Annotated in this window: 58 protein-coding genes, 2 pseudogenes and 1 riboswitch (1 of these 61 running past the window's edge); of the genes and pseudogenes, 17 read left to right on the top strand and 43 right to left on the bottom strand. The window is 50.4% G+C overall.

Annotated features, from left to right (window positions below; genetic code table 11):
* From EDM58_RS11440 to EDM58_RS11405, 8 genes are all read right to left on the bottom strand, one after another.
* Nucleotides 1-539: the 5' portion of a ring-cleaving dioxygenase gene (locus EDM58_RS11440; protein ID WP_122913460.1), read on the bottom strand. The gene continues 412 nt to the left of window position 1, outside the view; the window shows 539 of its 951 coding nt (coding positions 1-539); the start codon lies at nucleotides 537-539; its stop codon lies off the left edge, out of view.
* A gap of 27 nt (nucleotides 540-566) precedes the next feature.
* Nucleotides 567-1,196, bottom strand: a complete 630-nt coding sequence (locus EDM58_RS11435) for a nitroreductase family protein (RefSeq protein ID WP_122913459.1) — start codon at nucleotides 1,194-1,196, stop codon at nucleotides 567-569.
* A gap of 129 nt (nucleotides 1,197-1,325) precedes the next feature.
* Nucleotides 1,326-1,871, bottom strand: a complete 546-nt coding sequence (locus tag EDM58_RS11430) for a GrpB family protein (protein ID WP_122913458.1) — start codon at nucleotides 1,869-1,871, stop codon at nucleotides 1,326-1,328.
* A gap of 94 nt (nucleotides 1,872-1,965) precedes the next feature.
* Nucleotides 1,966-2,883, bottom strand: coding sequence for a hypothetical protein (locus tag EDM58_RS11425; RefSeq protein WP_122913457.1), 918 nt, complete (start codon nucleotides 2,881-2,883; stop codon nucleotides 1,966-1,968).
* 85 nt (nucleotides 2,884-2,968) lie between these two features.
* Entirely contained in the window at nucleotides 2,969-4,030 is a 1,062-nt protein-coding gene (gene nadR / locus EDM58_RS11420; RefSeq protein ID WP_122913456.1) for a multifunctional transcriptional regulator/nicotinamide-nucleotide adenylyltransferase/ribosylnicotinamide kinase NadR, read from the bottom strand.
* Nucleotides 4,027-4,725 carry a nicotinamide riboside transporter PnuC gene (gene pnuC, locus EDM58_RS11415; protein ID WP_122913455.1) on the bottom strand — a complete coding sequence of 233 codons (699 nt, stop codon included), beginning with the start codon at nucleotides 4,723-4,725 and terminating at the stop codon, nucleotides 4,027-4,029. The genes nadR and pnuC overlap by 4 nt, the downstream gene beginning before the upstream one ends.
* 32 nt (nucleotides 4,726-4,757) lie before the next feature.
* Entirely contained in the window at nucleotides 4,758-5,648 is an 891-nt protein-coding gene (locus tag EDM58_RS11410; protein ID WP_023558014.1) for an NUDIX hydrolase, read from the bottom strand.
* A gap of 133 nt (nucleotides 5,649-5,781) precedes the next feature.
* On the bottom strand, nucleotides 5,782-7,236 hold the full coding sequence (locus EDM58_RS11405; RefSeq protein ID WP_122913454.1) for an aldehyde dehydrogenase family protein: 1,455 nt from the start codon (nucleotides 7,234-7,236) through the stop codon (nucleotides 5,782-5,784).
* 170 nt (nucleotides 7,237-7,406) lie between these two features.
* A riboswitch (PreQ1 riboswitch) is annotated at nucleotides 7,407-7,444 on the top strand.
* Nucleotides 7,445-7,543: 99 nt separating this feature from the next.
* Between EDM58_RS11405 and queC the strand changes: the two genes are divergently transcribed.
* The 5 genes from queC (at nucleotide 7,544) to EDM58_RS11380 (ending at nucleotide 11,562) form a co-directional block, all read left to right on the top strand.
* Nucleotides 7,544-8,212, top strand: a complete 669-nt coding sequence (gene queC / locus EDM58_RS11400) for a 7-cyano-7-deazaguanine synthase QueC (RefSeq protein WP_122913453.1) — start codon at nucleotides 7,544-7,546, stop codon at nucleotides 8,210-8,212.
* Nucleotides 8,212-8,700 carry a 6-carboxytetrahydropterin synthase QueD gene (queD, locus tag EDM58_RS11395; protein ID WP_122913452.1) on the top strand — a complete coding sequence of 163 codons (489 nt, stop codon included), beginning with the start codon at nucleotides 8,212-8,214 and terminating at the stop codon, nucleotides 8,698-8,700. Before queC ends, queD begins: the two co-directional genes overlap by 1 nt.
* A complete protein-coding gene (gene queE / locus EDM58_RS11390; RefSeq protein ID WP_122913451.1) occupies nucleotides 8,697-9,422 on the top strand; it encodes a 7-carboxy-7-deazaguanine synthase QueE in 726 nt (241 codons plus the stop codon). The genes queD and queE overlap by 4 nt, the downstream gene beginning before the upstream one ends.
* Before the next feature lie 33 nt (nucleotides 9,423-9,455).
* Complete coding sequence (queF, locus tag EDM58_RS11385; protein ID WP_122913450.1) at nucleotides 9,456-9,953, top strand: preQ(1) synthase; 498 nt, start codon at nucleotides 9,456-9,458, stop codon at nucleotides 9,951-9,953.
* A gap of 397 nt (nucleotides 9,954-10,350) precedes the next feature.
* The gene (locus EDM58_RS11380) at nucleotides 10,351-11,562 is read left to right on the top strand and encodes a hypothetical protein (RefSeq protein WP_122913449.1); all 1,212 of its coding nucleotides are present in this window, start codon (nucleotides 10,351-10,353) and stop codon (nucleotides 11,560-11,562) included.
* A gap of 159 nt (nucleotides 11,563-11,721) precedes the next feature.
* Here EDM58_RS11380 and EDM58_RS11375 read toward each other — a convergent pair whose 3' ends face one another.
* Both EDM58_RS11375 and EDM58_RS11370 read right to left on the bottom strand, forming a co-directional pair.
* Nucleotides 11,722-12,342 (bottom strand): formylglycine-generating enzyme family protein, encoded by a 621-nt coding sequence (locus EDM58_RS11375; protein WP_122913448.1) that lies wholly within the window; start codon nucleotides 12,340-12,342, stop codon nucleotides 11,722-11,724.
* Nucleotides 12,343-12,442: 100 nt separating this feature from the next.
* Nucleotides 12,443-13,108: a DUF4367 domain-containing protein gene (locus tag EDM58_RS11370; protein ID WP_148039319.1), complete on the bottom strand. Its 666-nt coding sequence runs from the start codon at nucleotides 13,106-13,108 to the stop codon at nucleotides 12,443-12,445.
* Between the two features lie 523 nt (nucleotides 13,109-13,631).
* Here EDM58_RS11370 and EDM58_RS11365 point away from each other — a divergent pair.
* Nucleotides 13,632-14,195, top strand: coding sequence for an RNA polymerase sigma factor (locus EDM58_RS11365; RefSeq protein WP_183187489.1), 564 nt, complete (start codon nucleotides 13,632-13,634; stop codon nucleotides 14,193-14,195).
* The gene (locus EDM58_RS11360) at nucleotides 14,182-15,837 is read left to right on the top strand and encodes a DUF4179 domain-containing protein (protein ID WP_122913445.1); all 1,656 of its coding nucleotides are present in this window, start codon (nucleotides 14,182-14,184) and stop codon (nucleotides 15,835-15,837) included. Before EDM58_RS11365 ends, EDM58_RS11360 begins: the two co-directional genes overlap by 14 nt.
* A 39-nt stretch (nucleotides 15,838-15,876) precedes the next feature.
* Here EDM58_RS11360 and EDM58_RS11355 read toward each other — a convergent pair whose 3' ends face one another.
* From EDM58_RS11355 to EDM58_RS11340, 5 genes are read right to left on the bottom strand one after another with little or no spacing between them, the layout of a single operon-like run.
* Entirely contained in the window at nucleotides 15,877-16,119 is a 243-nt protein-coding gene (locus EDM58_RS11355) for a hypothetical protein (RefSeq protein ID WP_122913444.1), read from the bottom strand.
* Nucleotides 16,112-16,297, bottom strand: a complete 186-nt coding sequence (locus EDM58_RS11350; protein ID WP_122913443.1) for a hypothetical protein — start codon at nucleotides 16,295-16,297, stop codon at nucleotides 16,112-16,114. The genes EDM58_RS11355 and EDM58_RS11350 overlap by 8 nt, the downstream gene beginning before the upstream one ends.
* Nucleotides 16,284-16,412 carry a hypothetical protein gene (locus EDM58_RS26375; RefSeq protein WP_281275083.1) on the bottom strand — a complete coding sequence of 43 codons (129 nt, stop codon included), beginning with the start codon at nucleotides 16,410-16,412 and terminating at the stop codon, nucleotides 16,284-16,286. Before EDM58_RS26375 ends, EDM58_RS11350 begins: the two co-directional genes overlap by 14 nt.
* 38 nt (nucleotides 16,413-16,450) lie before the next feature.
* The gene (locus EDM58_RS11345) at nucleotides 16,451-16,918 is read right to left on the bottom strand and encodes a hypothetical protein (protein WP_122913442.1); all 468 of its coding nucleotides are present in this window, start codon (nucleotides 16,916-16,918) and stop codon (nucleotides 16,451-16,453) included.
* Nucleotides 16,919-16,951: 33 nt separating this feature from the next.
* Complete coding sequence (locus EDM58_RS11340; protein WP_246000682.1) at nucleotides 16,952-17,353, bottom strand: DUF5412 domain-containing protein; 402 nt, start codon at nucleotides 17,351-17,353, stop codon at nucleotides 16,952-16,954.
* 128 nt (nucleotides 17,354-17,481) lie between these two features.
* Between EDM58_RS11340 and EDM58_RS25685 the strand changes: the two genes are divergently transcribed.
* Nucleotides 17,482-17,643, top strand: a complete 162-nt coding sequence (locus EDM58_RS25685) for a hypothetical protein (RefSeq protein ID WP_183187488.1) — start codon at nucleotides 17,482-17,484, stop codon at nucleotides 17,641-17,643.
* A 20-nt stretch (nucleotides 17,644-17,663) separates the two neighbouring features.
* On the opposite strand, the gene EDM58_RS11335 is transcribed toward EDM58_RS25685, so the two are convergent.
* The 7 genes and pseudogenes from EDM58_RS11335 to kynU form a co-directional block, all read right to left on the bottom strand.
* Complete coding sequence (locus tag EDM58_RS11335; protein WP_183187487.1) at nucleotides 17,664-19,916, bottom strand: WG repeat-containing protein; 2,253 nt, start codon at nucleotides 19,914-19,916, stop codon at nucleotides 17,664-17,666.
* A 68-nt stretch (nucleotides 19,917-19,984) separates the two neighbouring features.
* Entirely contained in the window at nucleotides 19,985-20,746 is a 762-nt protein-coding gene (locus tag EDM58_RS11330; RefSeq protein ID WP_246000680.1) for a GNAT family N-acetyltransferase, read from the bottom strand.
* Between the two features lies 1 nt (nucleotide 20,747).
* Nucleotides 20,748-21,224, bottom strand: coding sequence for a DinB family protein (locus EDM58_RS11325; RefSeq protein ID WP_183187486.1), 477 nt, complete (start codon nucleotides 21,222-21,224; stop codon nucleotides 20,748-20,750).
* 155 nt (nucleotides 21,225-21,379) lie between these two features.
* The gene (locus EDM58_RS26190; protein WP_246000678.1) at nucleotides 21,380-21,985 is read right to left on the bottom strand and encodes a DUF418 domain-containing protein; all 606 of its coding nucleotides are present in this window, start codon (nucleotides 21,983-21,985) and stop codon (nucleotides 21,380-21,382) included.
* Nucleotides 21,986-22,139: 154 nt separating this feature from the next.
* Nucleotides 22,140-22,391: pseudogene (locus tag EDM58_RS26185) on the bottom strand (heparan-alpha-glucosaminide N-acetyltransferase domain-containing protein); the annotation flags it as partial.
* A gap of 189 nt (nucleotides 22,392-22,580) precedes the next feature.
* A complete protein-coding gene (locus tag EDM58_RS11315) occupies nucleotides 22,581-24,008 on the bottom strand; it encodes an amino acid permease (RefSeq protein ID WP_122913439.1) in 1,428 nt (475 codons plus the stop codon).
* A 24-nt stretch (nucleotides 24,009-24,032) separates the two neighbouring features.
* A complete protein-coding gene (kynU, locus tag EDM58_RS11310) occupies nucleotides 24,033-25,319 on the bottom strand; it encodes a kynureninase (RefSeq protein ID WP_122913438.1) in 1,287 nt (428 codons plus the stop codon).
* Nucleotides 25,320-25,500: 181 nt separating this feature from the next.
* On the opposite strand from kynU, the gene EDM58_RS11305 reads away from it, so the two are divergent.
* Nucleotides 25,501-26,118: a TetR/AcrR family transcriptional regulator gene (locus tag EDM58_RS11305; protein ID WP_183187485.1), complete on the top strand. Its 618-nt coding sequence runs from the start codon at nucleotides 25,501-25,503 to the stop codon at nucleotides 26,116-26,118.
* Between the two features lie 69 nt (nucleotides 26,119-26,187).
* Here the strand turns inward: EDM58_RS11305 and EDM58_RS11300 are convergent, their stop codons facing one another.
* Entirely contained in the window at nucleotides 26,188-26,391 is a 204-nt protein-coding gene (locus EDM58_RS11300) for a hypothetical protein (RefSeq protein WP_122913437.1), read from the bottom strand.
* Between the two features lie 189 nt (nucleotides 26,392-26,580).
* Between EDM58_RS11300 and EDM58_RS11295 the strand changes: the two genes are divergently transcribed.
* A complete protein-coding gene (locus tag EDM58_RS11295) occupies nucleotides 26,581-27,339 on the top strand; it encodes an SDR family NAD(P)-dependent oxidoreductase (protein WP_122913436.1) in 759 nt (252 codons plus the stop codon).
* A gap of 122 nt (nucleotides 27,340-27,461) precedes the next feature.
* Here the strand turns inward: EDM58_RS11295 and EDM58_RS11290 are convergent, their stop codons facing one another.
* The 12 genes from EDM58_RS11290 to EDM58_RS11235 all read right to left on the bottom strand — a co-directional run bounded on the left by EDM58_RS11290 (nucleotide 27,462) and on the right by EDM58_RS11235 (nucleotide 39,921).
* Nucleotides 27,462-29,156 carry a HAMP domain-containing methyl-accepting chemotaxis protein gene (locus EDM58_RS11290; protein WP_183187484.1) on the bottom strand — a complete coding sequence of 565 codons (1,695 nt, stop codon included), beginning with the start codon at nucleotides 29,154-29,156 and terminating at the stop codon, nucleotides 27,462-27,464.
* 77 nt (nucleotides 29,157-29,233) lie between these two features.
* Nucleotides 29,234-30,946, bottom strand: coding sequence for a glycerol-3-phosphate dehydrogenase/oxidase (locus EDM58_RS11285; protein ID WP_122913434.1), 1,713 nt, complete (start codon nucleotides 30,944-30,946; stop codon nucleotides 29,234-29,236).
* 146 nt (nucleotides 30,947-31,092) lie between these two features.
* Nucleotides 31,093-31,650 (bottom strand): glycerol-3-phosphate responsive antiterminator, encoded by a 558-nt coding sequence (locus tag EDM58_RS11280; RefSeq protein WP_122913433.1) that lies wholly within the window; start codon nucleotides 31,648-31,650, stop codon nucleotides 31,093-31,095.
* A 50-nt stretch (nucleotides 31,651-31,700) separates the two neighbouring features.
* A complete protein-coding gene (locus EDM58_RS11275; RefSeq protein ID WP_122913432.1) occupies nucleotides 31,701-32,471 on the bottom strand; it encodes an HAD-IIA family hydrolase in 771 nt (256 codons plus the stop codon).
* Between the two features lie 37 nt (nucleotides 32,472-32,508).
* Entirely contained in the window at nucleotides 32,509-34,218 is a 1,710-nt protein-coding gene (locus EDM58_RS11270; protein ID WP_122913431.1) for an ABC transporter permease, read from the bottom strand.
* Nucleotides 34,215-35,345 (bottom strand): ABC transporter ATP-binding protein, encoded by a 1,131-nt coding sequence (locus EDM58_RS11265; RefSeq protein ID WP_122913430.1) that lies wholly within the window; start codon nucleotides 35,343-35,345, stop codon nucleotides 34,215-34,217. Before EDM58_RS11265 ends, EDM58_RS11270 begins: the two co-directional genes overlap by 4 nt.
* Nucleotides 35,346-35,359: 14 nt before the next feature.
* Complete coding sequence (locus EDM58_RS11260; protein WP_122913429.1) at nucleotides 35,360-36,433, bottom strand: extracellular solute-binding protein; 1,074 nt, start codon at nucleotides 36,431-36,433, stop codon at nucleotides 35,360-35,362.
* 251 nt (nucleotides 36,434-36,684) lie between these two features.
* Nucleotides 36,685-37,233, bottom strand: a complete 549-nt coding sequence (locus EDM58_RS11255; protein WP_122913428.1) for a cucumopine synthase-related protein — start codon at nucleotides 37,231-37,233, stop codon at nucleotides 36,685-36,687.
* Complete coding sequence (locus tag EDM58_RS11250) at nucleotides 37,230-37,661, bottom strand: hypothetical protein (RefSeq protein WP_122913427.1); 432 nt, start codon at nucleotides 37,659-37,661, stop codon at nucleotides 37,230-37,232. Before EDM58_RS11250 ends, EDM58_RS11255 begins: the two co-directional genes overlap by 4 nt.
* 42 nt (nucleotides 37,662-37,703) lie before the next feature.
* Nucleotides 37,704-39,206 (bottom strand): sodium:solute symporter family protein, encoded by a 1,503-nt coding sequence (locus tag EDM58_RS11245; RefSeq protein ID WP_122913426.1) that lies wholly within the window; start codon nucleotides 39,204-39,206, stop codon nucleotides 37,704-37,706.
* Between the two features lie 18 nt (nucleotides 39,207-39,224).
* The gene (locus EDM58_RS11240) at nucleotides 39,225-39,503 is read right to left on the bottom strand and encodes a hypothetical protein (RefSeq protein WP_122913425.1); all 279 of its coding nucleotides are present in this window, start codon (nucleotides 39,501-39,503) and stop codon (nucleotides 39,225-39,227) included.
* A 49-nt stretch (nucleotides 39,504-39,552) separates the two neighbouring features.
* The gene (locus tag EDM58_RS11235; RefSeq protein WP_122913424.1) at nucleotides 39,553-39,921 is read right to left on the bottom strand and encodes a hypothetical protein; all 369 of its coding nucleotides are present in this window, start codon (nucleotides 39,919-39,921) and stop codon (nucleotides 39,553-39,555) included.
* Between the two features lie 256 nt (nucleotides 39,922-40,177).
* Here EDM58_RS11235 and EDM58_RS11230 point away from each other — a divergent pair, with 256 nt between their 5' ends.
* The gene (locus EDM58_RS11230; protein WP_183187483.1) at nucleotides 40,178-40,819 is read left to right on the top strand and encodes a Crp/Fnr family transcriptional regulator; all 642 of its coding nucleotides are present in this window, start codon (nucleotides 40,178-40,180) and stop codon (nucleotides 40,817-40,819) included.
* Here EDM58_RS11230 and EDM58_RS11225 read toward each other — a convergent pair.
* From EDM58_RS11225 to EDM58_RS11210, 4 genes and pseudogenes are all read right to left on the bottom strand, one after another.
* Nucleotides 40,807-41,778: an NAD(P)-dependent oxidoreductase gene (locus EDM58_RS11225; RefSeq protein WP_183187482.1), complete on the bottom strand. Its 972-nt coding sequence runs from the start codon at nucleotides 41,776-41,778 to the stop codon at nucleotides 40,807-40,809. The genes EDM58_RS11230 and EDM58_RS11225 overlap by 13 nt on opposite strands.
* A complete protein-coding gene (locus tag EDM58_RS11220; RefSeq protein WP_122913421.1) occupies nucleotides 41,778-42,470 on the bottom strand; it encodes a DUF2306 domain-containing protein in 693 nt (230 codons plus the stop codon). The genes EDM58_RS11225 and EDM58_RS11220 overlap by 1 nt, the downstream gene beginning before the upstream one ends.
* Nucleotides 42,471-42,614: 144 nt before the next feature.
* The gene (locus tag EDM58_RS11215) at nucleotides 42,615-43,799 is read right to left on the bottom strand and encodes a bis-aminopropyl spermidine synthase family protein (RefSeq protein WP_122913420.1); all 1,185 of its coding nucleotides are present in this window, start codon (nucleotides 43,797-43,799) and stop codon (nucleotides 42,615-42,617) included.
* Nucleotides 43,800-43,809: 10 nt separating this feature from the next.
* Nucleotides 43,810-45,660: pseudogene (locus tag EDM58_RS11210) on the bottom strand (endonuclease MutS2); the annotation flags it as partial.
* Nucleotides 45,661-46,090: 430 nt separating this feature from the next.
* Here EDM58_RS11210 and EDM58_RS11205 point away from each other — a divergent pair.
* The 5 genes from EDM58_RS11205 to EDM58_RS11185 all read left to right on the top strand — a co-directional run bounded on the left by EDM58_RS11205 (nucleotide 46,091) and on the right by EDM58_RS11185 (nucleotide 51,242).
* Nucleotides 46,091-47,668: a spore germination protein gene (locus EDM58_RS11205; protein ID WP_246000675.1), complete on the top strand. Its 1,578-nt coding sequence runs from the start codon at nucleotides 46,091-46,093 to the stop codon at nucleotides 47,666-47,668.
* Nucleotides 47,665-48,849: a Ger(x)C family spore germination protein gene (locus tag EDM58_RS11200; RefSeq protein WP_183187481.1), complete on the top strand. Its 1,185-nt coding sequence runs from the start codon at nucleotides 47,665-47,667 to the stop codon at nucleotides 48,847-48,849. The genes EDM58_RS11205 and EDM58_RS11200 overlap by 4 nt, the downstream gene beginning before the upstream one ends.
* Before the next feature lie 2 nt (nucleotides 48,850-48,851).
* A complete protein-coding gene (locus EDM58_RS11195; RefSeq protein ID WP_148039318.1) occupies nucleotides 48,852-49,070 on the top strand; it encodes a hypothetical protein in 219 nt (72 codons plus the stop codon).
* A gap of 4 nt (nucleotides 49,071-49,074) precedes the next feature.
* On the top strand, nucleotides 49,075-50,196 hold the full coding sequence (locus EDM58_RS11190) for a GerAB/ArcD/ProY family transporter (RefSeq protein ID WP_122913416.1): 1,122 nt from the start codon (nucleotides 49,075-49,077) through the stop codon (nucleotides 50,194-50,196).
* A gap of 77 nt (nucleotides 50,197-50,273) precedes the next feature.
* On the top strand, nucleotides 50,274-51,242 hold the full coding sequence (locus tag EDM58_RS11185; protein ID WP_122913415.1) for an MraY family glycosyltransferase: 969 nt from the start codon (nucleotides 50,274-50,276) through the stop codon (nucleotides 51,240-51,242).
* 57 nt (nucleotides 51,243-51,299) lie between these two features.
* On the opposite strand, the gene EDM58_RS11180 is transcribed toward EDM58_RS11185, so the two are convergent.
* From EDM58_RS11180 to EDM58_RS11170, 3 genes are all read right to left on the bottom strand, one after another.
* Nucleotides 51,300-52,025, bottom strand: coding sequence for a 3'-5' exonuclease (locus EDM58_RS11180; RefSeq protein WP_122913414.1), 726 nt, complete (start codon nucleotides 52,023-52,025; stop codon nucleotides 51,300-51,302).
* 63 nt (nucleotides 52,026-52,088) lie between these two features.
* Nucleotides 52,089-53,495 carry a serine hydrolase domain-containing protein gene (locus EDM58_RS11175; RefSeq protein ID WP_122913413.1) on the bottom strand — a complete coding sequence of 469 codons (1,407 nt, stop codon included), beginning with the start codon at nucleotides 53,493-53,495 and terminating at the stop codon, nucleotides 52,089-52,091.
* A gap of 2 nt (nucleotides 53,496-53,497) precedes the next feature.
* Entirely contained in the window at nucleotides 53,498-54,388 is an 891-nt protein-coding gene (locus EDM58_RS11170) for a serine hydrolase (protein ID WP_122913412.1), read from the bottom strand.
* Between the two features lie 684 nt (nucleotides 54,389-55,072).
* Here EDM58_RS11170 and EDM58_RS11165 point away from each other — a divergent pair.
* Complete coding sequence (locus EDM58_RS11165) at nucleotides 55,073-55,456, top strand: VOC family protein (protein WP_122913411.1); 384 nt, start codon at nucleotides 55,073-55,075, stop codon at nucleotides 55,454-55,456.
* Nucleotides 55,457-55,873: 417 nt separating this feature from the next.
* Here the strand turns inward: EDM58_RS11165 and EDM58_RS11160 are convergent, their stop codons facing one another.
* The gene (locus EDM58_RS11160; RefSeq protein WP_122913410.1) at nucleotides 55,874-56,074 is read right to left on the bottom strand and encodes a cold-shock protein; all 201 of its coding nucleotides are present in this window, start codon (nucleotides 56,072-56,074) and stop codon (nucleotides 55,874-55,876) included.
* Between the last annotated feature and the right edge of the window lie 391 nt (nucleotides 56,075-56,465).

The following is a 56,465-nucleotide window of genomic DNA, read 5'->3' as shown; positions in this document are numbered from 1 at the left end:
GCCACTTTTTCCATCCCCATCAGATTCTCCAGCACATGCATCGTTTTTTCAGGCTGCAGGCTGTACAGGATCGCGCCGCCAAAGCCCTTGATCGCCTTGTCGGCAGGCACGCCACCAAACGACCACTTGCTTGCAGGCCCCTCCTCACGCTCTACGATTTCCAGCTGCAAGCCGTCTTTGTCCTGGAATTGCAGATAGGTTTCCCCAAATCGCTGAATGCGGTAGTAAGACATCTTGAACTTGCGCAAGCGCTCTTCCCAAAAGGATAATGCCCCCATAGGAACGACAAAGGTGGTATACCCGACCTGCCCTCCGCCTACCTTGCCCAAGCGTGCCTCCGGCCAAGGAAAGAAGGTCATCGCAGTACCAGGACTGCCGGCTTCGTTGCCAAAGTACAAGTGATAGACATCCGGCGCGTCAAAATTGATGGTTTTTTTCACCAGACGCAAGCCGAGAAACCCGGCGTAAAAGTCGACGTTTTTTTGCGGATCGGTTACAAAAGCCGTAATGTGATGTATTCCCGAAGTCTGTTGTTTCATCTTGGAACCAACCTTTCATTATGATTTTCACTGAAATGCGTTGTAGCTGACGAACTCTCCTGTCGGTTTGCGATAGCCCCTCACTCGTTGGGAGGACAGATCCTCCTTGCCGATGGTGATCATCAATACAGGCTCATACGTATCCGGGATGTTTAGGTGTTTGCTTACCTCCACGGGATCAAACCCGATCATGGGGCATGTATCCCACCCTTTGTCCTTCGCCGCCAGCATGAACAGCATGGCAGACAAACTGGCATTGCGGATTGCCTCGTCGTGCAGAAACGACTCTCCTCTGCTTTCGTAAAAAGAGGTCACAGAGGATACGGTATGGTCAAATTCCTGTTTACTGAGAATCCCTAGCTGCAAAAGCCCCTCATTCACCTTGCCAACATTCTGATACGCCATTTTGTTGCCTAGCACCAGGATGACAGCAGATGCCGTTTTGACCTTATATTGTCTGTTCGCCGCTTCAAACATGCGCTCTTTCATCTCTGGTGAATCGACTACAAGATAGTGAGCATGCTGGAGATTAAAGGCGGTTGGCGCAAATTTGACATCCGAGAAAATTTCGTCCAGGTCCTCCCGGGAAATCTTCACATCAGGCAAAAATTTATTTGCAGATCTTCGCAAGCGGATGAGGCTGGAAAAGTCGTTCATAGGCTGTACTCCTCTCAACACCATTTCGTCATTATTATCTCTAATTTGTGATTTATAATAAAAAACATCTTAAATTTAAGATAATTGTATTCCAAGCTCTTCCGGTTGTCAACACCTGATATCAACCGTTTATTTGTCCGATGGACCCGGTTTCCACCCGACTTCTTGCGACCATGTATGAGCCTTTTGGATGATATCCCACACGATTGGTCCTTTTCCTTCTACATACTTCGGGCGTTCATTCTTGTACAGCGCCATCAATCGATGCTTCTCCTGGGCATATCGCAAGCAATCCGCAGGGTGTACGCGCAAATAATCTCGAAAGAGCAGCGTGGCTTGTTCGGAAAAACTCCCGGCTTGCCTTACATGAATATGAATTCTGCGAGTGCCGGGAAGCTCCCGGAAATACCTTTTGGTCTTGTCCGGATTTTCTTCCCGAAAGACGAATCCGACTTCTTCCATCTTGTGTTTATAGGCTGGCAAATCTTCCATATCCGCTACTGAGATCTGGATATCAATAATCGGCTTTGCATCCAAACCAACAATGGAAGTAGATCCGACATGATCGATCCGAATCGCCAAATCCCCCAGCGAGGTCCTTAATATGGAAGCTACATCATGGAAAAGACGCTTCCATTCAGGATCGTATTTTGAAATTCTCCATTGATTCTCCATGGCTCTCTCCTTTTACATGACGATGCGAGCAAGACAGGATGAAAAAACTCTCAGCCGTGTCATAACTGGCAGGCTGAGAGTTTTCCATATTCATTTACGACAAGCTGGAAGCTTTGTTAACCCGCTCTATCAGCATTTCCACCAGCAAGCTCCACTCCAAGCCTGCCTCGGAATACTCGTTTCCTGCATAAGGGTGTTCGCTTGGGGTCATCCAGTAATAGGAACCGTTTTTTCCTTCCCCGATTTTTTGCAGGAAAGGATGCTCCTGATAGTACTCCCTTTTTTCTTGTTCTTTGCTCAGGCGAATCACGGTCAAAAGCGGCTCTTTTTTGCCTGCTTTGTCTTGGTATAGGAAGTGCGCACAAGGCGGATTGCCTTCCTCATTACTGCACGTACCTTGCTCCAGCACGATCTTGCCGGTCACATCTGCCGGAAGGGACAAGCTGTACCCCATGGCGGTGGTATAAGCCTTCATCTGCTTCATCGTTTTCTCGACGTTCGGCTCATTGATGGATTCCGGCGTGTTCCAGATCCCGATCACGTTCTCATCGGCTGGGGCGACCGCCTCGACAAACCATTTTTTTCCTTTTGGCGATACCGTCACAATCGCCCGATCCTTCCCGGATTTATCAGAGGTATACACGTCAAAGTCCACCTGGTACATCAGGTCGCCTTGCTCGCTTCTATCCGGCAAGCTGGTGATCTGGAACGTTTCCGCCCAGGGGCTGGACGCTCCCGTCACCCAACCAAATTGGGAAAAAGATGCTTTGACGCTCTGCTTGGCGTTCTCGGATAAAAGGGCGTATTGCAAAGCGCCGTTGCGCTCTGTTACTGCTCGTGCCCAGGTATGGACGGTTTCTGCCGCTGTAGTGGGGACGATGCCGCTCTCCAGCATGCTCAACTGTTTTGCTAATGCCTCTTGGTCATTTTGTGCCGCATGTGTCTGAGCCGCGAACGGCTGTACCATCAGGGACAAAGCCAAAATGCCAAGCATGGTAAACTTCTTCAACATGGGGAAACTCCTCTCAAAATTCTCAGTCAATACCGTCTGAGTATAAGGAAAATTTCCCCATGTGTACATATCGTTTCACATGATTTTATTTCATTTTATTGTTCTGCACCAAAGTCCGATCCAGCAGCGCATTGACGTGAACCATCGCCTGCTCGAGCCGTTCTTGGTAGTTTCCAGAAATGCTGTGGCAACGCACTCCAAACTCCTTCAGCAATTCCTTGAGCAGTCGATTGTTCTCTTGCCGCACCTGCTCTTCGCCGAAGGAACGGGTGCCGTCATCGACCCATTCCACATCCGGCTCCAGAAACAGCCAAAGATCGTATTGCTGCAGCCGCGCGATCTCGTCCAGGATCGGCTGTCTTTTGCCTACGTAGAGCATGGAAAAATACTGCGTCACAATCGCTTCCGTATCGATGAACAGCACTTTATTGGCTTTGGCTCCCTGCACCTTTTCATGATATTTGTGTTCAAAGGCGATCTCGGGATAGTCCTCGGGAAGCGTAATATCTTCACAATTGCCCAAACGCTCGTAGTACGTCCGACCCCATTCCTCCACATAGGTCGTGTTGTACAGGTTGGCGAGATTGCGTACCAGCGTGGACTTTCCGCAGCTCTCCGTCCCTACCACGACCACTTTTTTCACAAAGTGGGGCTGGACGATCGCGGGCAGCATGTTCCAATGCTTCAGGACGCCTTCCTTGCGCAGCATGGAGCCGGAGATGGGGTAGACCTCCCGTTTGGGGTCGATCAGGATGTGCTGTGCATCTGGATATAACTCCCCAAAAATCGGCGTGTACGCAGTCTCGGAGCTGAATACCGCATCCAGCGGCTTGCCAATTGCAGCCAGAATTCCTTGTGCGCCGATGTGCCAATCGGCCATCTGACCCGTCTCCGGCTGATGGACGGCATGGACGTGAACATGCGGCATCTCTTTCGTCAATTGCGTCCACCAGCGCAAGCGGACCCGCACCGGAATATAGGGGATGACGCCGTCTTCACACAGCTTTTGCTCATAGGCTTCGTCATACGTCACGATGACATGCAGTTCATCCACCATGGTCGACGCCCGTATCATCGCGTACACATGCCCCATGTGCGGGCAGGGAAGGAATTTTCCTCCGTACATGCCAACCGTGCCGGGTTTCATTGGGAGTGCACCTCTTCCTGTTTCTGGACCTTGCTCAATTTGATCCAGTTGTAATAGCCGTAGATCGAGTTCACGAGGAAAGCGGACCACATGACGACCATGTTCATGTCATTGCCGCCCTGCTTGATCAGTGTGACCACCCACAGCGAAATGGAGAGGACATTGACCGCGATCCAGAGTGCCCATTGCTCGGCGTATCGCTTCAGCATCAGAATCTGCGCCAGTACCGACAGCACAACAGCGGCTGAATCCAATCGAACCTCCTGGCCGCCGATGACATGCAACAGCTCAGCGTAGAGAATGCTGCCGACAACCGCGATGAGGATAAGGATCATCCAGCCTTTTTTAGTCAGGCGCTTGACCGCGACATCTTCTCCCTGAATGCTGGTTTGGGTGCGATGGCGGGACCACATGTACAAGCCGATGAATTGGGCGGGAAAATAAAACAGACCGTTGAGCATCGCTTCTCCATACAGCGAATAACCGAACGAAATGTATGCGTACGTGCCCGTCTGTATGATCCCAAAGTAGTAATTGGAGATTTTCCCCTTCGCGACCAAGACCACGCATAGCATTCCAGATAAAGAAGAGATCAGGCCAAGCAGAGAATCTTCAAAGGCAAAGAACAGATAAATATTTACGATGGTGAACAGTACGAGCCAAATTTTTTCAAACAAAGTCCAATCCTTCAACATCGAAACAACCTCCCCGTTGTTTGCAAATATCGTTACAATTCATCGTCCCATGTCGGGTTGTAGCGGTACAGCTTTGATGGACGATGCCCTGCATTGCGGCGGATGTGATTGGTCTCCAGCACCTTATCCGCTACTTTGCGGCGGAAGGCAGCCGCCAGCAGTTCTTTGCCCAGGATCACTTCAAACACCTGCTGCAAATCAGACAGGGTAAAATATTCGGGCAGCAGGTGAAACGCGATGTCGGTGTAATCCACCTTGTTGCGCAGTCTTTCCAGGGCATACACAATCATTTTGGCATGGTCAAAGGCGAGATTGTGCGCTTCCTCGATTTCCTGCACGACCTTGGAGTGTCCATGCTCGACGATTTTGGTCGTTTTCACTGTCGCAGTCGCCGCATCCGCGCCGCTGCCCAGGCGCAGCTCCACCCACTTTTCGATCATGAAGCCATTTTCCGTAACTGTGGTCTTCTTCTGTGTCCAGTGATCTGAGACGTGGAACCATTTCGCATCCTCCGTCCCTTCTCCGGACTGCAAGGGATAGAGATCGCTGTTGATCAGGGCCATGTAGGAACAGCTGATCACGCGCGTTCGCGGATCTCTGCCAATATCTCCCCACGTGTACAGCTGCTCCAGGTAGACATCCCGAAGACCGGTCTCTTTTTCCAACACCCGGATCGCAGCTTCATCAATGCTCTCGTGCGCAGAGACAAATCCTCCCGGCAGTGCCCACTGCCCCAAGAACGGATGCTCCTTGCGCTTGATCAAAAGGATTTTCAGCGACTTGTCGGATCGTTTCCGGTAGTTCTCTGACTCCTCCTCCGTGACAGTGAAGAGCAGCATATCCACGGACACGGAAGGACGTACGTATTGATTGACATCATACTCCTTGAGGAACATTTGCTCCGCAGAATGGTTTTCACTCATGTTATTACTCCTTTGTTATTATCATATTGTTAATAACATTTTGTTAAGATGTTACTGCATGAATTTTCCTTTGTCAATCCGCTTTATGAAAAAAATTCCCCGAAACTTTCCCGGGGAATGAATGATCGCCGTTTTAGAACGGATATTCTCTTGGCTTGGTCTGGACGGAGATCCACTTGACGGTCGTGAACTCATGCAACGCCCATTCCCCGCCGTAACGACCCAATCCAGAAGCCTTTTCGCCGCCAAACGCGACGATTGGCTCATCATTGACTCCCTGGTCGTTGACGTGGATCATGCCCGTCTCGATCTGTTGCGCTACCTCGACGCCATGTTCGATGGACCCTGCATGCACCGCTCCGCTCAAGCCGTATTCGCTGTCATTGGCCACCCGAATCGCCTCTTCCTCGCTGTCCACGGCGATGACACCGACCACTGGTCCGAAGATTTCCTCCTGGGCGATCGGCATATCGTTCGTTACATGAGAGAGAATCGTTGGCGCGAATACGTTGCCTTCCACCTTCCCTTGCAAGGCGAACTTCGCCCCTGCTGCGATGCTGTCATCGATCAATTTTTGAATCCGCACCACTTGCTTGTTGTTGATCAGCGGGCCGACCACGACATCTGCATTGCGCGGATCGCCGTAGCGCAGACGGGAAGCCCGCTCAACAAACGCCTGCAGGAATGCGTCGTACACAGGACGTTCGACGATGATCCGGTTTAGCGACATGCAGATTTGGCCGCTGTTGAGAAATTTGCCGAACGCAGCTGAACCCGCCGCTCTGTCGATGTCTGCATCCTTGAGGACGATCATCACATTGTTGCCGCCAAGCTCCAGCGCCACGCGCTTCAGGTGTTTTCCGCACAGCTCCCCGATGTGGCGGCCTACTGGCGTCGAGCCGGTAAAGGAGATGATGCGCGGGATCGGATGTTCCACGAAAGCATCTCCGATCTCGGAGCTTTTGCATACGGTCACATTGAGCAGTCCTTTGGGAATCCCGGCATCCTCGAAAAGTTTCCCTAAGAATAGCCCTCCCGAAATCATGGTTTGCAGATCCGGCTTCAAAACTACGCCATTTCCCGCTCCAAGTGCCGGAGCCAGCGAGCGCATGGTCAAGTGAAAGGGAAAGTTGAAAGGACTGATGATCCCGACGACACCTGCAGGCTTGTGGTAGATGCGGTTTTCTTTTCCCGGGATGACCGAAGGCATGATCTTGCCTTGCATGCGGATCGGAAAGGTAGCGGCTTCCTTGAGAATCCCCAATGCGGCATCAGCCTCGATATTGGCCTTCAACTGGGAGGCGCCGTTTTCCTCGACAAGAATGCGAACGATCTCCTCCCGCCTTTCTTTCAGAAGCTCCGCAGCCCGCTCCATGACGGCGGACCGCTGATAGGCATTTACCTGTTCCCATTCCTTCTGCGCTTCCTTGGCTGCCCTGTACGCTTCGTCGATGTCTTCTTGATTGGCGAGACGAATCTGCGTCAAAACGCTTTGATCGTACGGGTTTTCATCGGTCGCGACTGTCTCGCTTTTCCCCTCCCGCCACTGTCCAGCGATAAACTGCTTGTTCCATTTTTCAAATGCCATGTGCAAGAAACACCCCGTCTATTGAATGTAAATGCGTGCTGCAGCTGCAAACTTCATCTACATTATGGTGCTTATCGCCTTTTTTATCCGCCCCACACGCCCGCCGATTGTAGTATAATGACGAAGGGCAAGCAGACGCCTGCTCCACCACACGAAATCCATGCCTAGGCATGGGAGAGGTTCGCGAACTCCCTCTATAAAAAACTATTGTGGTAACAGTACTCGATCGGGGTATTGTTTTATTTTGTTTTTTATGAGCATGTTCAAGAACTCTCTTTCTTCCACTAACCAAAAGGAGATGGAGAGCATGAAAAAGGAAAAAGCCGTCGTTGTGTTCAGCGGGGGTCAGGACAGTACGACCTGCCTCTTTTGGGCCAAACAACAATTCGGCGAAGTAGAAACGATCACGTTCGACTACGGGCAGCGCCACAAGCTGGAGATCGAATGCGCCCAGCAGATTGCCCGGGAGCTCGGCGTGAGCAACACCGTATTGGACATGAGCCTGTTGAACCAGCTCGCGCCCAATGCCCTCACCCGCACCGACATCGCAATCACTCAGGAAGAAGGTCAGCTCCCGTCTACATTTGTCGACGGCCGCAACCTGCTGTTCCTCTCGTTTGCCGCTGTTTTTGCCAAGCAAAAAGGCGCGCGCCATATCGTGACTGGCGTATGCGAGACGGATTTCAGCGGCTATCCGGACTGCCGCGACGCGTTTATCAAATCGCTCGATGTGACGCTTAATCTGGCAATGGATTATCCATTCGTGATCCACACGCCGCTGATGTGGCTGAACAAGGCGCAGACGTGGAAGCTCGCTGACGACCTGGGTGCCTTCACCTATATCCGCGAAAAAACCCTTACCTGCTACAACGGCATCAAAGGAGACGGCTGTGGCGAATGCCCTGCCTGCCGCCTGCGAAAAGCCGGACTCGGCGCCTACCTTTCCGAAAAAACGGCACAAGGAGCCGATGCCTGATGAGCGCCTACTTCGACTTTAAAATCGTGGAGCGCATGCAGACATTGGGCACTGATATCGATCATTCACAGCTTCGCTACCACAACAAGCGCGTGATGGTCAGCAAGGAATTTACCTTCGATGCGGCACACCATCTGCACGCCTACGAGGGAAAATGCAAGAACCTGCACGGACACACGTACAAGGTCGTCTTCGGGATCAGCGGCTTTCCGGACGAAATCGGACTGGTCATCGACTTTGGCGACATCAAGGAAATCTGGAAGAAGCACATCGAAATCTATCTGGATCACCGCTATCTCAACGAAATGCTCCCCCCGATGAATACAACGGCGGAAAACATGGTCGTCTGGATCTTCGAGCAGATGGAGCAGCAATTGCAGTCCAGCACCTACCGCGACCGTTACAAAGGCGCGCGGGTGGAATTCGTCCGCCTGTATGAGACGCCGACCAGCTACGCCGAAGCAAGACGGGAGTGGATGGTCGAATGAGCCTGATTCCTATATTGGAAATATTTGGACCAACCATCCAGGGGGAAGGGATGGTCATCGGGCAAAAGACGATGTTCGTGCGCACCGCTGGCTGTGACTACCGCTGCTCCTGGTGCGATTCTGCTTTTACCTGGGATGGCACAGCGCGAGACGAGATCAGGCAGATGTCTCCTGAGGCAGTCTGGGAAGAGCTGTACCGTCTCGGAGCAGACCGCTTTTCCCATGTCACGATTTCCGGCGGCAATCCCGCGCTGATTGAAGGCATCGGATCGCTGATATCGCTATTGCAAGAAAAAGGAATTCGCACTGCTGTGGAGACGCAAGGCAGCAGATGGCAGGATTGGCTCGCACAGATCGACGATGTGACGATCTCTCCCAAACCGCCCAGCTCCGGGATGCAGACGGATTTGGACAAGCTGGATCAGATCGTCCATCGCCTTATCGATGGCGGTCATCAGGGTGTCAGTCTGAAGGTCGTTGTGTTTGATGACGAGGATTTTTCCTATGCGCGCATGATCCATCGACGCTACCCGCAAGTACCTTTTTTCCTGCAGCCGGGCAATGGCGATCTGACCGACGCCGATACCGAGCAGTTGCGTTCGAAGCTGTTGCAGTCCTTTGAATGGCTGATTGACCAGGCGATGGCTGCCCCTGACATGAACGATGCCAAGGTGTTGCCGCAGCTGCACGCCCTGGTCTGGGGCAATAAACGCGGGGTATAACGATAACGAAAGATGAAATGAGGTAGTAACGAAATGGCCAATCACGAAGAACGAGACTTGTCTTCACTCACGCTCCTGGGCAACCAGGGCACCACGTACAACTACACGTATGATCCAGATGTTTTGGAAACTTTTTACAACAAACATCCGTACCGCGATTACTTCGTTAAATTCAACTGCCCTGAATTCACCAGTCTCTGCCCGATTACCGGACAGCCTGACTTCGCTACCATCTACATCAGCTACGTTCCGGATATCAAAATGGTAGAGAGCAAATCGCTGAAGCTGTATCTGTTCAGCTTCCGCAATCACGGGGATTTCCACGAGGATTGCGTCAACATCATCATGAACGACCTGATCAAGCTGATGGAGCCGCGCTATATCGAGGTATGGGGCAAATTTACGCCGCGTGGCGGGATTTCCATCGATCCGTACTGCAACTACGGCAAGCCGGGTACGAAGTATGAGGAGATGGCGAATTACCGGATGATGAATCACGATTTGTATCCGGAGAAAGTGGATAATCGGTAAGGACTGGTATTGGCAATAAAGAAGAAACCCTTGATATTCAAGGGTTTTTCTTGTTCTTTTATTGTTTAGTTTAGGTCAAAAAAATTAAGTGTTGACGGTTTTCGTCAACCATCCGAGGGCGTGCGACGAAGGATACCCCAGCTCCTCTTCGCTGCGCTCGCCGATCCGACGCGCCGAAACTGACTAGCTGCCACAGAGGTCCGCGACAGTCGGGGAGGTTTTCGAGATTCGTTTTCCAAGGAGGATTTCATCATCATGTCCAGCGAATCAATAGTGATCGCATCTGCCGTTTATCCTTCCCTACAACATTTATTTACGCCATTTTCGATTGGTAAGTTAACACTTCCAAATCATAAAAACTAGCAGTATCATTCTAAAAAACTGTGAGGTGAGTGGTTTGATCACAAAATGGCTTCGGGATTACACTATGCTTGCTCTTAGAATTGATAAGGTCATTAAAACTCGCACGAAAGACTCCTTACTGGATTATTATGGGCCACCTGAGTGGGCAGAATTGGTTGAAAGAGAAACCGTACAATCAGGTGAACAGCTGATAAATGATGCACAGCATTTGATGAATTCTATCGATGACCAAGGATTTGAGCCACGAAGAGTAACCTTTTTAACAAAACAACTAAAAGCACTAGAGACTGTGTGTCGACGGCTGAATGATGAATTTTTTACGATGAGCGATGAAGTTTCCCTCCTTTTTGATATTGATGTCAATTGGCTTCCTGAAACAACTTTCGAACAGGCGTACACGATGTATGATGAAGCTTTGCCTGGTCACGGTAGTGTCGAGACTCGATTGAAGCATTGGAAAGAGCATTATCAATTGCCCACAAATAAGATTGGGCTATTGCCTGAGCTTGTTCAAATGGCTGTTATGGAGTCGCGTCAACGGATGCGTGCCTATATAGATTTGCCAGAAAATGAAAAGATTGAGGTACAAACTTTCACAGATCAACCTTTTCGGGCGTTGGCTCATTATCAGGGGAACTATCATTCACGCATTCTCATTAATACAAGCATCCCATTCAACTTGGCGGATCTTTTGTATGTGGTTTGCCATGAAGGTTACCCCGGCCACCTCGCTGAATATGTGTTAAAAGAAGAGTATCTGGTAAAGAAAAAAGGGTACTTTGAACAGAACGTAAGTTTTTTGCTTTCTCCCTCGTTTGTAATCAGCGAAGGTCTTGCACTTTTGGCGCATGAACTTGTTTTTCCTTCTGACGAGGCACAAAATTGGCTTTCAGAGCAGATCTTTCCACGGGTTGGGATTAAGCCCGACACAACGAATCTGCTAAAGGTGCAAAGAGCAAATGATCTGCTTATGGGTGTTAGGTGTAACGCAGCTTTTATGCTGCGTGAGGGAAAACCTGAGCATGAGATTATTTCTTATCTGATGAAATACGCTCTTCTCGATCACCAGCAAGCTCTATTTCAACTCCAATCATTGAAACGTCCTTTTTGCGAAGCGTATATTTTTACATACTTCTATGGTCGTCAACTTCTGCAAACATTGCTTAGCGGACCAAGAAAACATGCCATTCTGGGAAGATTGCTCACAGAACAAGTCACTCCCTCTGAACTATTACTCATCGAGTGATCTTTGGATAACGGCATATTGCTTTGCAGGATCGCCTGCTTAATCGCCAGTGAGGCAGGCACTCACTATTCGAAGAAGATGGATAATCCCTAGAAGACAGGAAAAACCGCAGTCTCATTCAATCAGACTGCGGTTTTTTTGCCTTGTTTTTTTGATTCCTCATAAAGACCTGGCAATCCGAAATCCAAGGTCATCGATATGAAAGGTAGGATGGCTACGGCGACGACAGGTAGCCCCGCATCCCCTTTCCTCTTCTGCCCAGCTCCCTCCCCGAAAAATCCGGTAGGATCCGTACACGTTCTCATCATATAAATCCCAGCACCACTCCCAAACATTTCCCAGCATATCATACAGCCCCCATGGATTCAGTTCCTTTTTTCCTACTTCATGGATTCGGCCTCCTGAATTTTCACTATACCAGGCAATTTTATCTAACTCTCCGTATCGATAGCCAGTCGTCCCGGCTTTACATGCATATTGCCACTCTGCTTCCGTAGGTAGCCGATAACCGTCTGATCCCCAATCGCAAAGAACGGTTTCCCCATCGGGACTAATCGTGTAACACTCTTTTAGTCCCGCTTGCTGTGAAAGCTTATTACAAAAAGTAATGGCATCAAGCCAAGAAACGTTCACTACCGGTTTTCGCTCTGCATTCAAAAAGGAAGACGTTTTGTTCGTAATTCCATTGTAGAGCTCCACAGTTACCGGGTACCGAGCCAGACGAAAAGGTTTCACTTCAACGTTCCATTCGCTTTTTATGCGATCATCTCGTAGTGTTATCTCTCATATCGACAATCTATTATCCTCCTGAGATATCAATTTTCCAAATTATACCTCATTTGGACCAATGGACTCAATCGTCATAAACCGAATCCTCTATTTACTTTGAATTCACTGATGCAGCGATTTTCTTGATTTCCTCCAGCGGCAGGTCACTTTGCATTGTGTAGATGATTCCCTCATCCGGCGACCAGACAAATCCGTTTCTCTCCTTGAGGTATGGTTTGTTTGCACTCGATCCAGGAGCTTGATACGTATAGGCGAAGCCATTGCCGAAGGGGATTTTTTTGACGTCCAGTACGCCTTCCATCTCTTCGTCGACATCACCTTGATGTACGTAGAGGAAAATATCCGGGATGTCGGGCCCAGTCTTTTTATTGACGATTGAAATCTGCTTCTTGCCCAGAAATTCCGTATAGGAAAAGATCCGCAGTTCCACACCTTCCGGCAAAACGGTCGGCAGCTTGAGAGAATAGCCCAAAAGGGTCGAAGCCAATTCCTTGGACGGGTGCAAGATTTTCGCCTGATCATTCAGCACTGTAGCTTTCTTCATCAGGCTGTACTCGCCTTTCCCCATCGATTCCGCTACCTTTTTCAGTTCTTCCTCTGGCAGGCTGCCGGACAGCTTATACACCGCTCCCCCCGCTTCCTCCCATATGAATTGGTTCGTATTCTCCGCCTTCCCGAAGTAAGCAACGCCTTTTTTGAACGCGGTCTGATTCAAGCCAACGGATTCCTCCACCAGTCCTCCTTTTTTTATGTCCATATGGAAAGGAACTCCGTCGAGGCCTAAAAAGGCAAGATGAACGCTTTGCTGTTTCGCATGGTAGACAATCCCTGCCAGCAAGTAATCTCCTTCCGGCAAATAGCCTGGCAGCAGGACAGGAAGGCCACTCCTTTTTGCAATCTCCTCTGGAGTTAAGTCGTAATAATAGTCGGCCTACTGCTGTACAATCGCAGGTGCTGCATCGACCGGAGCAGCAAGTGGAACTCCCCCCATCATCACTGCCAGTGCAAGCATGCCAATCATCGATGCTCTTTTCATAACCAACCACTTCCTCTTTGTTTTTTTGCCTTCACTTTTGACTACCGGGTTTCTGACGATTTCTTTCATCAAAAATGAAAATTTCCCCGTAAATCTGTAAAAAATTGTTCTTCCTATGATAGAACAAAGAGGACAACGCAATCATTTCCATTGGAATGGAAATTCTCTCCCCAATTCTGTAAGAAATGATTGGCACGCCCTGTAGTCCTAAATGAAAGGCATAAAAAACAAGGGAGGGACATCCATGCACGAGGACCAGGAATGGGTAAACCAGGTCTTGAACGGAAATAAACAAGCCTACGCCCATCTGATTCACAAATACAAGGACAGGATTTATGCGTTTCTCCTTCGCATGGTCCGTCATCCACAGGATGCACAAGACCTGACGCAGGAGTGTTTTATCAAGGCGTATCGCTACTTGCACAGCTATGATCCGCAGCGAAGCCTTCCATCGTGGCTGTACCGCATTGCGGTCAATCTGTATGTAGACGCGAAACCCGCCAGCCAAAGACAACAGAACCTGCTGGAAGTCGATGAGCTGATGCTGATGGACGATCACAGTCCGGAAACGATTTATCTTAAATATGAGGACCTGGAAGAATTGCGGTATCAAATCGAACGGCTCCCAGAGACGTATCGGATTGTACTCACGTTGCGGTATCTGGAGGATCTGACGTATCAAGAGATGAGCGAAATTCTGGATATTTCCATCCCGACCCTTCAGGTGCGTTTGCACCGGGCCAAACAAAAGCTTCGGGAGCTCTTTCAGCCTAAGAAGGAAGGAGGAACATTGCGTGAAATGTGCTGAGATAATGAGAAAAATGGACGCGTGTCTATTGGAGGAAATGGAATTCCGGGAGATTACCGAGATCGAGAAACACCTCTTGCATTGCCAGGATTGCCGTTCTTATAAAAACAGCTTGACCAAAGAAACCCAGTTGTTCAAGCAAGCCATCTCCGCTTCTCCCCTGCCAGACCAATTTGTCGATACCATCATGGGACAGCTGGAGGATGTTTCGATAGAGCCGAAGCAAGGCGTACCTTCATCGGATCTTGCTGCGAGCCAACCGCGGCCTGTACCGACTCGTTCCCGAAAAAATCTGCGCTGGAAGGCGATTACGGGTTACGCTTCCGCTATTTTGCTACTCTCAGGGGTAGCTGGCATGTATGTCTCTCCGACATTTGCCGCCTACGTATCCTCCTTCGTCAGTCGGGTCAGCGGGGATCTTGGATTAAAATTCGCGGCAGAAAACGGCTACAATACAGCAGTCAATCAAACGGTCAGCGATCAGGGATACACCTTGCGCGTGAAGGATATCGTCGCAGACTCGGCCCGACTGGTCATCACCTATACGCTGGAGGATGCAAGCGGCAACCCCTTGGACGATCAGTATCTCCACTATTTTGACGGCAGCAAGATCTATCTGGCTGACAAAGCAGGGAATGTCTTGTCCGAATTGCCGGAGGATCATGAATTGGGACCGGGCTATGGGGACATCACGTTTGTACTCGATGAATGGCCGAAAGACGAAGACATCGTCGTCCATTTTGATGTACACGAGATTGGAGTCCGCGACCCCAAACCGGTCAATTTCGCCTTGCAGATACCGGTAAATATCGCAGAAAGCAAAAAAGCAGCGACGACGATCCCTGTCCAATACGTCTTTACATCGCCTCAAGGCATCCGGTTCTCCTTTGATCAGGTCATGTATGCACCAAGTGCGACTCGGTTCGAGATTACGACATCCGTGACAGACGAAGCGTATGAACGGGAGAGACAGCTTGTCCGCGAAATGGAAGGCGATGATGCTGATTTTACTATGGATGACAGCTACCGCTTTTCGTATCGAATCGTCAATCAAACAGGCGAAGTGGTAGCAGCTTCTGAGCGTGGAGAGAAGAATAGCGGACGTACACTCTACTTTTCCCCTACCTATCCAAACGGGGAAAATGTAAAAACGGGAACCATTCAGTGGAAGACAGCCATCATCCCGGGAGAACCGTCAGAGACGCTGACCTTTATCCTGGATGAAATCGAGAAAGAAGAAAGAGCCGATTTTGCCATCTCGATCCGTCCTGACGCGTTACTTCAATCTCCGGTAACGAAAACCAATGAGGAGACGGGAGATACCTATACGATCAAGGGCCTGAAAAAGGGAATTTATCCCGGAACTAATGAAGAGATCTGGGTCATGACAATCGAGGGGAATCTGAAGATTTGGGATATGCCTTCGTGGATCTTGAGCGACGGAACGGGAAACCGCTATGAAGTGACTCCCGACTATACGACCATGACCGTCAGACATACCAAAGAGGGAGAGATTCTGAAACAAGACCTGTTTATCAAGGAAATGGCTACACCACCGGAGGAATTGTCCCTGAAGCTGAAAACCTACAAAAAGCGTTACACGAATATCGATTGGAAGGTTCCGATTCCACCCCAAAAATAATCCCGGCCACTGTGGGCATGGTCATCCATGCCCGCTTTTCTATCGAATCATTTTGTTCTCCCCTTGCTGATCATCGCCGGACGCTTGCTTTTTCGCTTTCAAGAAAAACATTTCACGCACAAAAGCCCCGACCGCCATCGATAAGGCAACGATGACGACAAGGTTCATGACCCACACAAAGGTATGAGGCGTCAGGATTGCCGTCGCACAACTGGACAGGACCATCAACCCCAGGAGGGTCGTGTACAGGATCAGCTGCTTGAACGTCGCCTGCTTACTCATCCCCTTCCCCCTTGGCGGACAGCTTTTTCAAAATCTTCTTCAAGGTCTCGTTGATTGTCAACAAAGCCATCAGGATGAAGCCAAGCATGATAAAGGTAATAATCTCTCCCGTAAAGAAAGATACAACCGCCAGAATTACGGCATAAAGAATATGCAAGCCGTTTTTAAAGAACTCCAAGTAAAGCACACTCCTTTTTGCTACGATATTGAACAATTGATGCCATAACATGAGCCGATTCATCAGGAAGACCATCCGATAAGTAGGCAATTACGACAATGATGAGCCAGCCCATTCTTATTTCCTCCTTCACATTCTGACAGGTTTATGCGATTATCTCAAATGGATGCAGAGATTTTCGGTGGCGAGCCTTTGCAGGTCGCGACCGTCGATTTGACCTCGCTCCAATTGCTTGTGAGCAATTTCTTGAATACCATCTCCAAACCAGATCGACCACAATTCTACTGGCTGGCCGTCCGGTATCTTGGTCTTGGCGTACTCCATAAACTGATTCGTCCATCTCTCATCAAAGTTTCCTTCCAGCCAATAGATATAGGGCAATTGGATGTAGAAGTCCAGATCATAAGGTGGATTCTCGCATCGACCGATCTGTAAGCCCCCTAGATCGGATTCCTTTTCTGCATACAAAACCTCTGCTTCATCGTCCAGCTCCTCCCAGGGGATCGGTCCTTTTGGTTGGGGATTCATTGTTTTGATGTCCTTTGCCTTCAGCTTGATGAATCCGCTCAGGTCGATCTCCGCTAGAGGATCGGAAGACGCAATAAAAGTATAGCGACTCATACATTGCCCCTTTCGATCATGACTTGTACAGTATTAATTCCTTCGATAATCATAGCTTTCATCCGGTACATCCAGTTCCCGTCCATTAATCACGACCGTATCATGATCCAGCCATTCAACCTTCGCCTCATGCTCCCGGTATTGAAAATAGATGTTCCTGGATTTCCCGCTCTGATTGTCAATCAACTCGCCCAAGGTGGAGAATGAAGTCGTCGCACCTGCATCGGAGAGATATACCCTGACCGTGTATCGTCCGTCTGGTGACTGGTTTTCCGTAAGCAGATCGCCTTTGGGAATCCGCTCCATATCGAAAAACGCCCAATAGATGCCATAGGCGAAAAAAGCAAGGACAGCGCCTCCCGCGATGGCGAGAGTGCGCAGCGCCTTGCTTTTGGTAGCTCGTATCTCCTGATCTGGGAAACTGTCCATATCCATCTCCTGGCCACCTGCTTTTCTTTCCCCTTTTAAGGGAAATCTCTGCGCGAATGGGGCATATTCCCAAGCGTTTATATGGTACCATGGAAAAGCCTACTAAACTCATTCTCGACGCGAGGTGACTTTCCATGAGTCAATTTGAAGCCGGCACTTTTATTGCTTATTTGGCGTTTTCGATCTTTTTTCTCGTCGCCTACAAGCTGCAGCAAATCTCTTTGTTCGCATTAATCATGCTGCTCGTGGCTACAGCCGTCGGAATCGGCATTTTCTATCTTCTGATCATGCAGTAATGGTACGCCTAGCAGCTGAGCTATTTGGTGACCCGATTGGTTTTGAACAGCTCTTTTCCCTGTCCATCCAGATAGCCGAAATGCTGTTTGGTGGTGAAGACAAACGGCGGAGATGCGACTTCCTCGCTTCTGACCTGCAAAAAGACGTGATCGGTAGCCCGAATGGATTCATATATGAGTGGAGTCATCGGGCTCAACTCGATCGAAAGCAGGCCGTACAGCCCGCTCTTCTGATCCTGCATGAGGATCGCGCGAGTTTTTTCTCCGTAGTTTCCGACCACCTGCATGGAGCGGTAGTTGCCATTCGTCTTGCGTTGCAAGCTTGACGAATAAGCATCCCATCCGCCCTCGCTCTCAACCAGTACGCCTTCAAGGTAAGGGAATGTCTGGATGCTGACAGCCCCCTCCAGTTTGTTCATCCCCTGTTCTTTGGTGTCCACCCACAAGTCCAGTTTTCCATCTGCACTCGTCAGAATCAGGAGTGTTTTGTCTTTCATCATCCGTACTTGAATATCCCGGTACACAAAAGGAGTAACAGCCGCTAGCTGATCACCTTCCACTTTCACCAATGCCCACCCGCTCTGAGTTGCTGTTTTGCCGATGGTGTACACCGCATTGTTCATCTTGGCCAGTACAACAGGCATTCCTTCCTGTGAATCCTCCTGGACACGCACCTTGATCTCATTGGTGATCAGCTTTCCTTCTGCTGTGTACAGATCTGCCTCGTTTTTGTCTGCATCCAGTCCTACTACCAGGCGGGTTGCATTGTCATAATAAAGAGCGCGGCTGTACGCCTTGCCAATCTGCTTATCCGTCTTCCGGTCGATCAAGACCATTTTCTTGTCAGTCGTGCCCGATGTACGAAGATAAGCGGTCAAGTCGTGCTGAAACTCCTTGCCCGGATCGGCAGCATTTCCGTCATAACCGTAGTAGAGCGTTGTTCCATCAGGTTCGCTCACTTTTACTTTTCCGTCCTGCTGTTCGTAGTGAATCACCCGATTTTCCTGCGGCGGCAAAAGCAGGCCCTTCTTCTCGGAATACAGCCCGATCTTCTTTCCATCCTGTATGCTGATCATGCTGTAGCTGCCGCCAATCGTCGTCAACGTGTCAAACCAGAATTGCGGTTCTTCCATCGGCAGCTCGTAGCCGGGCAAGAGGCCTTTCTTCCCGTCTTGACGGACGAGCAGGCGAGCCGCAGGAGGCCCTTCCACCCGTGGATATTGGAACGGTATGACGACTTCTCCGCCAATCTTTACGACACCGTACAGGCCCGTTTTAAGGTCTTGCCCCAGAATATGGTCTCCGTGAACGATCTCCGCGCCCGGCTTGAAGGAGTAAGACCAAGCTTTGTCTGCAGTATGGTACGTGACAGTCTGTCCGTCTTTGGTGCTGTACACTTCTTTGATGCTGGATTCAATTCCTACATCGGCAAAACGCGGTTCAGCCAGCATTTTGCCGTTTCGCCACAGCCCGATGCCATTCTCGCTTTCTACCCGTACATACCCGTGGTTCCAGAAGGCAAGCTTTTTGTATTTCGGTTCCAGCACGTAGTTGCCGTTGATATCTGCCAGTCCCTCTTTGCCAGCTACCCGCACGCGGATGTAGGCGGACTTCGCTCCATCCTGCGGAAGATACTCCGCTTTTTTCAGCGAAAATTTGGGCTGCATCGTGACGGGATCGTACAGAGTGAGCTGGTCAGCCGTACTGGCGATGGCGTAGCGCATCCGCTTTTCTTCTCCGGCATCATCCGCTTCCCCGTACAGATCGACGAAGGAAATCTTGCCTGCAAACAGCGGCAGCAATACATTGCCGGATGGAGCCAGCATCATTGTCTGCTCGCCGCCCATCACTACCACCTCGGGGTATGCATCCGATAAATAGTAGGTGTGGGCTCCGACGAATTTTTTCTGGGAGAGCTGCTGTGTGGCCAGGTCCAGATATTGGAACCATCCGCCTTTTTGCACGATGGCGATGTTTCCGTCCATTTTTATCTCAACAGAGTCCCATGTAGCAGGAGTAATCGTTTTTCCTGTCCTGGCATCCAGGATCCCCTTTTTTCCTGCTGCCGTGACGATCACATAACGCGGGTATTGCTCGATGCTATCATAAATCGGTGGAATGACTACCTTTTCTCCATTGGTAAAACCGATTTTTTCGTTGTCCATGACATATGGCTGGATCGTGGGAAATGCCGCCGCATGTACGGGAATAGCCGCTGCCTGTACGAACAGCAGGGCTGCCACACCGATCCTGGTGATGCTTCTTTTCATCATCCTGTGCCTCCATCTCGTTGAATCTGCCATACTTTTCAGACGCTACGAGGAGGAAAAGGTTTCATCTATCATGTTTCTTTGATGCGATACCAATACGGATACGCTTCCCGATACCCGAGCTTTTCATAAAGGCGTCGGGCCGACAAATTATCCGCTATGACCTGCAAATAGGAGGCCTTCGCACCGTTCTTCGCTCCCCAATGCAGAAGATTCAGGACGAGCTGTTCGCCAAATCCCTGCCTGCGAAACCGCGAATCCGTCACGATATCGTAGAGGCCGAGGTATCCCCGATCCAGAACGCCCAATCCGCAGGCGACTGCTGCATCCTCATGGAAGAGCGTCATATAACAGGCAGGCGGGCTGATCTTGCGCAATGTCTCGGACATCGTGCGTTTTTCGTTTTCACTTTTGGCAGATAATCGGCAAAAATCATCCAGCCACTCATCTGTGCACTCTCTGTAGACACGTACAGGATGGACGGTAGGAGCATTGATGCTATCAAGTGAAACCGTTTGGACGCTGGTATGTCCAGAGGTTAGGTATCCTTTTTCTTCCAATACCCGATCCAATTCTGCTGGTTGTGCAGCCGGTGTCAGCTTGAAAATCGTCGGAAGCCCTTTTTTTGTATAGAACGTTTCGCATGCCAGGATCTTCTCCTCCAGCTCACGCTCGGAGGGATAGAGCGGATAGACAGAATTCGCCCGCTTGGTATAGCCTTCCGCAAATCGCAACACCCATCCGTCATCGGCCAGCGACTCCAATGCCGGCCAAGCGTTCATGGACAGTTCCTCCAGTTCTGCAATCACGGACATCATCTCCGCTTCTCTCACGCTACAACCCCTGCTGCTTCCGGATCGTAACCATTTGCCCCAAGTGATACGTATTGTGGGTCGTGAGGCAGGATAGGGCTTCCCACCAAGTGCTGGACGGATCAAAGGACAATGGTTCATCCATTTTGGCGTCGTCACATCCGTTCAGCTCGTCCTTCCAGGCATTCATCACCGAGTCAAAGCGTTCGATTAGCGATCTCCACGCTTCTTCCTCTTCTCCCTCGGCTGTCATTACGGAAAAAGTAGCCTCATTCGACTCCAGATATTCAACCGATTCCTGTCGATAGCGGTGCAGCCATCTTTCATTCCAGAACGTCAGGTGGGCTAGCAACTCCCAGATGGAATGCTGCCCTTCGCCTTTCCATTTCGCTTGTTCCGGCGTGAGTCCTTGTACTACCTCAAGCACAGGTGGATACCACCCCTTTTCCTTATGAAACAAGGCTATCTGCTCGCTAAAAATTCGGCTCTTTTTACTCATCCACCACATGTCCCCTAACGTAGGCTTTATATGCCATTATAACCCAGATTGGAAGCAACTGCTGAAATGATTCCTCTCCCCAAAAAAGCCCCATGCCTGGCAGAACAGCGGCTGTGCGACGCTTTCCACAGGATGGGGCTCATCTTATTCCGGCTCTAGCCAACTTGCTGCTGTCTCTTCAGGGGAATTATCCGACGATAGGTGAACAATCGCCATACCCACTCCAGCGGCCCTATCGTGAAGCGGGAAAGCCACAACTTGCTGAACAGCATGAGGACAGTGTGGATGCCTACACTCATGAGTGCGGCAGACAGCATGTCGATATTGCCTTTTACGCCAAATCCATAGCCAACCAGCAAGACGAGCACGGTCTGAGAGATGTAATTGGTCAGAGCCATCCGACCGTAGTATTTCAACGGCGCAAGTACCTTTTGAGCCGTGCGGTTCTGAAGCAATCGAATCAGTGTTGTCACGTACCAGGCAGACATCAGAAGGCCGACGATGGTCGCGGCAATGGTGTAATGCCAGATTTGATTGAGTTGCGCTTCTGTCATTTCGCTATCCACCATTACCATATAACTGAATGGTACGTTCTGCGGAATCAACTGGTATTGCACAATCAAACCAATCACAGTAAGCACCATCGCGACTCGTTGCATCAAGATGATCGACGGCATGTGCTTGGAGATATGCTGAAACATACCGTACTGCCCAACAGCCAAACCGAGCAGGAACAATGGCAGGATCAGCAATGCCTTCATACCCCTTTTTGTTCACCCGATAAAACGGGATCAGGATAAACCCGACGATCGCATACGGAAGAAGCGCCTCGCCGGGATGGAATTGGCTGTGAATGAAACCAAAGATCAACAGAGCCAGCAGGCGGCAGATGAACAGGACGAGACTGTTCTCTCCCTTTTCCTTGGCTCGGCTGTAAAAGATGGTAAACCCTACACCAAAAAGAAAAGCGAAGATGACCATAAAACGCGACTCTACTCCGAGCTGAAGGATCACATTGATAGCCGCATGGATGCTTCCCTGCTGCGGATCTGCCACGGACAACAACGGCAAAATGTTAACGAATAAAATCCCGATCAACGCAAAACCGCGCAGATAGTCCAATATATCAATACGTTTGTTCGTGAGTGCTTTTTCTATGATGATCACTTCCTCATTCCCGTTATTGTGGCCGCTTATCCATCACACCGCATTATCCTAACAGGAATACAGGCTATTATTGTATCGAAATTCATTACACGGTCCTTACACTTTTGTAATGTAAACGGCGCACAAAAAATGACGCCCCGAGAACGAGGCGTCTAAAAGATGTTAGAAGTTTTCTTGCACCATGTACTACTACAGCACCTGGTCGTGCTTGCTTTCCTCCGCTAGCCCTGACCTCTTGGAAGCAGACTTGCTCCAGATCCAGTAGGCTACGGTAATGAAGATCATCCACGGGACCCCGACAATCAGCGTCATCTGGAATGCGTCCGTGAACCAGGTAGTAATGATAATCGCCAGCATCAGTCCGGCTCCGAGCAAGGTCAGATACGGATACCCGATCATGCGGACGGGGAGTTTGCGGCCGCCGGAAGCTTCCCATTTTTTGCGGAAGAACAGATGCGTGACAAAGATCATGAACCAGGTAAACATCGCGCCAAACAAGGAGATGCCCATCATCAGCATGAATGACTGATCCGGTGCAACCGCTTCCAAAACCGCGGCCAACGCAATCCCGATTGTGGACAGCCACAGGGCAGAAGTCGGCACTCCCTTTTTGCTCAGCGCGCCAAAGCGCTTCGGTGCATAACCAGCCCGCGACAGGGAGAACATCATCCGGGTCGTAATGTACAATTGGCTGTTCATCGCGGAAAGCGCCGCGATGAGTACGACGAAGTTCATGATGCCGCCCGCGCCGGGAATCGACAAGAGCTCCATGACTTTTACGAACGGGCTCTTATCCACGCCCGCCGATTTCCAGGGAACAATCGCCAGCATGAGGGAGAGCGTCAAAAGATAGAACACGATCAGTCGGACGACCGTCGAGCGAAGCGCCCGGGGAACAGCCTTCTCCGGCTCCTGTGCCTCCCCTGCTGTCACCGCAATCATTTCAATGCTCAGATAGCTGAACAAGGCGACGATCACCGCAACCCACATCCCCCACCATCCATTCGGCAGGAAACCGCCTTGCTCGGTATAATTGTGAAACCCGATTTCAGGCTGGCTGCTGGTCCCGAATACTACGTACGCTCCTAATAAGATAAAAGAAACAATGGCAACAATCTTCACCATGGAGAACCAGTATTCGACGGAACCAAACATTTTGACGCTGGTTGCATTCACATAAATAAGGACGGCAGAAAACAAAACGATCCACAACCAACCGGGGGCGTCAGGGAACCAGTACTTCATGTAGACGGCTACAGCCGAGATTTCGGTCCCGACGGCTGCGACAATGCATGCCCAGTAGGAATACCGTACGGCAAACCCTGCCCACGGGTTGATGTAGTGTTCGGCAAAGGCGCCGAACGAACCAGAGGTGGGGTGCGCAACGGTCATCTCTGCGAGACAACCCATTAGCAGAAAAGCAATGACAGCACCTATCGCGTAGCTGATGAGGACACTCGGCCCCGCAAACCCGATTGCGAAGCCGCTTCCCAAAAAGAGTCCTGTTCCAATCGCGCCACCGATCGCAATCATGGTGAGCTGCCCGGTGGTCAACCCACGGTGCAGCCCTTTTTCACGATCGATAATCTTTTGAAACTGATTCGCATCTCCAGCCATAAATAACCTCCTCAGTAAGTGGGGTTAAGCAACGACTTCTCTGGTGTTTTTAAATTTTTTGTACTGCTCTTCCTCCATGATTTTCTTCAGAATTTGCACGGCATTCCAGACGTCCTCATACGAGTTGTACAGGGCCACCGGAGCCAAGCGAATGCCGTTTGGCGCGCGGAAGTCAGGGGTGACGCCATTTTCCTTGAGCGCTTTGCAGATGCGGATCGCCTCGTCATGCTCCAGGTAGACATGGCCGCCGCGACGCTCGTCTTCCAATGGATTGCCGATTGTAAAGCCCATTCCTTGCAGCTCATGGCCGATCAGATCCATCATATAGCGCGTGAGCTGGAGCGACTTTTCCCGAAGCCGGTCAATCCCCGCCTCCTCAAACAATTCCAGAGAGCCGATCAACGGCGCAATGCTGAGCAGATGCGGTGTTCCCATTTGATACGCACCAGCGTCTTCGGCCGGCGTCAATTGATGCTCCATGTCAAATTGTTTGTCCTTGCGGGAGCTGAACCATCCTGTCAGGCCGGGAAGACGATGAAAATGCTTCTTATTGATGTACAGGCTCGCTACCCCGCCTGGCCCTGCATTCAGATACTTGTAGTTGCACCACACTGCGAAATCAACATCCCACTCCGCGAATTCATGCGGTATCGCACCGACCGAATGACAGCAATCAAACCCGATCAGGATCCCGCGTTTGTGTGCCTCTTCTGTCAGGCGGCGCATATCGAGGATTTGCCCGCTGCGGTAATAGACGCTTGGCAAGACAATCAGCGCGATCTCATCTGTCATCGCGGCGATAATGTCTTCTTCCTCGATCAAGCGACCGTCGCGGCTTTTCACCCGTACCAGATGCTCCTGCGGATCGTAGCCTCTCAATCTCAGTTGGCTCTGCAGCACATAGATGTCAGAGGGAAAATTCAGCTCGTCGGCGAGAATTTTCGTTCTGTTTCCAGATGGCTGATAAAACGTCGCCACTACCTGATGCAGATTGGTCGTCGTCGAGCCTGTCACAATCACTTCTTCCGGGGAAGCGCCTACGAGCGGAGCCATCTTTTTCCCCAGGCGCTCAGACAGAAAAAACCAAGGCTCGTCTCCTTCTGTCCAGCCATTGATCCCGTGCTCCTTCCACGAATCCAGCAAGGCAAGCAAGGACTGTTCTGCCTTTTTGGAAAGCAGCCCAAGCGAGTTGCCATCCAGGTAGACGGCTCCTTCTTTCAGATAAAACTGACTGCGAAAAGAAGCCAGCTCATCCTGCTTGTCTCGCTCAATCGCCCATTCGCGTGAAGGATCCAAATGTTGTGCAGTCAAAAAATCATCCCTTTCTTCAAGTATTCATTTTCTGTATATTAAGAGTATTATATCAATGATTTCATGTCAATGACATCATGTCGGTGAATGTTTGTCTCGGTTTTCTGGCATTTCCTGTTTTTCTTGTGAGATAATAATGTATGAAAACACCGATTATTCCCGCAAAATGAAAGGAAAGCCTATGGATACGTCTCAAGAAAAAATGCCTGCTCGCAAGCGGCGCTCCCTCGAAACCAGAAAAAGGCTGTTGGAGGCCGGGCGAGCTCAATTTATCGAAAGCGGTTTTCAAAAAACGACGATCTCCCAGATCATTAAGAGGGCCAATACCGGCTATGGAACGGCTTATGTCCATTTCAACGGAAAAGACGATCTGCTCATCCAGGTCATGGAGGAGGTCATGATCCGGTTCTATGAGATTGCCGAGCTGCCCTTTACCCCGAAATCCAGAGAAGAAGCTTGTGTCATGATCGAAAAGCAGGCTGGACTGTTCCTCGAAATGGCGCATGAAGAACGCCAGATGATGCAGGTGATCGAGGAAGCCATCCGCTTGTCAGATCAGGTAAACCGCAAATGGAAGGAGATCCGCGCGCGATTTATCAAGGGCATCGAAGAGGATATTCGCTACTCTCAAACCAATGGTCTCGCCCGAACAGATGTGGACCCCTACCTCATCGCGCAGGGATGGTTCTTTGCCAATGAGATGTACCTGTGGGAAATCGTCAAAAACGAGGATGGCTATCCGGTGCAAGAAATTGCCCGCAATCTCACCGCGATGTATACGGGTGGGTTGTACACCTGATAGATGAAGTTATTCGAGCATAGATCCAGGAGCTGATGCCCTCGTATCGAGGAACACCAGCCCTGCTTGTTAGTGGTCTTGTTGTGACGAGCCATCTGCACCAAATAAATGTCTCAAGACGATGCGACTCATGTCTGTAGCGCGCTCAAATACAAAGGCAACTTGATCATCATGCGGCTGCAGATAGTAATTTGTATATCCGAGCAGCGCAAGCTCCTGACTAAGCCGCAGTGCATCTTTGACATTTACGAGAAAGTACAGATGCTTGGTCATAGTAATCACCTCCTTCCGCACCTAAAAGTAGCAGAAGGAACTTGGGACAAAAAACACTCCAATAAGGAAAAGCCCCCTCTTAGGGAACCTACGAAAACCAAATTGGGAATAAATATAATAATCGTGTGAAAACTACCCCTATAACACTGTGCATGGAAGAAAAACGAAACAGTTCGTAGGGGGTCTAAAATGTCCTTGAAAGATTTTGAAGGCCGAGTTGTTCTGATCACCGGTGGTGCAACCGGAATAGGACGTGCAACTGCACTAGCTTTTGCGAAACGTGGCGCTAAAGTAGTCATTGGGGACGTAAATGAACAAGCGAAAGAAACCGTAGAAATGATCAAACAAGAAGGTGCAGAGGCACTATTCAAGAAAACGGATGTAACCAGCTCATCCGATGTGAAAAGCTTGATTGATTTTACAGTAGAACAATTTGGTGGTCTAGATCATGCATTTAACAACGCTGGTGTACTGCCTCCTACAAAAGACTTTGCAGATATGACAGAAGAAGACTTTGATTTTGTGGTCAATGTAGATCTTAAAGGTGTTTTTTATGCGATGAAACATGAACTTGCCTACTTCACAACCAAAGGAAAAGGTACGATCGTAAACACAGCCTCCATCGCAGGCATTATAGCGGACCCCGGCATGGCACCCTATGTCGCGGCGAAGCATGGTGTCGTCGGGTTGACCAAGGCAGCAGGCATCGAGTATATTGCAAAAGGCATTCGTGTCAACGCCATTGCGCCAGGCTTAGTGGAAACGAATATGACAAAGGGCTGGCTCGAAGATGAGGAAATGAAAAAGGTGGTTACTGCCAATACGCCGATTGGCCGTCCTGCAAGACCGGAAGAAATCGCAGGCATGGTACTGTTCCTCTCTTCAGACGCGGCCTCCTATGCAGCGGGTCAAACCTTTGTCGTGGATGCTGGTCAAACGGCACATTAACGATCATCGGTCGAAAGGCACTCTTTCTTAAAAAGAGTCCCTTTTCCTTATCCGAGCAAGGAAAAGCCCGGAACACAAAACCGGCTCCAGGCTTCAACAAAATACCACTGCTATTGCTTCCCCTACATTCCTTTAAACCATCCCAGCGCTTTTCGCAACGCCTCCGCCTGCTGCTCCAAAGAACGGGTCGAAGCATTCACTTCCTCGCTTGCCCTCACCTGCATCTGTGTTGCTGACACGATCTTGTGCGTCTCGTCTGCTCCGCTTCTCACGACAGCGGCAGTCTGCGCGGCTGTGGCGGACAACTGCTCGACGCTCGCGGACAATTCCTCCGTGACCGCGGATACCTCCTGCACTTGACTGGAAATCCCCCCCATGCCATGTGTAATTTGCATAAAGGCTGATTCCGCATCCTTCATGATGTCTGCACCCTGGTGTACATCCTCTGCCATCGTGTTCATCGCTTGTACCGCCAGTGCGGCTTCCAGCTGGATATTCTGGATCAATACGGCGATCTGCTTGGCAAAATGATTGGATCTCTCCGCCAGATCGCGCACCTCATCCGCTACGACGGAAAAGCCCCTGCCATGCTCGCCTGCACGCGCAGCTTCGATTGCGGCGTTGAGAGCCAGCAAATTGGTCTGGGAGGAGATTTGCGTAATCATCTCCACGATCTGCTCGATTTGCTGTGAGCTGTCACCCAATTGCTGGATAGCCTTCGCCGATTCGTCCATGGTCTGCCGAATGGCGCCCATTTGCGAGCTTGCTTGCAGCAGCGCAGACATCCCCTGCTTTGCCTCCTGCTCTGCTGTCAGGGAAACCTCTGCCAGTGACGAGGTGGATTCTGCCACACGTCCGATCCCGAACGCCATCTCTTCCATCGCCCTGGCACTCTCCTGCGCGCTTGCAGCGGTTGCATCTGTCCCTGCGGATATTCCTTGAATCGAAGCAGCGATCTCGTTGCTGGCTGCGAGCGTATCTTTGGCGTGGCCGCTCAGCACAGCCGAAGAGCTGGCGACATGCCGGGCGGCTTCGTTGACCTGTACAGCGAACTGCTGCAGCTTGCCGCGCATGGCATTGACGTGGTTTGCCAATTCACCGATTTCGTCCCTGTTGCGGACCTTGAGATCTGCCTGCCCGAGCTCGCCTTGCGTGATCAGCTTGACCGAACCCGCGACCTGGATCAGGGGATTGCGGATATGACGCGTCAGAAGCACGGAGAGCAGCATGCTGATCAAAAGCGCGACTGCCATGCTGATCAAGGTTTCCCGTCTCCCCGTCTCATGCAAGGCCGCAGCTTGCACAGTAGCATTGGCAGCCCCTTCCTCGCTCAGGCGGACGAGGTTGGTCAAATATCCGTCCATGACCTGAAACATCGTGTCAGCTTCCCGCATGACATCATTGAGCGAAATCGTACCGGACTGACCAACCATTTCTTCATAGGAGGTCAGGTAGTTCGCCCAGGCCGATTTCAAAGAATGAAAATACTTCTCCTCGTCAGCAGTGAGGGGCGCCTGCTCGTAACGGGCGAACTGTTCCTCGACCTGCCCCAGTGTTTGCTGTGCCTGCTCATGGATGAAGAGCTGCTTTCTCTCATCCGTGGTCCCTGCGTATTGGAGCTGCAGCGCAAAAAAATGCTTGGTTAAGTATTTGACATGCATGATTGCCGTCATCTTGGGAATCCAGTTTTCGTTAATTTCCTCTGCCTTGCTGTTGATTTGTTCCTCCGTGCGCAGCCCCATCCAGCCCAATCCGGCCATGAGCAGCAGCATGCAAAGAAAACCCGCAAACAATTTGGTGCCAACTGTCTGCTTCATCCTGAACGCCTCCTCCATTCCATCTGAAAAAGGAGAAAAAGAACCTGACGATATCGGGTGCTTTTTCTCCTGGATGTTTACAATGCTTTTCTTGTCGCTTGCTGTTGTGAGGCTTGGGCGATCTCATCCTCGTTTTGCGGCAGCTGGTAGATCGTTTCCAGCAGATGGCTGACAGCAGCGCGTTCACGCTCACGATCTGCCTCGCTCCAGCCCAGTTTCTCACCCATCAGGCGTATGACCGTATCTGCTTTGGCGTCGGCCTTTTTAACCTGGAAATAGGTCCAGCCTGTACGCAGGCGCAGGAAGTCGGCTGCCGATGCAGTCATCTCTTCTTCGATCGCGTAAGACAATTGGGCATCGAGCAATTCTTCCTCTGTCCGCTTCTGCCCCGCCGCCACTTCACTCAACCGCTCATAGATTCGCAAGGTATTGGTGCCGTACGTATCGATCCATTCCTGAGCAGTTGCGGCGTCCACTCCTTTGGCAGTCCCTTTTGCCAAAAGCTCTTTCTTACAAGCCTCGTAATCGGTGTGTCCCAAGCGCTCGCCGCCGCTGACCACGATCTGATCGGTCTCGCATGCGCCGAATTGGCGTCCCGATTGTTTGGAGAGGTCTCCCGCTACGAGGTCGACCACTTTTTCCGCCATTTTACGGAAACCGGTCAGCTTGCCGCCTGCAATCGTAATCAATCCGGAATCGGAGATAAAGATCTCATCCTTACGCGACAGCTCGGATGGCCCTTTTCCTTCCTCGTAGATGAGCGGGCGCAATCCGGCCCAGTGGGAGACGACGTCCTTTTCCTCCAGCTTCACTTCAGGGAACATGGCGTTCACGGCGCGCAGGAGATAGTCGCGGTCTTCCTTGGTCGTGCGCGGCTGGTCGATATCCAGTTGGTAGCTGGTATCGGTAGTGCCGATATACGTGATGTTGCCGCGCGGAATCACGAAGACCATCCGGCCGTCCGGCGTGTCAAAATAGGCAGATTGCGTGACAGGCAGCTTTTCCTTCTCTACGACCAGGTGAACGCCTTTGGTCAGATAGAGGCGTTTGCCTTTCAAGGAATTGTCCAGCTTGCGCACACCGTCTACCCATGGTCCTGCCGCGTTGACGATTTTCTTCGCGTAGATGTCATAGGTTTTTCCCGTGTTGCGATCCGTCACCTTGACGCCGACAGCTTGGCTGCCGCGATAGATGAATTCCGTCATTTTCGCGTAGTTGACGATCTTGGCTCCTTGCTGCCACGCCGTTTTCATAATGTCCAGAGTCAGGCGGGCATCATCTGTCCGATACTCGTAGTAGTACCCGGCACCCTTTAAGCCGTCCTTTTTCAACAATGGCTCATGCCGCAGGGCTTCCTCTCTGCTGAGCATTTTCCGTCGTTCTTTTCGTTCTACCCCTGCCAGCCAATCATAGACGTACAAGCCTACCGAGGACGCCAGGTAGCCGTACGTTCCGCCTTTGTAGATCGGCAAAAGCATCGGAGCTGCAATCACCAGATGCGGTGCATTTTTGTACAAAATCGCACGCTCGCGTCCGACTTCCTGCACCAGCTTGACATCTCCCTGCTTCAGATAGCGCAAGCCGCCGTGAATCAGCTTCGTCGACCGGCTGCTGGTCCCCGATCCGAAGTCATTCTTCTCCAGCAGCCCGACGCGAACCCCGCGCAGGCTCGCATCGAGTGCGATCCCTGCTCCTGTGATTCCTCCGCCAATGACAAGCAGGTCCAACTCCTTTTCCGCCATGTCAGCCAGGATCGCTGTTCGATTCTTTGCTGAAAAATTTCTGTCCATCTCCGCTCTCCCTTTCTTTCAAACCTGCTAATTTTTTCCAATAAGAAAAACCCCCAAAGGAAAAGAGCAACTTGTGCATATGCAAGTCGCAGCTTCTCCAAAGGGGGTTCTCCTGTTCTCTTCCCTGTTGAAAACACGCTATGGAATTAATACCACAATTCACTTGTCCCGACAGACACAGCCAGCGCTCCGGCTGCCAACGCATCATTGATCTCTTTTTTGGTGTCGATCAATCCTCCGGCAATGATTGGCAGAGGTGTCAGGTTCGTCATCTCCTGAATGACACGGGGCATCACGCCTGGCATGACCTCGACCGCATCCGGCAAGGATTGTTCAATCACCTTGATCCCTTTGACCACAGCATTGCGATCGATGAGAAAAATCCGTTGGATGGCCATCAGATTCATCTCTTTCGCTACGCGGATCAAATTGCTGCGGGTGGAGATGATCCCCGTCGGTTCAATATTTTTGGCGACGTAGGCAACCCCGCTTTTATCCGCTGCAATGCCTTCGATAAACTCCATATGCAAGAATACATGCTTCCCGGCCGCCTTGACGCGATCCACCAATTCCTTGATGTTGAAAATCGAGCCAGTGAGCAGAAAGATGATATTCACTTCACTTTCGAGCGCAGGCTCCAGAAGCTGCTCTTCTTGCACTGCGGCAATAGTCTGGCATTCCACCAGGTCGACGATCGGGTACATTCCCTAACCTCCGTTGCTTTGAGATCCCGATACCATTATAGCACGGCTGGTTAGAGGTTCACGATTTCTTTAATGCTATTCAGCACATAGCGGGGACGATATTCGCTTTTTTCGGCCATCTCGGCGGTGCTGATACCCGTCAGAACCAGTACAGAGTTCATCCCGGTATCATTGCCCATCTTGATGTCCGTCTCCAGGCGATCTCCTACCATGTAGCATGCGGAGTAATCCAGCCCGAGATGCTCTACGGCCGCCTCTGCAGCGATCGGGGAAGGCTTGCCTACCACCAGATCGATCGGTTGCCCAGTCGCGCCCTCCAAAGCGCCGATCAAAGCGCCAGTGTCCGGAATCTGCCCATCCTCGAGCGGGCAGGTGCGATCCGGATTGGAGGCGATCACAACCGCTCCGCGAATCGCTGCCTGATAGAGATCGTTGAGACGGTCATACGTAAAGTTGCGGTCCCAGGAGAGCACAACGTACTGCACATCCAGCGGATTCTCGCTCATCGTGATCCCGTGCTCGCGCAGTTCATCGCGGATCGGCTCCTCCCCGATAACAAGCACCTTGTCTGTTGGCTTGCATACTTTTTGCAGATAACGGGCGACGATCAGAGATGAATTGAGCACGTCATCCAGACTGGTCGGAATCCCCATCTTCGTCAGTTTATGTGCGTACGATTGCCGGGTCGCAATCGGCTTGTTGGAGAGAAAGACCACCTTGTCTCCTCTGTCGCGCAAGGCCTGGATCGCCTCTACTGCGCCATCGATCAGCTTGTCGCCGAGGTATACCGTGCCATCCAGATCAAAAATAAATCCCTTCATGCTGACTCACTCCTGTCCTATCCAATCCGTCATCCTATTAATAAAGCTGATCCTTCGTGATTTTCTTGGCGATCGCCTGAAGAATGATCACAATCACGATAATCAAGATCGCCATCGCACACGCCGTATAATATTCGCCGCGCAGCAGGTTCTGGAAGACCGCCAAGCTCATCGGCGCCCAGTCTGTCGGAGCCAGAAGAATCGAAATACTCGTCTCTTTAATGACTGTGACGAAGACCAGAATCGCACCAGCCGCAATACCCGGCACCATCAGCGGCCCAATGACCGTAAGCGCAGCAATGAGCGTGGATGCGCCCAGACTGATAGCCGCTTCTTCAATATCCTTGCGTATCGCCATCATCGAGCTCATCGTCGAACGGATCATATACGGCATCCGGCGAATCGTATAGGCGATGATCAGCAAAATCGCCGTCCCTGTCAGGTGGATCGGAGCTGTGTTAAACGTCTGGATCAGCGCGATCCCCAGGGCAATCCCTGGAACGATCAGCGGAATCGAGGAAACGAAATCAAGTCCCCCGGAACCACGGCGCACGACAAAGTAAGAAACAAAGGTAGAGATGATCACGCTAAGCACCAGCGTACCTCCGGCCAGCACCATACTGTTCCAGATGTTTTTGCCGGAAATGCTGAAAATCGTTTTGTAGTGATCCAGGGTATACCCGTCTGGCAGCGCATGGTGTCCCCAGGTCGTTGCGATGGACGAGAGAAATACCGAACCCATTGCCAGAATCGGAACGAACGTGATCAGGAATGTGTAGATCGTCAAACCGACCAGCGTTCCTTTGTGGTCGTTCAGCTTTTGTTTGGTTGGCTTTCCGGAGATGGTTCCGTACTCTCTGCCTTTGATCACCAGACGCTGCAGCCAGAAGAAGAAGGCTGCGACAAGCAGCATGATCACCGTCAGGACCGCAGAGCCCGCCCAGTTAAAGAATCCCGCAATCTCGCGGTAGGACTCAACCACGATCAGGTTCAAGTCTTTGGGTGCCAGAATGATCGGCGTACCGAAGTCGGAGAAGCTGACCGTAAAGATCAGAAGCATGCTGGAGACAATGCCCGGTACTGCGAGCGGCAGTGTTACGCGCAAAAACGTGTACCAGCTTTTTGCCCCGAGGTTTTGCGAAGCTTCTTCCAACGTGACATCGCTAATTTTAAAGGCAGCTACCATTGGCCACAGTGCATAAGGGAAGAAGAAAAAGACCTGTACCAACACAATGCCCAGCATGGACTGCACATCAAACAAGACACCTTCTCCACCGAAGCTATGGTAGAGCTGCGTCACCCAGCCTGTTTTCCCGAACATCAGGACGAAGGCGTGGGACGAAATAAACGTCGGCATGATCAAGGGAATGGTGCACAACGCCGCAAAGAAAGGCTTAAACGGCATTTTCGTACGAGCAAACGCATACGCGATCGGCAGCACGACCAGGGTGACAACTACAGCTACCCCTGTCCCCAGCTTCAAGCTGTTCATCAATGCCGCAAAATAGCTGTTCCCCTCGCTGAAAATCGAGGTATAGGCCTCTACCGAGATGTTGGACAGCTTTTCTATTGTCGAATTGAAGATCTTTTGGCTGGTAAAGCTGCCAAAAATATTAATCGGTTGGCCCGTAAAGCTGACGAGCAGAATCGAAAAGAGCGGAACCAGCAAAAAGACAAAGAAGAAAAGATAAATCAGCCATTTGAGAACCGACAATCCATTTAATTGACCGAGGAAACGTTTCATCATAACGCCACCACGCGATTCGGATCGATTTGCAGTTTCACCGCTGTTCCTGATGGCAAGATTGGACTGCCCGCTTCAAACACCGTATCTACCTCAAAGCGCAATTCGCCAACCTTGACATCGTAGCGGATCGTCGGGCCCAGGTAAGTGGATAGTTCAATCGTTCCATCCAAGATGTTCTCCTCGTTGGCTGCTACTTCCCCAGCAAACAGACGAATGCTTTCAGGACGAATAATAATTTCAACGTCCTTTTTGCTTGTCGGGTACGTGGAGCGGAGCTGTTGATTTTGTCCGACCTGAATCACGGTCTCTCCAGCCTCATTCACACCTTTGACAGTGCCATTGAAGATGTTGGACGAGCCTACGAAGTCCGCTACAAACTTGGTAGCAGGATTGCTGTACAGCGCTGTCGGCGTATCGACCTGCACCAGACGTCCGCCATGCATGACGGCAACACGGTCTGCCATGCTCATTGCTTCTTCCTGGTCGTGCGTGACGAAAATGGTTGTGATGCCTACTTTTTGCTGGATCTGACGAATCGTGACGCGCATGACGTTGCGCAGCTTTTTATCCAGGTTGGAGAGCGGTTCGTCCATCAGCAGAACAGCAGGCTCCATGACCAGCGCGCGCGCCAATGCCACACGCTGCTGTTGACCCCCGGACAATTGACCCGGCAAGCGATCAGCCAGATGGCCCAGCTCGACAAAATCGAGGGCATCGCGTACCTTTTGCTCGGTGACGCGGTCTACCTTCCCCAGTTTTCGGTTCAGCATATGCGCCAAGGTGGAGATCTTTGCTCCGAGTCCGCCTTCGTAAAAGCGGCGAATATTCAGACTGTACGCGACATTCTCAAATACGTTGAGATGTGGAAAGAGCGCGTAGCTTTGAAAGACCATTCCGCAGTTGCGCTGGTTGGCCGGAACCAGGTTCACATTGCGATCCCCGATGTAGATATTGCCGGAAGTTGGTGTCTCAAATCCTGCAACACATCTCATCGTTGTCGTTTTCCCGCAGCCGGAAGGACCCAAGAGGGCGAAGAACTCGCCCTCCCGAATCTCCAGGTTGACATCTTCCAAAGCGGTGTTTCCGTTATATTGTTTGTTCAAGTGCTCAATCTTCACCGATCCCATGGAAGATCCCCCTCTTATTGGAATTTTTGACGCCATTCGTTACGTACGCGGTCATAGTTTTGTACAACCCAATCCACATCCAGCTCTTGCGCGTGTGGAATCACTTTTTCCAGCGTCAGCGGAGTTTTGGATTCTACGTCTTTGGAGATTGGAATATGGTACCAGTCAGCCAGTGTTTGCTGTCCTTCTTTGGAGAGCAGGTAATCGATCAGTGCTTTACCGCCTTCTGGGTTTGGACCACCCTCAACCAGCGACACAGGGTTTACGATGATAGGTGTTTTCTCAGGCACTATGAAGTCAACCTTCTCGCCTTTTGCCTTGTTTTCATAAGCCATGAAGTCAAAGCCGATACCGATCAGAGCTTCCCCTTTTGCTACGGCTTTTGTAGGCGCAGAACCGGAGTCAGGGATTGCGCTCATTTGGTCAACCAGCTTTTCGAAGTACTTCCAGCCTTCTTCATCGCCTTTTTCCATCAACTGGCTAAGTACGAGGAGCGTAGCTGTACCCGATGCTGCCGGGTTTGGCATTTGAATTTTGCCTTTCCATTTTGGATCGAGGAGATCGTCCCATGTTTTTGGCAAATCTTCCGGCTTCACCAGCTCGGTATTGTAGACGAAGCCCAGTACGAATACTTCAGCGCCGATCCATTTCCAATCTTTGTCGCGAATCTTGATGCCGTCTTGTACTTCCGGCCAATCCTTGATTGCTTCTGGTGTATAAGATGTAATGATGCCTTTATCCTTCGCAGACTCGAAAGGAAGGAATCCGCCGCCTCCGTACCAGATGTCAGCCATCGGGTTGTCTTTTTCCGCGATCATCCGGTTAACCAGTACGTTGGTACCTGCATATTGCACGTTAACCGAAGAACCTGGGTTCAGCTTTTCAAAGGCTTGTCCCATCTGTTTGGTCATATCAGGTGTTTCTGGAGAGTAAAAAGCAATTGCGCCCAGCTCTTTCTTCGCGTCGCCACCCTCGCTGCCGCCTGTATTGGAAGGCGCAGAACCCTCGGAGGAAGAGCAACCAGACAAGACAACAGATGTCAGGAGAGCTGCTGTCGCCAAACCATGAAACCACTTTCTTTTTTGCATTTTTTGGACCCCTCTCTATTTTTTGTTCTTTTTCGCCAATCGACAATATTCTGGCAAAGCGCTCGATTCAGACAGAAAAAGGAAAAAACCCCTACACAAACATAAACACACTTCTCCCCTAGGGAATGTGTTTACGGGTAAGGGTTTTCTCCATGTTCTCCGCCTAACCGTATGTGAAGCACTTTTTGTCGATTAACAGGTTATCTATAGCGAATTATAGGGATAGTCTCCATTATTGTCAATGAAAACACTTACATTTTTTTAAATAAATCGTCCTTTGGGTGGTTGCGCTCCAAATTCTCGCTGATCTCCCGGTAGGTTTCCGGCGTCTGCTGCTTGAAAAACTGGGAGACTCCCCAGGGAAAAATTTGGTGCAGCCACATCTGATAACGATTCGTATAAGTGAACATCGATTTCGTTGCTCGGGCAAAGTCTTCTTTGCTTTCCATGTCATCAATCAGCTCATGATAGCGGCTTAGATACCGACCGTATCTGGCAAGTCCAAAATAGCTGATCACCCCTACGTCGATTTTCAGCATTCGTTTTGCCATGATCTGCAAATGCTTCAGATCAAACTCCGAGTCTTGGCTAAGCGCCAGCAAATCCGCAAAGATATGAATGCCCAATGCTCTCATTTCTCCACCGAGCATTACCAGAACGGAATAATACTGCCCGTATATGCCTGCTCCTGACGGAAGATAGCCTTTTTTCAGGGCATAAATATCCTCAGGTTCGTTCACCCAAATCTCATCGATCTCTTTTTCCAGCTCATAAATGAATTTTTCTGTCTTCCGGTTCATCGCTCATCACCGCCTGCCAATCGGACGTGGACAGATAGGTAGTGATCATCAAACAACAGATTGTGCCAAACCTTCTCGCCAATCACTTGTATCTTGTCCAGATCCTCATCCACGATTTGAGCCAGAGGCACAGCAGGCACCGGCTCAGTCATCGGTCCGTAGTTCATGGCCAGATATTGAAAATCCAATTCGATATTTACTCTGCCGACCGGTTGTTGATCCATCGGCTCCTCCTGATACGCGACCTCGCTGACCAGCCGATAGGGTAAGTACATCTGTTTGCCGGCGACAACCGCATGGCTTTGTATGCTCGAAAACGGCAGCGTTTTCTTGAACTCCTCGCATAACTCCGGATTCATCTCCGATAGAAGTGTTGCTCTGACTGTACAATCGAAGTCAGGCCAACAAATTTCAATTCGTGTACTCATCGAATACCTCCATTCCTCGGGATCCCTATCTCTTGACTGACGCTAGGACGACTGTTTCAACAGCAGCTTGGCTTCATTCGAATCCAGGAACCCGTGGAACTTGCGAATGACTTCAGCCGGCTGCGGCCGGGTGCACAAGCTGACGACGACGAAGACGACAGCGTTGAAGAGCAAAGCCCATAATCCAGGCATCATATCGAGCAAGTCGATTTTCCCAAGGGTAAACCAGACCATCACCGCTGTGCCCACAACAAAGCCTGATAATGCCCCTGCTTTCGTGGCTCTCGGCCAGAACAAAGCCCCGAACAGCATCGGAAACAGTTGAGCCATTCCACCCGTAGCCAAAGCAATCAGCATCGCCAGAAGCGGCGGTTTTTCGATAGAAGCATAGAAAGAGAACAGAAAAATCACGACAATCGCGATGCGGCCCACGGAAACCAAGCGTTGATCGCTGGCATCCTTTTTGATCGTCTGATAGACATCTCTCGTAATCAAGGCACTGGCTGCATGCAATTGGGAATTCGCTGTAGACAGGACGGCCGCCAATCCCCCTGCGCAGACAATCGCGGCAAAGACCAAGGGCGTGTATTCGTACAGGAACCTCGGCAGGATTTCGTCAGGGAACTCGATACCTGGAAACACTGCCTTCGTTCCCAGACCAAACCAAATGTAGGAGATATAGATCCAGATCAGATACAGGGGAGATAGAACCGCTACCCACTTCAGAACTTTAATCGAGCCTGCGGAGAACATTCTCATGATGACATGGGGAGCAGCCACGCTGAGTCCGATCGTGATGATTACGGTCCAGGAAAACGCCATCGGCAGGGAGAAGTATCCGGCATCCCCCGGCAAGAGCAATTGGTTCGGCGTTTTTTCAGCAACAGTCAGCCAGGTCTGGGTAGGACCGCCATAAAGGACATCCGTCAAGTACCAGCAACCGGCAACCATTGCGACAAACATGAAGATGCCCATGAAGATATCTGTCCAAGCAACGGAGCGCATCCCGCCCAAATAGACAAAAATGAGTACGACAATCCCTGAGATCAAAGCACCCCAGACATACGGAACAGCTCCCAGCGTAGCGAATTCCGTGATCCACCCCGCCCCTGCCAATTGAAGCTGGATGTAAGGAATGACAAAGGCTGCCAGCACGATGCCTGTCAACACCTTCAGAAACTTGCTTTGATAGAAGGCATCCAGCAAATCGCCGGGGGTCATGAAGTCGTATTTCTTGCCCAAAAGCCATACCCTGCTTCCTACCAGATAAAGCAAGATACCGCCCAATGTTTGCGTATAGGGGCCAATCGCCCAATAACTCATCCCGTGCGCGTACAAAAAGCCACCCGTGCCTAAAAATGCGGATGCGCTATGGTAGGTCGCCGTGTATGTAAAAAACAGTGCGGCAAAACCAAGGGTCCTGCTGGCGACAAAAAAGTCGCTGGCGTTGTTGTCCAGCTTCTTGGCCCAACCAAAAAGCCCAATCGCTAAGACAATAAAGGTAAACAAGGCCAGGATAATGGTCGATGTAATGGCTGGCGACATGTGTGTTTTCCCCCTTTTCTACACCCATAGCTTTCGGGCTGCATAGATTCCGGCAACTAACATCACGTGAACCCAAAAGGTTAACCATACATAGGTAAAGGGCATCCCGAACAGAAACGGATAAGCCGTATTCGCCCAAATCAATCCCGGATAAACCATGAGAAATGAAATGATGACAATAACCGTCAACGTCCAGCCCAGCTTCGTTCTCGGCAAAATGTACGTATGCTTTTTGATCAACCTCATCGCTTCTTCCTGATCATCAACAACCGTTTTTGCAGAAGTTTCCAGCTCCATCCTCTTCCCTCCTTATAAAGTCCGAAAAGCAATGGTTCGCCCGCTAGGATCATTCCTCCAACAAGAAGAATTTGCGCCCGATGATCGCCTCCAATCGAAAGTACCTGTCCAATTCACTGTCTCGAATGGCATGAGTCATCGCAGATACGGTGTCAAAATCAGGCACATCGTAGAGAAAGCATGCATGCCAGCCTAATGCAGAAGCTCTGCCAGCACTAAACACATCGGCATCCAAGGTACCGAGAAGAGTGGAACCATTCGCTTTCCAGCTTTCCAGCACGGCATTCAGCTTGGGGATAATCGCCTCATGCTTCTCCTGTTTTGTCGTTTGATACCACCCGCTGGTAGCTTCGAACAGAAACATCACTCGCAATGGTTTTGTGATTTTTGGCACTAACACATCTACTTGGTCACTCATCTGCTCAACCTCCTTATTTTTGAATATTCAGATAAAAAGACAAATACCTTAGTCCTGGACGCCGTATTGTTGTATGCGCACCCAATTATCTTTGTGCTATAATTAATAATATTCAAACCATTCAATCAGTTCAGTTAAAAGTGCTACAAACATGACCCCTTTTAGAAAAATAGTAGAGGTGACATACATGAGGGATTCCAGGCACACTTCGTCATCTACAAGCTCATTTAACCATTCGCCCTGGCAGTTAAATCATATGGATGTCTGGGAGGCGCTATTTGAAGGCGCTCCTGTCAAAACACTTCGCAAAAATACGGTTGTCTTTCATCAAGGAGATCCTTTGCAATCTATCTATTTTGTGAGACGAGGCAGGGTACGGTCTTCCCTCTTTGATGAAGACGGACAGGAGATGACGATATTAATATTTACCGAAGGCACCATTTTTGGTGAGGTATCAGCTATTGAACAAAGTCCTTATCAAGTGACGACCACTACGAATACAGCCTGTACATTGGCCTATCTACCCGTTGCGGTGTTTCTGGAAAAAGTCGAGCAAAGTCCTTCCCTCACTCGCCAGCTGAATCGCAGTTTGACCCAAAAAATAATAAGGCTAGCCTCTCATATCAAGGACATAGCCTTATTAAACTCTGATGAAAGAGTCGTTGCTTATTTGTTGAAATTGGCAGATACCTTCGGAGTAGAAACAAAACTGGGTTTAAAAATCGCCATTCCCTTTACCCATCAGGAAATGGCGGATCTCATCGCCACTTCGCGGGTAACGGTCTCGAAAGTAATGAGTCTGCTGGATAAAGAAGGCATCTTGCAGAGAATAGAGGGTTATCTCTATATCAAAGACAAGGAGTCATTGCTCCAGTGGTGCGCTTCTCAAGAACGCTGATGGAGTTCATACCATTTGATCAGGGCCTGCGTGCCGCTGTTTTCCTCTCCCTCTGCCGCCATTTCATCATAGAGAGATTTCGCCAGCTCCAGGCCGGGCGTCAGAAGCCCCATCTCTTTGGCTGATTCCAGCGCAATGCTCATATCCTTGATCATATGCTTGATATAAAAGCCAGGAGCGTAATTGCCGGCGATCATGCGCGGTGCCAGATTGTTCAGGGACCAGCTGCCGGCAGCCCCCGCACCGATGCTGTCCAGCACGCGTGACGGATCAAGCCCGGCTTTTTTTGCATAGGAGATCGCTTCACACACCCCGATCATATTGCTTGCGATCGTAATCTGGTTGCACATCTTGGTGTGTTGGCCTGCACCAGGACCGCCTTGCAAAATGACGTTGGTCCCCATGATTCGCAGCAGCGGAGCCATCTCATCGAAGGCTTCCTGATCCCCGCCTACCATAATCGTCAGCTTCGCATCGCGCGCTCCAATATCACCGCCGGATACAGGAGCATCGAGCGAGTGCAGCGAATGCTTTTTCGCTTCCTCGTAAATGCGCTGCGCCAGGGACGGCTTCGAGGTCGTCATATCGATCAGATACGTCCCGGGTTTGGCGTGCGCGATGACTCCCTGCTCGCCCAGGTAGACCTCCTCGACATCATGCGGGTAGCCGACCATCGTGATAATGACGTCTGCTTCGCTCGCGAGATCTGCTACCCGCTCCTTCCATACGGCCCCTTGAGAAAGCAGCTCCTCTGCCTTTTCCTTGCTGCGCGTATACACCAGCACCGGATATCCCGCGCTTATAAAATGGGAGGCCATGCTTTTTCCCATCACGCCTGTCCCGACGAATCCGATTACGCGTTTTTCTGTGTTTTTTGCCATGATCGCCCACTCCTCGCCGAATTCACTTTGATTCCTTCCACTAGTACTTCTGGAAACAGAGACGAAAGTCCTTTCCATCACGCACTTTTGGAAGCAGAAAACTTCTTCCTGTAATAGACGGAGAACCCGATGATGACAGGTACGAGAATGATGGAAGGCATGAACCACACCACGATGGATACGGAATCAACCTCCAGCAGTCGCGGAGCGCCGAATAAGGTAAAGGCGGTTACGGTGGCGATGCAGCATCCGAGCATCCCGCCCAAATGCTCAAACCACCAGTGCATGCGACGGTTGGGCGGCCGCAGCCAATACGCCAGTTGAGTCGCCCCCAGGAATATTCCAATGAAAGGGAAATAACTCAACAGCGGAAAATCAATCAGAAAACCGTAGGCCGAAATCGCTACCCCCGAGATGAGCAGCAAAGCGGAGACGAACAGATCGGCTAATTGGCGATGAGCCGCTACGCGCTTTTTGAAGCGCAGCACACGGATGCCGTGCCAGGCGGAAGCCGAGCTTAACAGAGAGATGAAGATGAGAAACCAGGCGAACGCCGTACTGTCGGCTGTGCGATCCGGATCAAAGCCGATTCGCCAAACTCCCATGTACAAAGCGGATAGCGCCACCACCCCCATCGATACTACATACACCCAGCCTACGCGGTTATGGGTTTTGCCCCCTTTTTTGGTCACCACAGGAATCCAAAAGACAAGAAGAGCAGCAAAACCGGCAATGATGTGCACAATCTTAAAGAAGGAAAATAAGAACATGACCAGCTTCCTTTCCACCCATGTTGGCCGTTGCAGCTACACCCGACAACGCCACTATAGGGATTATACAGAAAAATCCAACCACTCCCAAGAAAAATAAAACAGCAAAGGAGCCACCCTTCGATGGCTCCACAGCGTTGAAGTTTACTTGGGCGGCAAATGCCGTTTCTCCACCATGAGAAACGTATCGTTCTTGCAGCCGGGGCAGCCCTGATTTTTCAGCTCCTCAATCGTTGCCACCTCTCCTTGCAAACCAACGAACACCTCCTGGCCGCATTGCATGCAGCGATAGGTCCGCAACGTGCGTTTTACTTCCCCTGTATAAAGCGCGTCACAAAAGGCATCCTTGACCTGTGCATCGGTCACCGCGGTCGTCTCCAGGATGATCATCTGGCTGCGGTTCGCAATCATTTCTGCTCCTTCATACTGGTTGAAATGCTGGTGGGCGGCATGGACGGTGAGGCCCATACGGACAAATTCCCGGTTCATCGCGAGCATGAAATCAGGTGATTTATGGGCAAAGGACAGGAAGACCGGGAGCCCTTTCTTTTGCTTTAGGGCCGTGATTCCCCGTGAGACAAACAGGCTCATCCCTTGCAGCGTGTACGGCGGATCGGTGAAAAAGCAATCGTATTGCGCATGCCATTCGCTCGGAAGCGGATTTCGCAAATCCCAGGGAAAGCACCGGATGGGCAGTTGGGCGCGGTCTGCGATTTCATGGATGTGGCGTATAAATCGTTCATCGAGCTCCACCACATCGATCTGTGCTTGGGGCACCTCCATGGCGGGAAAAAGCTGCTGAAGGAGCATTCCCAATGAGACGTTGACCAGGTCATCATCGCCTACGCACAAAATCTTTTTGCCGACCAGGCTGTGGTGCTTCAAGCACAGGATTGCCCTTCGCAGGCTGGTTTCCGGCGTGCATTTCGACTGGTCAAGCTGGACGTTCACCTGCGGACGGCGGGCAAATTCTTCTGCAAGCCCCTCCAGAATCACCTTCATCTCAGGAAGGCGAACCGCTTCATTGATGTTTGCTTCCATGAGTTTCAGATACAGCGCCTTGTCAATGCCGCGATAGCCGCACCGCCGTTCAACCCATCGATTGGCTTCCTTCGTGCAATGGACGCCATTTTTTTGTTCAAGCGCGCCCTCGCGGATCAATTCTTTTTTGATCGCAGCCGCTACAGGAATGGGCAAGAAGGTTCTTCGCGCCAACTCCTTCGTGGAAATGCCGGGATGAAAATAGCAGGCGAGCAGCAGCTTCTCGATCACCTGTATTCCCTCGTCTACCTTCACCCGCGCTCCTACTTCTTCTACGTAATGTTTCATTGCGTCACTCCTTCACATTTTGTGAGATATGCTTTCGCTGCAATTTGACTTTCTGGTTTTGGATCAGGACGACGATGTTGCCTTTGGCGTCCTCTTTCTCGTACACAACGCCGCTTTTTCCCAGATAGGAGACAAAGACCTCATCGCCCGGCTCCAGGATGTTTTCTGGTTGCGGCTGTCGCCAAGCCTCTGTCTCGGCCTCTTGTTTTTCCTCTTTCTTTTGCGTTTGCGGTTCGTCGGACGGATCTGGCTGCCACGCAGGCAAGAGTACCTGTGACGGCTCTGCACGCATACCCGCCTCCGCAGCGAATTCGCCCAATCGTTCGGTGCGTGTGATCCCGTTTGCCGTGATTTCCCGCGAACGTTCGATGATGTCGTTCGGCAATCCGATTTTTAAAGCGATAGAAAAGGCGTAGCTCTGTCCGGCCTCCCCGATCCGCAAGCGATACAGCGGTTGAAGGGTTTCGGTATCAAACTCCATCCGGGCATTTTCAAAGCCGGGCGTTGCCGCGGCGAAATTTTTGATTTCATTAAAATGCGTTGTCGCTACAACCGTCGCCCCTCGTTTGTGCAGTTCCTCCAGGATGGCGATCGACAAGCCGACACCTTCACCCGGGTCGGTGCCGGAGGCCATTTCATCGATCAGGACGAGAGTGGAGGAATCTGTGGTTCTCAGGATGTCAATTACGTTATGAATGTGGGCGGAAAACGTGCTCAAGGCATGCTCCAGGCTTTGCCCATCGCCGATCTCTACTGCGATATGGCGGAAGATCGAAAACAGGCTTCCCTCTTGAACCGGAACCAACAGGCCCGACTGAACCATGAGGGTGAGCAGGCCCACCGTTTTGAGCGTCAACGTCTTGCCGCCCGTATTGGGACCTGTAATGATCAGGGATTTGTAGCGATACCCCGTCTCGAAGTTTAGAGGAACCATCCCTTCACCAAGCAAGGGATGCCGGGCTTCCCGCAGCCGGATAAACCCTTGTTCATTGATCTGCACATTGGAGCCCCCGATCGCCAGCGCGTACTTCGCTTTGGCAAAGAGAAAATCGTAGATGCCTACTGTCTCCACGTTTACGTGAAGCTCGCGGCTGTACTCATCTGCGAGAGCGGATAGCGCCATCAGCACTTTCGTCACCTCGCGCTCCTCCTCTCCCCTAAGTGCTTCAAGCTCATATTGGAGCTGGCTGATATCACTCGGCTCTACATACACGGTTTGGCCACTGGCGGATTCGTCCAGGACGTTCCCTGCCACCTGCTTGCGGTATTCTTTCTTGATCGGAATGACGTAGCGTCCATTACGCGTGCTGATAACATGCTCCTGGAGGATGGATCGGTACCTGCCCATCAACGAAGCCAGCTTGCTTTTCAGACGTTCTTCGCAGACGACGATCCGCTTTCGCACCTTCGCAAGGTCCTTGCTGGCTGTATCAAGTACCTGCCCACGCCAGATGCTGTTCTCGATCTCTCCTTTCAGCTTGGCAAGCGGGGACATCGCGGACGCAAAACTCGTCACATGCGGGGCTGCGCTTGCTTTTGCAGCCATGTACTTGATCAGTTGCGCGCAACTCGTCAGGAATTGGTGTATATGCCCCAAATCCTTGACATTGAAGACATGATCCTTGCCCAATAAGTCCAGGATGCGCTCGATCCCTTCCAGGGAAGGAATCGGCACACTGGCGCCATGCTCCAGCAAAGCTTTGGCCTCCGCTACCTCGTCCAGCATTTTCCGCAATTCTTTTGCACCTGTCATAGGAACCATCTTCTCGACATGTCTTTGTCCGAGGTAAGAGAGGGCGTATCCCCTGAGCTTTTCTTTGATTTTGCCGTACTCCAGTCGCTGCAAAGTTTGTGGATTCATCTTGTTTCGCTCCTTTTCATGGAAAATAAAAAAGGACGAAGAATGAACGAGTGTCATTCTCCGCCCTTATGGGTCCTATAAAAGTGCCCGCCAAAAAGAAAACCGTGCTGAAGACAGCACGGATTGTGGGCGCAATGTATAGGTCATATACCTAAGGCATTGTATGATATCCGCTGTTCTTAACTAATTCCCAAGGCCGCTCGTAATCCATGACTAAATAAACCTTGCAAGAGCTGCAAAATTTTCATGGACTTACTCCCAACCTCTGTATGGAATTTGATTAGTTAAGAACGACCACCGACATCAAAATCTCTCCTTAGACGAGGATATCCTCACTATACCGCGTGTGATCCGGTCCAGTCAAGAATAACTCCAGGAAGTTTGTGTTACCCTAACCAAAGTATAGTAAATCATAAGCAGGGTGTTCACCATGAAGCGGACCTTCAGGCTCAAAAACCGAAACAATCAAATGGTGCAGATGGAGTGCGGCACATCGTCCGGGGAGGAAGCCTCGATCCGGTTCGATCCATCGAGTCCTGACATCGAGGCTCGCCTGGACTTCCTCCAGCAGCAGCTGGCTGATTGTTCGGACGTCGTCACCCATAATTTTTTGGCTGGACCCCAACTGAAGTGTGCCTTGATCTATCTGCATGGCATGGTAGATGTGAAGATGCTGCAGAAGGACATTTTACAGTCCATGTTGTCTTTTCATGCAAAAAAAGCCTCTTCATTTACCCAGGCCATTTTTGTCAACAAACAACTTCCCGTCAGCGACTATCAGGCAATCCCCGTCACGGAAGGCGTCTCCTCGATCCTCGAGGGCAATGTTCTGCTACTTATAGATGGAGAAAGCCAAGCGCTCGAGTTCCCTATATCTTCAGTAAAAAAGCGTCAGATCACCGAGCCTCCCAATGAATTGACGGTGAGAGGACCGCGAGAAGCCTTTATCGAGAGCGCGGAGGACAATCTGACCCTGCTGCGCAAGCGGTTAAAAACCTCTGACTTCAAGACGGAAACCATGCGCATCGGGACCAAAACGCAAACAAAGGTATTGATACTCTACATCAAGGGCGTCTGCAAGGAGGAGCTGGTACAGGATATCAAAGGCGTCCTGGAAAAGATCGAAATCGACAGCGTTCTCGGAAGCAGCTATTTGGAGGAATTTCTGGACAGCGCTCCTTTCTCTCCCTTTCCCCAGGTGCAATATACGGAACGTCCTGATGTGATGAGCGCCGGACTTTTGGAGGGAAGGGTCGGCATCATCGTCGATGGCTCACCTATTTCGCTAATCGTCCCGGTTACGCTGCCGATGCTGCTCCAATCCGCAGAGGATTACTTTCAACGCCATGTAGCGAGCACCTGGATCCGCTGGATTCGCTATCTCTTCGCCTTCAGTTCTCTGGTCCTGCCTTCCTTCTACATCGCCATCACGACGTTCCACCCGGAAATGATTCCGCAAAAGCTGTTGATCACGATTGCCGGTTCTCGCGAAGTGGTCCCGTTTCCCGCTCTCATCGAAGCCATGATCATGGAGATTTCCTTCGAGGCTTTGCGCGAAGCGGCCATTCGCATCCCCAAACCGATCGGTCAGGCAGTGTCCATTATCGGCGCATTGGTCATCGGAACTGCTGCTGTGCAAGCGGGAATCGTTTCGGCTGCGATGGTGATTATCGTCTCGTTTACCGGAATCGCCTCGTTCATTATCCCTCACTTCGACCTGGGACTGGCATTTCGCTTGCTGCGTTTTCCAATCATGATCTTCGCTGGTTTATTTGGCCTTTTCGGGATCATTTGCACGATGATCTTTCTCTATATTCACCTGATCAATTTGCGCCCTTTTGGCGTCCCTTACCTGACGCCCATGACACCTTTTGTATGGAGTGACTTTAAAGACACACTGATCCGGGCACCCTGGTGGCTCATGCTCAAAAGGCCGGTCCAGTTTGGGCCCAATCGTGTCAGACAGCAATATTATCGGGCACGGATTCCAAAGGAGGATGGAGATTGAACAAGTCCAGTTTGGCCTTCCTGGTCGTTCTTCCTCTGCTGTTCCTCGGCGGGTGCTGGTCTTCGGTTGAAATCAACGATCGAGCATTTGTCCGCATGATGGTCCTGGACAAGTCGGAAGAGGGCATCGAGCTCACTCTCTCACTCCCTCTTCCCAGTCGCTTGATACCCGGACAATCAGGTGGTACTGGGAATCAAAACGGAAAACCATACACCTTCGTAACCAGGACAGGGCGTACGATCGGTGAAGCTTTTCGCTTGATCCAATCCGACCTTTCCAGAAAAATTACTTTCGGTCAGACAAGCGCGGTTGTCATTGGCAGCAACCTGGCCAAGGAAGGAATACTGCCGATCCTCGAATTTATTGCCCGAGAACCGCGATTCCATATCAACTCGAACCTTTTTGTCATACAAGGAAAGGCTATTGATATAACGCGGGCGCCTACCATACTGGAACGCTTCCCTACTGAAATCCTTCTAAACTACATGAAAGAAGCGATCATCGTCAAAACCAACACCAATGATGCGCTGATGGCCACTCACTACGGGGGAGACATGATCCTGCCCCTCCTCAAAATGGAGAGGAAGTCGATACCTAGTGAAAAAGGGGAGAATCTCTGGCTGCAAACGGCAGGTGGCGCTTTTTTTAAGCAGGGAAGGTTGGCAGGCTTGCTGGACATTCATCAAATGCGCGGTGCATTGTGGATTTTGGGCCAATTGGATACCGCCGTCATTACCGTGAAATCTGAAAAAGCCAACAGATATGTAAACTACATGGTCAAACGCTTGAACACTCGAATTGAACCGGTCGTCCATGGCGATCAAATTGCAGTCGTTATTCGCACCAAAGCTACTGCCTCTCTCATTTCCAGTGATGCTGAAGTGGATCCCCTAGATCCCCACGAACAGAAGCGAATGGAAAAAAAGCTGAAAGCCAAAGTAAATGAAGGCATTATGCAGGCAATCGAACTGGCAAGAAAGGCTGACTCGGACGCCTACCAAATCAGCTCCCATCTGGATTGGACGCATCCGAAACTATGGAAAGAGAAAGCTCCGAGATGGAGAGAAATCTATCGCAATCAAATCAAATTTCTCCCCCAGGCTGAAATTTCAATAAATCGGGTGGGTGCCATCAAGCAGCCCGTGAGAATTCATTCTATGGAAACGGAGGGAGACAAATGATCATGATTGCTCTTTTATACAGCGTTATATTGGGGATCGAGTTCAGGTATTTGCAGCTCTATCGACGAAAGCGGCGCACTTTCTACTGTGTGATCGGAACTATCGTATTCTCATTTCTGTATTTTGAAGCCTTGTATGTGTTTCGTGATCAATTTTCGATTGGGCTTTCGCTGGAAGCGATTTTCTCGCCGATAGATCAATTGATTGTGTGGAGAAGGTAAAATCATGGGCAATCAGACAGATAAAATTACACAGCTGCAGATCTACATGTTGTTCACCTTGTATCTTTTTACTACCATACTTGGATTCCGAATGAGCACCCTGGTAGCAGAGGCCCGATTTTCTGCCTGGGTATCATTGCTATGCGGATCCCTGATCGGATTGATCATCACCTTCCTGTGTTTTCGTTTGGCAGTGAAGCGTCCACAAGAGTTTTTTGGCTTTTACGGAAAAAGGATAGTGGGCAGCTGGCTGCACTATCCTCTCGTTCTCATCATCATTTTTTCGACCCTCTTTTCTGCTTCCTACATCCTGCGGGAAATTCAGGATTTCATCGTAGAAGTCTACCTGCCGGAAACACCTGAATGGGCCGTTGCTCTCGTATTTGGCATCTGCATCGCCTATGCGGTCCGCTCGGGCGTTCAGACGATATTCCGCTGCGCCCAAGGCATCTTTTTTTTCAGTATTCTCAGCATGATCATCGTACCTCTATTTGTATCCAGTGAAATGAAGTGGGACATGTTCCCTGCCCTGTTCAATCATTTTGACGCCCCTGGTATCTGGAATGGAACGTTTCTTACGACTGCTCTCTACGGAGAAATGGGGTTTATCATTTTTCTTTTTCCGTACTTTGCAAATGGACAGCGAACGATGAGAAGCATCAGCTGGGCCACCATCACTTCACTGATCATTATTTTCTCCAGCCTGATCCCTGTTCTGTTCATTTTCGGCCCATACGTAACCGGCAATCTGAACTATCCCGAGTTGGAGCTCATTCGCTTCATTCGCGCCGGAGCTTTCCTGGAGAACCTGGACCCTGTGTTATTGGCCGTCTGGCTGACCAGCGTTTTTATTAAAATCAGCATGCTTACCTATATAGCGGTCATCTTGCTCACGCATACCTTTTCTTTGGCGGATCATAAACCCTTTTCATTTTCTGTAACGGCTGTCATGATTGGTCAAGCGTTGTTTATGGTCAGATCTCACACGGAGCTTTCCTATATATTGTTGCACGGCGGCTCCTCTTTTCTGCTGTTTGCCCAGGCAATCCCGATCTTCTATTTATTGGTAGATGCGTTGCGCACGCGGCTGGGAACGAAGTACGAGAAACTTTCCCAGAAGAATTGACAAGGCATTGTCGACAATTGCCGCTATTCTTTCTATAATGGTGGGGATTGAGAAAAACCGTTCTCAGGTTGTAGGAGATGATTCCGATTTCGTACGCACTTTCCTTTTTGCTATCGTTTTGTATCGTGATGATCCTGATTCCTCCCTTGCGCAAATTGGCTTTCAAGCTTGATTTTGTGGACAAGCCCAGAAAGGACGTCGAACGTAAAATACACCGCGAGCCGATACCGCTGACTGCCAGCTATGCGATTTTCATCGGCTTCGCTGCTTCTTTCCTGCTGTTTTCAAAAGAGTCCGCCATTCAGACGATTGCCGTCCTCTGCGGCTCGGTGCTGCTATTGGTTATCGGCACCATCGATGACTGGTACAAGACACAGGGGAAAGACTTTTCCGCTCTTCCAAAGCTGATCGTACAGGTGTCTGCCGCCGTGATCGTCTATCTTTCGGGCATCACCTTTTCCGGCTTTTACAACCCGCTGAGCGGAGAGTACATTCTGCTCCCCGTCTGGCTGCAATTCATTCTGACGATCCTCTGGATTTTCGGCGTGACGACCGTGATCAACTTTTCGGACGGGATGGACGGGCTGGCTGGCGGGCTGACGGCGATTTCTGCCGGAACGCTGTTCGTCGTCGCCCTGGCAAAAGGGCAAAGCACGTCTGCTGTGATGGCAATCAGCCTCATCGGGGTGTCTCTCGCCTATCTGCGCTACAACAAGCCGCCGGCGAAAATTTTCATGGGTGATGCTGGAGCGACGTTTCTTGGCTTTATCCTGGCCGTGATCGCGCTGGATGGGGCCTTCAAGCAAGCGACTGTCCTCTCCTTGTTCATCCCGATACTGGCCCTCGGCGTCCCGATTTTTGACAATCTTTTTGTCGTGACCAAGCGCCTGCTGCAAGGAAAGCCGATCTACCAGGCAGATGCCACACAGGTTCATTACCGCCTGCTGAAGTCCGGATTAAATCCCAAGCAGGTCGTCGCCTTCCTTTGTCTGATCAGTGTTTGTTTCAGCTTGACGTCTATCATTCTGCTCCTTCTGGGAGTATGACGTACAAAAAATGCCGTCCGGGACCATCGCCCGGCGGCATTTTTTATATTCTACAGGTTATTTCTGCTCGATTAGAGCGGCCGCTTCGGCAGCAGCCTGCTCCATTTTTTTACGATGCTGCAAGCAAGAGATGCACTTTTTGCTCTTGCGTCCGAAAGCCGTGTAGTATTTGGACTTTTTGCACGAGCGGCAGGTCATGTACAGCGAGCTGGACATCGCGTAATTTTCTTCCGGCGTATTCTTCATAAGCGGAATGATCTTGTTGTATTTGACGAGCAGATGGGCCGTGTGGATCGAGTCGACCAGTGCCGAATGAAGCCTTCCTTCCTGTACGATTCCCGCTTCGTCAATGGCGTCTTTTAACCCCATTTGCTTGCGCTGGGCAAGCTGCATGCTGATAGGGGGCTGGATGTCATTGTAGTTTTTCAACCAGGAAAAAGGCAGTCCGAAGCGTGCGCAATGTTCGATCATCAAGCGTTTATCGTCTTTTCCCCAGGTACATAGATAGTAGTCCTCATCATGCCCGATCCACTCCAGAAAGTCGGCAAAAGCTTTGGGAAACGGGATAAAATCGGGCAGATTATCCTTGTCCAATCCGATGAAATCACAAGTCCGCTCGGATATGCGGCGTTCGATGGCAGGAAAGGTGTAGCGTTGAAAGGTGTCTACTTCGACTCCGTCTTTGCCTGGTACGACCTTGGCTGCACCGATCTCGATGATCTCGGGAATCTTGTTTTTCTGAAAGGTGAGGGTCGTTTCCAGATCAAATACGATGATTTGCATGGGTGATCACATCCTGAGCGTAATACTTCTATTATGACGCCAGACGGGGGAGAAAATCAAAGCCTATCCGACCTTGGTCAATTGGCGCAAGGAATAACTCATCCTCTCTACTATTCCCTCATCCGAGCGGAAGAAGTCAATCCAGCTAGCAGAACGGCCGCGACGGAAGACAAAGCTGTCTGCTCCGACAGGGATCAGCGGATAGGACTTACCGTCCTCTTCCAGGTACAGCTCATTTTCTTTGCTCACGATCTCGGCCTTCATCCATTCCTGCGACTTGTACAGCCCGACATACTCCCCTAGCCTCTCACCCGGCAACTCCATTTTCTCGATCGGGTAGATGAGGGCATCTGCAGGTCTGTTCGAGATCGTGTTCAGGACGCCCAGCACCAGATCGCGTACAGGGACGCCATCCACATTGCACAGCACGACGCCGCTCAGTCCCGTCTGCGGCTGAACAAATACGTGCGAGCTGATTCCTTTCAGCGAGCCGCCATGCTCGATCAATGCTCCGCCCGGAAAGGCAGGCGAGATCATCAGCCCGTAGCCGTAGGAGCGATACCCGTCGCATCTGGCATGGGGTGCGGTCATCTGTTGAATGCTTGCACGGGACAATACACCGGCAGGAGCCTCGCCGCCTGTACGGAACATCTCCAGATAGGCCATGAGATCACGCGCTGTCGACTTCAGGAACCCGCATGCGCGCATCGCCGGCGCATCATGCCAGAGCGGAGCCGCAATCACCTGTTCATTGCCATCTATTTTTTTTCGGGTATACAAGGTGGTGACATCTTCTGAATCTGCCAAATCCTCCACCGCAAATACCGTTCTCGTCATTCCCAGCGGATCCAGGATATGCTCCGTCAGGTACTGCTCATAGCTCATATTGCTGACTCGCTCGATAATGGCTCCGAGCAGACCATAGCCATCGTTATTGTAGCTAAACGCTGTGCCGGGCGCTCCTAAAGCCGTCCCCTCCCACTTGGCGATTGCATCCAACACCTCTTCGTATGTATCGAGGTAGGGAACTGTCTTGAGCTCCTCTTCGGCCTCTGTCCCCAAAATCGCCGGGTCTTGCTCCAGACTGCGCTTCATCGCGCCGTCCAGGTAGGGCAAGGGAGGCATGCCAGGAGTATGCGCCATAAAATGCTCAATCGTAATGGCGTTTGTCATCTCATCATCCAGAAAGCGAAACTCGGGCAAATAGCGTACCACCGGATCGGTGACGGACAGCTTGCCTGCCTCCTGCAACTGCATGATGGCCGCACAGGTAAAGGATTTGGTCACCGAAGCAATTCCGAAAACGGTATCCATCGATAGCGGCAGTTGCTGCTCTTGATCACGTACGCCGAAGCTTTTCTGGTAGATCCATTCCCCATCGCGGGCTACTGCGATAACCGCACCAGGAACCTCGGATTCTTCCATCAGTTTTTTCGCAAAATCCTCAAATGCTTCTGTCCATTGCTGCATGCTTACACCCCTCCCATGGCCTGATCGTAGACGGCTCTCGCCACTTTTGCTATCGTACGCTCTGCCTCCTGCTTTTCTTCCACTTTTCGCGACAGGACGGAAATGGCTATTGATCCTTTTCCCTCTGGCAGATAGATAATGCCTGCGTCATTCACAACCCCGTTCACGGTGCCTGTCTTGTGCGCAACCTTGGTTCCCGGCGGCAGGAGAAGCGGCAGGCGGCTGTTGTACTGTTGGCGGCGCAGGATGTCCAGGATCAGATCGCAGGAGGCAGCGCTCAAAATCTCTTTTTTCGCCACCATCGTCAGCAGACGGTTCAAATCGGCTGGTGTCGCGACGTTGTTTTCTGTCGTCGGTGCCGCGACATCGAACAGCAATTCATAATCTCCCGTCTCTTCCCTCCGCTCATATTCGGCGAAGCCGGCTGGCGAAGGCGACGGTTCCTCCATCCCCACACAGCGATTCAACAGCTGCCAGCAGGTTTGCGGGAGATGGATGCTTTCCAGGCCCAATTCGCGCATATGCGCTTCTATATTTTCCAGCCCGACGAGATTGATCACCATGTCGGTGGCGTAGTTGTCGCTGACGATCGTCATCAGCATCGCCAGGTCCTTAACGGTCAGCTCAGCACCGGAATCCAACTCCTGCAAAACACCCGAACCCGGTACCCGCTCTTCATATCGCAAGGGAATGCGCTGATCCAGTCTGATTTTCCCCGCTTCCACATCACGCATCAATGTCGCAATTATCGGAATCTTGAAGACGCTGGCCATCTGAAACAGCTGATCAGCCTGGTGGCCCGCTGTCATCCCGCTCTCCAGGTGCGTAACAGCCACCCCGAACTCTCCTCGCGCTTCCCGCAAAACCTCATCAATCGCCTGTTGCCAATTCATGACCATGCCTCCATTCGTCTGCTTGCCTATTCTCGTGTTCCCAGGTATTTCGACATGGGGGAGGCATTTTCCTTGATCAAGTATGAGCCGTGGTTTACAAGGTTGTCCGAAGTTCCCCGTGTCCTTTATTAGTGATCGTCCGGCTGTAGTGGTGGAGAGGAAAAAGGGGAGAACGCTCGAGGCGGGTTGGGATCTTTGCTGGGGGACATCCCTGGTCGGCTCCATTCCAAAGGCGGAACCGCGGCCAAAAGCAGCCATTTCCAAGAAGTGGTTCAGGGTTGGCCGCTGAATGCGTGTTCCGCCTTTTCCATTGCGCCTGGGTCAAGATCCCAAATGCCTTCGCTTTTCTCCCCTTTTTCCTCGGCCAGCTTTTGCCTGTCCTCTACTTTTCTTTCGGGTTATTCAAGATGTTTTTTGCAAAAACTACTTGAGTTTCCGCCTTTTGATAATCTGCTGATGGAGCGGAGCGCGAGGTGTTCGATGAAAATAAGGTTATAGACTGAAAAAATATAGTATTAGACTGGTTATTAAGTTAACGGGCAGAAATGCGGGATAACAACATATCTTGATGTCCACTTTAACCTGGTGTTGTTCATCCAGTGTCTGCTGAATGTATGAGTTTTTTTGATTGGAGCCAGATTGATAGCAGAGAGCGTAAAAAATATTAAAGGAGGAAAAAATTGTATGAAAATCGTTATTACTAGTATATTCGTACAAGATCAAGACAGGGCACTGGAGTTTTATTCAGAAAAGCTGGGGTTTGTTAAAAAGGAGGATGTTCCTGTCGGAGAATTTAGGTGGATAACGCTTGTATCTCCCGAAGAGCAAAACGGTACAGAGCTTTTACTCGAGCCGAATGATCATCCTGCCGCCAAAGAGTATCAAAAGAAGATATTTGCTGATGGCATCCCAGCAACAATGTTTGGCGTTGCAGATATTAATAAAGAGTATAAACGATTATTGGAAAGCGGCGTGAGGTTTACTATGGAGCCGACAAAAATGGGCGAACTCACAATAGCTGTCTTCGACGATACATGCGGCAACCTTATTCAGATTGTCCAGATGTAACTTCAAGACCACATGGTTAATGCGAAAAGTCTGCTGCCACTTCTTTAGGGCTTTCTCAAGTAATTTTCTATAGCGTTGTTCGATCATGGATATTGAATCGTTATGGAACGGAAGACGATGGCTCAATCATGACGTGACGGCAGCCGGCCAGACGCTCGGTTGCCTTTTCATTATGCTTGCGGGCAGTTTAGTGGAATACCGTATGACTATGGCCACCTTAATAAACAAAGTGGGCTCGAGATTCTTGTCGCCACTCCACTTTGTCAAACTGTTGTGTACTATGCTATACTGACTCTACCATTTACTGTACCTGTACCATTTCCCTACTCATTTGCTTGGGTAGGGTTTTAAATTTGTTTTTCCGGACAATAAAAAACAGACTCTTAAAAAAGAGTCTGCTTATATTGGTTGTCATTTTTAAGCTTTTTGAACGTTAGTAGCTTGGGGTCCACGTTGCCCCTTTTCTACGTCAAAAGTAACTCTTTGACCTTCGTCAAGAGATTTGAAGCCTTCGCCTTGAATAGCTGAGAAATGAACGAATACATCTTCTCCGCCTTCACGTTCGATAAATCCAAAACCTTTTTCTGCGTTAAACCATTTTACTGTACCTTGTTCCATTGTTATTGCCTCCTAGTGTGATAACCACACATGTATTACTATCCTTGCTCTCAGGATCATCAAGACGAAAAGTTTTTACCTATGCTATCCTTCACTCCGAACAAAAATAATTCTTTATTAGAATAACAGGAAATTAAACGGATAGCAATTTATTTGAGTTGTTTGTCAAACGGAATTAGATTGGGCCGTTAATTTATTGGTACCGAATCTAACGTATCCGCTATGAAAAAACAAATTGAAGTGATCTCTAATAATCCTACTTATTACGTAATTAATTCCAGAAAGATTGGGATTTGGCTTGAGGGTGTTATAAAAAAAGAAGACCTGTCGGTTGATGGAAGTGAATTGAGGAACACATATTTATTCGCAAGTGTGTTTGGCAAAATAAAAG

It is taken from the genome of Brevibacillus panacihumi (genome assembly GCF_003710985.1).
Classification (GTDB): domain Bacteria; phylum Bacillota; class Bacilli; order Brevibacillales; family Brevibacillaceae; genus Brevibacillus; species Brevibacillus panacihumi.
Note: the sequence above shows the minus strand (reverse complement) of the source record. Positions and strands in the feature narration are given on the sequence as shown.

Bases quoted from the DNA above. Each gene is read 5' to 3' on its own strand.
- EDM58_RS11435 (WP_122913459.1), bottom strand. From the start codon at position 1,196: ATGAACGACTTTTCCAGCCTCATCCGCTTGCGAAGATCTGCAAATAAA.
- EDM58_RS11430 (WP_122913458.1), bottom strand. From the start codon at position 1,871: ATGGAGAATCAATGGAGAATTTCAAAATACGATCCTGAATGGAAGCGT.
- EDM58_RS11425 (WP_122913457.1), bottom strand. From the start codon at position 2,883: ATGTTGAAGAAGTTTACCATGCTTGGCATTTTGGCTTTGTCCCTGATG.
- nadR (WP_122913456.1), bottom strand. From the start codon at position 4,030: ATGAAACCCGGCACGGTTGGCATGTACGGAGGAAAATTCCTTCCCTGC.
- pnuC (WP_122913455.1), bottom strand. From the start codon at position 4,725: ATGTTGAAGGATTGGACTTTGTTTGAAAAAATTTGGCTCGTACTGTTC.
- EDM58_RS11410 (WP_023558014.1), bottom strand. From the start codon at position 5,648: ATGAGTGAAAACCATTCTGCGGAGCAAATGTTCCTCAAGGAGTATGAT.
- EDM58_RS11405 (WP_122913454.1), bottom strand. From the start codon at position 7,236: ATGGCATTTGAAAAATGGAACAAGCAGTTTATCGCTGGACAGTGGCGG.
- queC (WP_122913453.1), top strand. From the start codon at position 7,544: ATGAAAAAGGAAAAAGCCGTCGTTGTGTTCAGCGGGGGTCAGGACAGT.
- queD (WP_122913452.1), top strand. From the start codon at position 8,212: ATGAGCGCCTACTTCGACTTTAAAATCGTGGAGCGCATGCAGACATTG.
- queE (WP_122913451.1), top strand. From the start codon at position 8,697: ATGAGCCTGATTCCTATATTGGAAATATTTGGACCAACCATCCAGGGG.
- queF (WP_122913450.1), top strand. From the start codon at position 9,456: ATGGCCAATCACGAAGAACGAGACTTGTCTTCACTCACGCTCCTGGGC.
- EDM58_RS11370 (WP_148039319.1), bottom strand. From the start codon at position 13,108: ATGGACATAAAAAAAGGAGGACTGGTGGAGGAATCCGTTGGCTTGAAT.
- EDM58_RS11365 (WP_183187489.1), top strand. From the start codon at position 13,632: ATGCACGAGGACCAGGAATGGGTAAACCAGGTCTTGAACGGAAATAAA.
- EDM58_RS11355 (WP_122913444.1), bottom strand. From the start codon at position 16,119: ATGAGTAAGCAGGCGACGTTCAAGCAGCTGATCCTGTACACGACCCTC.
- EDM58_RS26375 (WP_281275083.1), bottom strand. From the start codon at position 16,412: ATGGGCTGGCTCATCATTGTCGTAATTGCCTACTTATCGGATGGTCTT.
- EDM58_RS11345 (WP_122913442.1), bottom strand. From the start codon at position 16,918: ATGAGTCGCTATACTTTTATTGCGTCTTCCGATCCTCTAGCGGAGATC.
- EDM58_RS11340 (WP_246000682.1), bottom strand. From the start codon at position 17,353: ATGGATATGGACAGTTTCCCAGATCAGGAGATACGAGCTACCAAAAGC.
- EDM58_RS25685 (WP_183187488.1), top strand. From the start codon at position 17,482: ATGAGTCAATTTGAAGCCGGCACTTTTATTGCTTATTTGGCGTTTTCG.
- EDM58_RS11335 (WP_183187487.1), bottom strand. From the start codon at position 19,916: ATGATGAAAAGAAGCATCACCAGGATCGGTGTGGCAGCCCTGCTGTTC.
- EDM58_RS11325 (WP_183187486.1), bottom strand. From the start codon at position 21,224: ATGAGTAAAAAGAGCCGAATTTTTAGCGAGCAGATAGCCTTGTTTCAT.
- EDM58_RS26190 (WP_246000678.1), bottom strand. From the start codon at position 21,985: ATGAAGGCATTGCTGATCCTGCCATTGTTCCTGCTCGGTTTGGCTGTT.
- EDM58_RS11315 (WP_122913439.1), bottom strand. From the start codon at position 24,008: ATGGCTGGAGATGCGAATCAGTTTCAAAAGATTATCGATCGTGAAAAA.
- EDM58_RS11305 (WP_183187485.1), top strand. From the start codon at position 25,501: ATGGATACGTCTCAAGAAAAAATGCCTGCTCGCAAGCGGCGCTCCCTC.
- EDM58_RS11300 (WP_122913437.1), bottom strand. From the start codon at position 26,391: ATGACCAAGCATCTGTACTTTCTCGTAAATGTCAAAGATGCACTGCGG.
- EDM58_RS11295 (WP_122913436.1), top strand. From the start codon at position 26,581: ATGTCCTTGAAAGATTTTGAAGGCCGAGTTGTTCTGATCACCGGTGGT.
- EDM58_RS11290 (WP_183187484.1), bottom strand. From the start codon at position 29,156: ATGAAGCAGACAGTTGGCACCAAATTGTTTGCGGGTTTTCTTTGCATG.
- EDM58_RS11285 (WP_122913434.1), bottom strand. From the start codon at position 30,946: ATGGACAGAAATTTTTCAGCAAAGAATCGAACAGCGATCCTGGCTGAC.
- EDM58_RS11280 (WP_122913433.1), bottom strand. From the start codon at position 31,650: ATGTACCCGATCGTCGACCTGGTGGAATGCCAGACTATTGCCGCAGTG.
- EDM58_RS11275 (WP_122913432.1), bottom strand. From the start codon at position 32,471: ATGAAGGGATTTATTTTTGATCTGGATGGCACGGTATACCTCGGCGAC.
- EDM58_RS11270 (WP_122913431.1), bottom strand. From the start codon at position 34,218: ATGATGAAACGTTTCCTCGGTCAATTAAATGGATTGTCGGTTCTCAAA.
- EDM58_RS11265 (WP_122913430.1), bottom strand. From the start codon at position 35,345: ATGGGATCGGTGAAGATTGAGCACTTGAACAAACAATATAACGGAAAC.
- EDM58_RS11260 (WP_122913429.1), bottom strand. From the start codon at position 36,433: ATGCAAAAAAGAAAGTGGTTTCATGGTTTGGCGACAGCAGCTCTCCTG.
- EDM58_RS11255 (WP_122913428.1), bottom strand. From the start codon at position 37,233: ATGAACCGGAAGACAGAAAAATTCATTTATGAGCTGGAAAAAGAGATC.
- EDM58_RS11250 (WP_122913427.1), bottom strand. From the start codon at position 37,661: ATGAGTACACGAATTGAAATTTGTTGGCCTGACTTCGATTGTACAGTC.
- EDM58_RS11245 (WP_122913426.1), bottom strand. From the start codon at position 39,206: ATGTCGCCAGCCATTACATCGACCATTATCCTGGCCTTGTTTACCTTT.
- EDM58_RS11240 (WP_122913425.1), bottom strand. From the start codon at position 39,503: ATGGAGCTGGAAACTTCTGCAAAAACGGTTGTTGATGATCAGGAAGAA.
- EDM58_RS11235 (WP_122913424.1), bottom strand. From the start codon at position 39,921: ATGAGTGACCAAGTAGATGTGTTAGTGCCAAAAATCACAAAACCATTG.
- EDM58_RS11230 (WP_183187483.1), top strand. From the start codon at position 40,178: ATGGATGTCTGGGAGGCGCTATTTGAAGGCGCTCCTGTCAAAACACTT.
- EDM58_RS11225 (WP_183187482.1), bottom strand. From the start codon at position 41,778: ATGGAAAGGACTTTCGTCTCTGTTTCCAGAAGTACTAGTGGAAGGAAT.
- EDM58_RS11220 (WP_122913421.1), bottom strand. From the start codon at position 42,470: ATGTTCTTATTTTCCTTCTTTAAGATTGTGCACATCATTGCCGGTTTT.
- EDM58_RS11215 (WP_122913420.1), bottom strand. From the start codon at position 43,799: ATGAAACATTACGTAGAAGAAGTAGGAGCGCGGGTGAAGGTAGACGAG.
- EDM58_RS11205 (WP_246000675.1), top strand. From the start codon at position 46,091: ATGAAGCGGACCTTCAGGCTCAAAAACCGAAACAATCAAATGGTGCAG.
- EDM58_RS11195 (WP_148039318.1), top strand. From the start codon at position 48,852: ATGATTGCTCTTTTATACAGCGTTATATTGGGGATCGAGTTCAGGTAT.
- EDM58_RS11190 (WP_122913416.1), top strand. From the start codon at position 49,075: ATGGGCAATCAGACAGATAAAATTACACAGCTGCAGATCTACATGTTG.
- EDM58_RS11185 (WP_122913415.1), top strand. From the start codon at position 50,274: ATGATTCCGATTTCGTACGCACTTTCCTTTTTGCTATCGTTTTGTATC.
- EDM58_RS11180 (WP_122913414.1), bottom strand. From the start codon at position 52,025: ATGCAAATCATCGTATTTGATCTGGAAACGACCCTCACCTTTCAGAAA.
- EDM58_RS11175 (WP_122913413.1), bottom strand. From the start codon at position 53,495: ATGCAGCAATGGACAGAAGCATTTGAGGATTTTGCGAAAAAACTGATG.
- EDM58_RS11170 (WP_122913412.1), bottom strand. From the start codon at position 54,388: ATGAATTGGCAACAGGCGATTGATGAGGTTTTGCGGGAAGCGCGAGGA.
- EDM58_RS11165 (WP_122913411.1), top strand. From the start codon at position 55,073: ATGAAAATCGTTATTACTAGTATATTCGTACAAGATCAAGACAGGGCA.
- EDM58_RS11160 (WP_122913410.1), bottom strand. From the start codon at position 56,074: ATGGAACAAGGTACAGTAAAATGGTTTAACGCAGAAAAAGGTTTTGGA.